This window comes from Pseudohalioglobus lutimaris, from assembly GCF_002866825.1.
Classification (GTDB): Bacteria; Pseudomonadota; Gammaproteobacteria; order Pseudomonadales; family Halieaceae; genus Halioglobus; species Halioglobus lutimaris.
The window spans coordinates 1-53,308 of record NZ_PKUS01000035.1; the positions used below are offsets into that span (position 1 = coordinate 1).

A 53,308-nucleotide genomic window follows, 5' to 3' on the forward strand; every position below is an offset into this window, starting at 1 on the left:
TGGAAGAAGGCCGCTGTGATCGTGGTATACCCCCGAAAGGGAGTCAAAAGGGGTTCGACCGCTAGGGGATATACCACGATTGCAGTGGCCGCTCAGCTGGAAAGTGTCTATCAACTAAGCAACCCCGCTAATCTGCGATGAACCTTTTTTTTGCGCGCATTTTACTGTTACCCGCCGCTGCGCTTGTCAAGCCTGTGTGCCCGCTACGCAGCCGGCGCTGCCGATAGGCCGTTGCGCATGGCCCGAAAAATGTCTTGCCCGTCACACTTCTGCAAACGACAGGGAAAACCCCCACCTTTTCCTTGATCTCGCTCACATTCGGACTGGTACCATCCGCCATAATCGCCGAATCAAGCTATACGAGAAAGAAGAAGATGAACCATCGCAACAGCTCTGTTGCCAAGCGTGTTACCCAGGCCATGCGCGCCCTGCCACGGGACCATTTCATCGAGATGAGCGACCCGTCGCTGGTGGTTGGGCGCATTATCCCACCCACCAACGCGATATCCGAGATCCTCCAGCACGCGACAATCATGCCCGAACACAAAGTACTGCTGGTCGGCACTGGCGCTGGCTACGTGGCAGCCGTGACCAGCAAGCTGGCCGCACAGGTGGTTGCCCTGGAAATCGATTCCACCATGGCCAACCAGGCACAACTGCGCTTCAACGAGCTGGGCCTGCGGAACCTGGTCCAGCGCACCGGTGACGGCACAGCCGGTGCCGCAGACCTGGGGCCCTACGACCGTATCCTGGTATCCACCCCCCGTGTGGCCGACAAGGCAGAGCTGATTGCCCAACTCGCGGATGGCGGGCTGCTGCTGGCCATAGAACACGGCGAAAACAACAGCCCGATTCTCACCCGCTATGAAATCAGTGAATTGGGCGCGACTCTGCGTAAAGAGCTGGCCATGGTGGACTTTTCACGGGACACCGGCATGACCCTGCTGGACATGGGCATGGTCGACCAGGTGATGCTATCGGAGGCCCGACGCGTCGCGCGGGACAAGAAGCTACCCGTGATCAAGGTGTTGCGCGACAAACTCAACATGGAGGACGCAACACTCTATAAACGCCTCGCCGAAGAAAAAGCCATGCCCTTCGCCACCATTGAGGAACTGCTCCCGCAGGTGCAGCCAGAGTTGATGGAGGGCTTCTCACGCAGCTTTCTCGACAGTCACCACCTGATTCCACTGAAGGCAGACGGCCATAGCCTGCAAGTGGCCACCGACGACCCCGACAGTTCTATAGGCGACATCTTTCACATGTATCCCTATCAAGCGGTGGACAAGGTACTGGTCACGCCAAACGACTTCAAGCGGCTGTGGACCACCGTGGAGCTGTCACTGCAGGGTAACGCGGAGCAGCTCTGGACAGCCACCGCAAAGCTCAAGGAAGAGCAGGAAGACTTGCTTGATGGCGAGAAAAACAAGGTCGAGGCGCACCTGATCACACTCTGTGACGCCCTGCTGGTGGAAGCTGTCAGTGAAGGTGCCAGCGATCTGCACATCGAACAGTACAAGCATCGCGTTCGCATTCGACTGCGGGTCGATGGGGATCTTCACGACCTCAACCAGTACAAGCTGTCGCCACAGGATGCACGCGGCCTGATCAACGTTATCAAGATTCGCGGCGACATGGACATCGCCGAGAAGCGCCTGCCCCAGGGAGGTCGCTCGCAGCTGACCGCCGGTGGCGTTAATTACGATCTGCGTATTCAGGTGCAGCCCTCGCTGCATGGCGAAGCCGCGGTCATCCGCATGCTGCCGCAGTCCGGCAACATCGTCGCCATCGAGGACCTGGGCATGACGCCCAAACTTATGAAAGACTACCGGCGCCTGTTGCAGAACCCCTCGGGACTGGTGCTGGTGGTCGGTCCGACCGGATCAGGCAAGTCCACCACGCTCTACGCCGGTCTTTCGGAATTGGCCAAGGACGGGCGCCGCAAAGTGCTGACCATCGAGGATCCCATTGAATACTCCATCGAGGGCATACAGCAGACCTGGAGCCGCCCGGATATCGGCTTCAGCTTTGCCGACGGCATGCGCTCCTTTGTGCGCCTGGACCCGGACGTTATCCTGGTGGGGGAGATACGCGATACCGAAACTGCTCTGGAAGCGATTCGTGCGTCACAAACGGGACACGTGGTGCTCTCGACCCTGCACGCCAATGACGCGGTGGATGCGCTGCAGCGCATCTACGATCTGCAGGTCCACGCTAATTCAATTGCCAGTGAATTGATGGCCGTGATATCCCAGAAACTGGCCAAGCGCATCTGCCCCGAATGTCGCCGGGAGGTTGAGCCCGACCCGGCCATTCTCGCCGAGCTGTTTCCGGAAAGCGTGCCCGACAGCTTCCGCTGCTATGAAGGCGCCGGGTGTGAAGCCTGCAATGGCCGCGGCACCAAAGGACGTGTCGCCGTGGTGGAATACATGCAGGTCAACAGCGAAATTCGCACGGGGATCTCCCTGCAGTATCCCATCGCGCGATTGCGGGCCACAGCACTGGATTGCGGCTTGGTCACCATGCGCGACAGCGCCCTGGCCCACGTGGTTGATGGCACCATTCCCTTGTCTGAGCTGCCCCGGGTACTCCCCTCGGAACGTATGGCACCGGAAAAACGGGGTGCATGGTAGGTGAACGCCAAGCACATCCAGCGGCTGCCAGCGGAAATCTACTACGCAGACGAACTAAAGCGATTGCGCGATCAGGACCCCTGGCCCAAACCGCCGGGCTGGTCGCTTTCGCCGCGGGCGGTAGAGGCCTTTGTGCTCGGGGACAGCAGCCAGCAGACCACGGCAAAATTCGTCGCCCCCAGCGAAATCGTTACCCGGGTGATCATCTCACTGGCCACCCAACGCGGCGCGATGCTGGTGGGCGAGCCGGGTACCGCCAAGTCCTGGTTGTCGGAACTGATCTGCGCCGCAATTTGTGACGACTCCACACTGATTATCCAGGGCGGCGCCATAGAGACCGTGCAGCAACTGCTCTACACCTGGAATACCGCCATACTCGAACGCCAGGGCCCCTGTCTGGAGGCACTCATACCCGGGCCCATGTACCGCGGCATGGAGCGTGGCCTGCTGGTACGCTATGAAGAGATTGCCCGTTCCTCCCCTGCCCTGCAGGATGCCCTGCTCTCAATCATGTCAGAGCGATCAATCAACATACCCGAGCTGGCGGGTGAGCAAGGCACTCTTTATGCGCGCGATGGCTTCAACCTGGTCGCGACGTCCAACACCACGGATGTGGGCGTCAACGAAATGAGCTCTGCGCTCAAGCGCCGTATGAATTTCGAGACGATACGCCCGATCAAGTCAGTGGACGATGAAATTGGCGTAGTGATGCGTGAGGCGGAAAAAGCCCTGTTGGCATCGGGGGTGGATGTGCGACCGGATGAGGATATTGTTCGCGCGCTCGTGGTTATCTTTCATGAACTACGCAATGGCCAGTCACTGGATGGCCGCAGCACCGACCGGCTGGCCTCCGCGGTTATGTCCACGGCCGAAGCCGTGTCCGTGGCCCATGCAATGGGCGTTCACGCGTATTACTACCGGGACGGGAAAATGCAGGCGGAGGACTTTACCGATTTCCTGGTCGGGGCTGCCATTAAAGACAACAGCGCGGACCTTAAACGCATGAACCATTACTTCGAGACGGAGGTGGCGGTGAAAGAAGGGCCACTGTGGCGCACAATCCACCAGCGCTGGCAAACATCATTCCGCTACTGAGCACCCTGCCGCCGCCGAACTCAGGGCGCGTCAGATTCCTCGCGCAGGCGGATTGGACCAAACAGAGCCGGAAACCGGCCCTGGTAGTCGCGGTAGAAATTGCGGAAGTAGTCCATGTCCTGGACGACATCGCCAGACAGGCTCATTGCAGGGCCAAAACCACCCCGCTTCTGCGCAAAATCCAGAAATGAGGGCACGATGGGCACATCGGCACGCCGGGCGATATGATAGAAACCGGATTTCCAGTACTCCACCCACGCGCGTGTGCCCTCAGTGGGTACCACCAGAATCAGCTGCGCCCTGTCCCTGAACGCTTCCACCATTGAATCCACGGTGTTGCCATTGCGGTGGCGTACGATTGGCATGCCTCCCAGGGCACGCATCATCCATCCCAGCGGAGGCCAGAACAAAGAGTGCTTGGCCATCCACGTCACCTTCATTTCGAATGCAGCGGCGTACAGCAACATCAATGGGAAATCCCAGTTCGAGGTATGCGGTGCAGCGATCAATACATAACGCGGGGCCACTGGCCGCTCGCCTTCGAGTGACCAGCCGAACAGGCGCAGCGTCCATCTCGCCAGGGTTTTCTTCATCGGGTAATCCAAATGGGTGGGGGCGCAGATTATCATAGGATCTGGCTGATTACTCAACCGTGCCGGGCGAGGTAGCGATCCAGTGCGTTGGCGAAGGTCTGTTTGTCTCTATCATTGAGCGCGGGCGGGCCTCCACGCACTTCTCCGGTGGAACGCATGGTCTCCATGAAGTCACGCATGTTCAGACGCTGGCGAATGTTATTCCGGGTGAACTGCTCACCGCGCGGGGAAATCACCCCGGCGCCTTTATCGATGACCTCGGCGGCCAGCGGAATGTCTGAGGTGATGACCAGGTCGCCCTCCTTTACCTGCTGCGCGATGTAGTCATCAGCCAAGTCAAATCCCTGCGGCACCTGTCGGCAGGAAATGTACTCGGAGGCGGGAACGGTCAGTATATGGTTGGCCACCAGGGTAAGGGGTAGTTCCACGCGCACCGCGGCACGAAACAGGATTTCCCTGATTACCCTGGGGCAGGCGTCCGCGTCCACCCAGATTGAAATTGCCACTGCTCATGCTCCCTCGTTGCGCGCTACACATTTTAGCGCTTTGCGCGGTGGGCGACGCAAGCCTTTGTCGCACTCGATCGGTTAAACTGCGAGGCCTGCATGGAAAAAGGAGAGCGCGGTGATTGACTATCTTGACATCGAGGTCAGTGGACAGGGCCTGCACGCGTTTACAGGGCAGGTCAGCAAAGCAGTGTCGCGCTGCGGACAGCGCGAGGGACTCTGCACGCTTTTCATCCGTCACACATCCGCCAGCCTGCTGATCCAGGAGAACTACGACGACAGCGCGCGCCTGGACCTGGAGAACTGGCTCAACCGGCTGGTGCCGGAAAACGACCCTCTCTACACCCACACCCTTGAGGGACCAGACGACATGCCCGCGCATATCAAATCGGCGCTCACTGCGACCCAGCTGAGCATACCCTTCGCGGCAGGTGAGCTGTTGCTGGGTACCTGGCAGGGTATCTACCTGTGGGAGCATCGACACCATCCCTGCCGCCGGCAGGTCGTTGTGCACCTGTAAACGCAGGAGACAGCTTCAGCTTCTGTTCAGGATGCCCCGTTAACGTATCACCGGGCGTGCAGTTGCGCTCAACCAGGACAGCGCAAAGATGGCATCACAACGTTTACACGGCCTGGACTTCCTGCGCGCATTGATGATGAGCGGCACTTGCATCGCCAGCGACCCGTCATAGCCGGCACCAGGAGGTTGGCAGACCTGCGAAGCCGCGCTTACGGGCGAAACAACCGACGGGATTTCCACTGCATCGTTTTTCATCGTATGGTAACGGCCTGAACGTGAGATCAACGCCTCAATGGAATACCCATCGGCGCTCTCCTGAGCGGCGGGCAGAGCAGTGTAACGGGACCCTAACCGGCGGCGAAATCCGTCATTTTTTAGCTCCCCCTGACCAGGAAACAGGCAAGGCCATGCATGCAGCGCGAATGCCCAAGAGCAAACTCCATTGCGGCCTTCTGTGCCTCTGCGCCAGCCGAGCGCTGCGGTGAACGCGCCTCCCGCCTTTTCAAAGCAGGCACTGGCGTCGGCTTTACGCGCAATACTGCCCGCTGAGTGCCTGGTAGAAGACAAGGAAAGCCAGCGGCCTTTCGAGTGCGACGGGCTGTCGCTGTATCGCGAACTACCCCTGCTGGTGGCGCTGCCGGAAACGGTTGAACAGGTGCAGGCCATAATGCAGTGCTGTCACCGCCTGCAGGTACCCGTCGTTGCCCGTGGTTCCGGCACCGGACTGTGCGCCGGCGCGATGCCCCACCCCGAGGGTGTGCTGCTGGGCCTGTCGAAGCTCAATGCGATAATGGAGATTGACCCACAGGCGCGCACTGCCAGGGTGCAACCGGGAGTCACCAACCTGTCCATATCCGAGGCCGTCGCGCCCCATGGGCTTTACTACGGACCCGACCCATCCTCCCAGATCGCCTGCAGTATCGGTGGCAACGTGGCGGAGAATTCAGGCGGTGTGCACTGCCTGAAATACGGCCTCACCGTGCACAATTTGCTTTCCGTAGAAATGATTACTGCCCAGGGGGAACGGGTAGAACTGGGGAGCAGCGGGCTGGACAGCCCGGGTTACGACCTGATGGCGCTGGTGACGGGTTCCGAGGGACTGCTGGGCGTGGTAACGGCAGTCACGGTGAAGCTGCTGCCGCTGCCGGAGGTTGCCCGCGTGGTGATGGCGGGCTTCGACAGCGTGCGTGCCGCTGGTGATGCAGTGGGCGCCGTTATCGCTGCCGGCATCATTCCCGCCGGCCTGGAAATGATGGACGCCCTGGCGGTACAGGCTGCCGAGGACTTCGCCCATGCAGGCTATCCTCGCGATGCCCAGGCCGTACTGCTGTGCGAACTTGATGGCACCGAACAGGAAGTAGACCAGCATATCGCCGCTGTAGAGCGCATATTCACCGAGGGGGGCGCGACCACCCTGAGAGTATCGGCGAGCGACGCGGAGCGCGCCCTGCTCTGGAAAGGCCGCAAGTCAGCCTTCCCGGCGGTGGGCCGTATGAGCCCCGACTACTACTGCATGGACGGCACCATCCCCCGCAGCCAGGTCAGTCACGTACTGGAAGAGATCAGCAGGCTGTCAACAAAGTACCAACTTCGCTGCGCCAACGTTTTCCATGCCGGCGACGGTAACCTGCATCCGCTGATTATGTTTGATGGAGGCTGCGCTGAACAGGTCGCCCGAGCGGAACAATTCGGCGCAGAGATTCTCGAGCTGTCGGTGGCGGTCGGAGGCTGCATTACCGGAGAGCACGGCGTTGGCCTGGAAAAGCTTGCGCAGATGGAAAGCCAGTTCAGCATCGCAGAGCTGCACCAGTTTGAAGATATCAAGCACGCCTTCGACCCCGCCCTGACGCTCAACCCTGGCAAAGGCATTCCCATCCTCAAGCGCTGCCAGGAATATCGAGCACTGCCACGGAAGCACCAGCATGGCTGACCTGCTTGCCCACTTGCAGGCTCACGTGCGCGAGGCCGCCGCCAACGCCAGCCCCGTTGCCATACGCGCGGGCAACACCAAGAGTCACCTGGTCGGTCGCTACTGCCATGCGCGGCCGCTTGACGTCGGCGATCACCGCGGCGTTATCGATTATCAACCCGACGAATTGGTGATCAGCGCCAGGGCCGGAACGCCGCTGCCAGAACTGGAGTCCGTGCTGGCCGAGCACAACCAGGTGCTGCCCTTCGAGCCTCCGCGCTACGGCGGGCGCGCCACCCTGGGCGGAACGCTGGCCTGCAATCTTTCCGGGCCCGCGCGCCCGTGGCTGGGCTCGGTTCGCGACGCGGTGCTGGGAGTGCAGTTGATCAACGGTGAGGCACAAGTGCTCAACGTCGGCGGCAAGGTAATGAAGAATGTTGCCGGTTATGACGTCTCGCGCCTGCAGGCAGGTGCGCTGGGCACGCTGGGGGTGATCACCCAGATCCACCTCAAAGTGTTGCCACGCGCACAAGCGACACAAACCCTGGCCTATGAAATGACAGCGTCGCAGGCCCTGGAGACCATGTGCTCCCGCGCCCGGGAGCCCAGGCCGCTGACGGGCGCCTGCTGGGTAAACAACCGGCTTTTCCTGCGCCTGGCGGGAGCCGCAAGCGCTGTGCGCCACACCGCGAGCCAGTGGGGAGGTGAACAGCTTGACGACGAGATCTGGTCGCAGCTGCGGGAAATGAGCCACCCTTTTTTCGCCGGGAAAGCCCCTCTCTGGCGGCTGTCTACCGCTCCCAACGCGCCCCACTGCGAAGGTGTCGAACAGTGTATCGACTGGGGCGGCGCGCAGCGCTGGTTGCGCGGTGAGGCCCGGTCACTGGACCTGCCTCGCGGTGCCCACCTCAGCCTGTTTGCCGGCGGCGACCGCGATACGGAAGTTCGCGGCGCCCTTGACCCGGTGCAGCAGCGACTGCAACAGCGCCTGAAAAAATCTTTTGACCCCGCGGGCATTTTCAACCCCGGGCGTCTCTACAGCTGGATGTAGCATCATGCACGTAGACTTGCACCCACGCTATGCGGATGACGCGGCCGCCACCGAGGCCAGCGGGTTGATCAGCGCCTGCGTGCACTGCGGGTTCTGCCTGGCAACCTGCCCCACTTACCTGGACAGTGGCGACGAACGCGACAGCCCCCGTGGGCGTATATACCTGCTCAAGCAGTTGCTCGAAGCGGGAGAGGCCGGCCCGGCAACCCGCCGTCATCTGGATCGCTGCCTCACCTGTCGCAGTTGCGAAACCACCTGCCCTTCAGGGATGCAATACGGCAAGCTCCTGGATATCGGCAGGGGCATGATTGAGACCGAGGCACCGCGTCCGTTTCTCGAACGCGCCTGGCGCCGTGCGCTGCGCCTGGTGTTTTCCCGGCCTGCCCTGTTTGCAATGGTGTTGCGTCCGGGACAATGGTTGCGCCCACTGCTGCCACCCGCGCTGGCGCGCAAGATACCGGCACCACAGACCGTGGGCCCGCGACCAGACAGGCAGCATGCGCGTCGTATGCTGGTGCTGGAAGGCTGCGTGCAGGGTGCTGCCACGCCGGCAACCAATGCAGCAGCGACACGTCTGCTCGACAGTCTGGGTATCAGCCTGGTTGCCGCACCACGCGCGGGATGCTGTGGCGCGGTGAACTATCACCTGGGCGCCCACCAGCAGGGCCTGGATAATATGCGCGCCAATATCGATGCCTGGTGGCCTGAAATTGAAGCCGGCGCCGAGGCGATCGTGTCCAGCGCTACCGGCTGTGGCAGCATGATCGCCGACTATGGCAAGCTGCTGGCCTCAGACCCTGCTTACGCGGATAAAGCCGAACGCATCGCCCAGCTGCATAAGGACATCGCCCAGGTGATCGCCACCGAGGGACTCGCGAAGCTCAAGCTTGCGCCGGACGCAAGGAAGATCGCCGTTCACGTTCCCTGTAGCCAGCAACACGCGCTGGGACAGGGCACGGCGGTGACAGACATACTGCAGGGCCTGGGATTCCAGCTGGCCGTCACCCGGGACGACCATCTCTGCTGTGGATCGGCCGGCACCTACTCCATACTGCAGCGCGAGCGTAGTGAGCGACTGCGCAGGAACAAGCTGGCGGCACTGGAGACGGATAAGCCTGCGCTCATCGTGACCGCCAATGTGGGCTGCCAACTGCACCTGGGCGAGGACAGCAGTGTGCCCGTACGCCACTGGGTCGAATTCCTCGACGAGGTCGCGCATGGCGGGCGTTAAGGGCGGAAACGGCTAAATAATTGCCTGTCGCGCCGGTTTACTGTATTAACGAGAACTCGAATAAAAAGGACCGACACATAATGAACCAATCCGTCGACAAACTGGTACTACAGGCCGCCTTTGATCGCGAGCAGCGCCATCCGCAACGCGTATTCATGACACAGCCGATTAACGGCGAAGTGACCGAGTACACCTGGGGTGAAACGCTGGACCAGGCCAGGCGCATGGCCGCCCATCTGCGTTCTCTGGATCTACCCGAGAACAGTAATATCGCCATGATCTCCAAGAACTGCGCCCACTTTGTGATCGCTGAACTGGCGATCTGGATGGCAGGCCACTGCACCGTGGCGCTGTATCCGACACTCAACGCCGACACCGTGGCCTACATTCTCGATCACTCGGAGGCGCAGTTGCTGTTTGTCGGCAAGCTCGATAACTGGGAACACATGCAAGCCGGTGTAAAGGATAGTCTGCCCAGGATTGCCCTGCCGCTGGCGCCGCCGAATGATTACGACAAGTGGGACGAGATCATCGCCCGCCATGAGCCGATAAGTGACAACCCGGTCTGGCCCGCAGAGCAGCGCGCCCTGATCTGCTACACCTCCGGTAGCACAGGCCGCCCCAAGGGCGTGGCCCACTCATTCGGTTCGATTTCGGTACCCGCATCACTGCAGGGCCAGGTGCTCGACATCAACGAAGGCGACCGCATCATTTCCTACCTGCCCCTGGCACATGTGATGGAGCGGGCGCTGGTGGAAGCGGGCTCTATCTACCAGGGGGTGCATGTGTTCTTCGCGGAAGAACTGGATACCTTCCTCGCGGACCTGCGCCGGGCCAGACCCACTCTGTTTATCAGTGTGCCGCGACTCTGGCTCAAGTTTCAGTCAGGTGTGTTCCAGAAGTTCCCCGAGGAGAAACTGGAGCGCCTGCTGAAAATCCCCATCATCAAAAACATCGTGCGCAAAAAAGTGCTGGACGGCCTGGGACTGGGCAGCGTCCGCCTTGCCGCCAGCGGCTCGGCACCCATCCCGCCAGACCTGATCAAATGGTATGACAGGCTTGGCCTGAAGATAATGGAAGGCTACGGCATGACCGAGGACTTCGCCTACTCACACATGTCTACCGAAAACCAACGGGCACCCGGCTACGTGGGCGCGGAAGCACTGGGTGTTGAGTCGCGGATATCCGCAAGCGGCGAAATTGAAATCAAGTCACCCGGCCTGATGCTCGGCTACTACAAGGAGCCCGGGCTGACCGCCGAGGTCATGACCGAAGACGGCTTTTTCAAAACCGGTGACCGCGGCGTTTATGACAACGGCTTGCTGCGCATCACCGGACGCGTAAAAGAATTGTTCAAAACCAGCAAAGGCAAATATGTGGCCCCGGTCCCGCTGGAAAACCTGATCAGTGCCGACAGCATAGTCGAGCAATGCTGCGTCGCCGGTTCCGGTCGTCCCGCGTGCTATGCCGTACTGCAACTGGCCGAAGCGCTGCGCGAAAGTCTCGATGATCCCGCCTTTCGCGAGAAAACCAGCGCTCACCTGGAACAGCTGCTGCACAGCGTCAATGGACAGGTGGAAGGCTATGAGCGGCTGCAGTTTCTGGCCGTTGCACGCGACTCCTGGCAGGTAGAGAACGAATTCCTGACCCCTACCCTGAAAATCAAGCGCAACGTCATCGAAGCGGCCTACGAGCCGATGCTGGACCAGTGGTACGCATCAGGTCAGAAGGTTATCTGGCAGGATTAGTATGCCAGAGGTCAGCGTCTACTATCTGGACATGCGCTCCAGGGAGCAGTTACGGGCGTGTCCGCCAGCCCCCGGCCTGCTGCTGATGGAAGCGGAAGTGAAACAGTTTGCCCTCAATCGCTTTCTCTACACACAGGTTGGCGGCGACTGGCAGTGGACCGACCGGCTCAGTTGGAGCGAACGGCAATGGCGAGACTACGCCGAGGCTGACGACCTGCGCACCTGGGTGGCCTACGTGGAGGGTTCTCCCGCCGGTTACTTCGAGCTGCAAAGCCAGCCAGAGCACGCAGTAGAGATCTGTATTTTTGGCCTCGCCCGGCCTTTTATCGGCAAAGGACTGGGCGGCCCGCTGCTGACACAAGCTATCGAGCAAGCATGGGACTGGGGCCAGACCCGTCGGGTGCTGGTCAACACCTGCTCCCTGGACCACCCTTCTGCCCTGGCCAATTACCAGGCTCGTGGTATGCAGTTATACCGCACCGAGGTCGAACAAGGCTGAAGCCTCAGGGCGTGGCGGTTCTCGCCCTCAGCAACAACTCCAGGCGACTCTGCGCCAACAGCACTGACCGCTGGACCTCAAAGCCATCCAACAGCGTATTCAGACGCCCCTGGGAATGTGGCGCGTAGCCCGGTAGCGCAGCGGGACGGGGCCGCAGTAGCAGCTCGGCGGACGAAACCATCGAGTATTTGTAATCCTGCTGCGGGCTGCGGGTGTTGTGTACACCAAAACAGTGCGCAAAAGCGCCGGGGGCAAGATGGGGCCGTAGCGTGTCCATCAGGGCGGAAACAGCCTCGGCATCAAGGTAATTGAACAGGTCCCAGAACAGGCATAGATCGAAGCGCACTTCATGCGGGAAAAACAGTAACTCACGCAGTTGCCGGCGCGTGATCTGCTCATCCTCCTCGTCTACTGCAAGCGGTAGCTCGGCAAACAGGTCGTTGTTATATAACCTGCAGGGAAGACCGGACAGAAACGCCATCGTTTCCGGCTGCACGGGACCGACGTGTAATATCGTCATTTGCGGCATGTTTTCCAACGCCGCAAACACATCGGGCAGCAGCTGGCTGCTCTGCTGCTCATTCATGGGAAAGACTAACCGTCAGAATCAGCCGCTTTTCAGGTCCAGCTCGGGCGCTGAGGAGCCGGCTTCCACCGAGGCTTTGGGGGCCAGCGCGACCTTGGCGGCAGGCTCACCGGGGTTCATGTCAATGGCGCCCTTGAAGATGGCACCATCCTCCAGGGTCATGCGCGGCGCAGTGATATTGCCACGTACATTACCCGAGCGTGAGATCATCACCATTTCATTGCCGCGAACGTCACCGGACACCTCACCATCAATACGCACAATGCGAGCGATGATGTCGGCATTAACCTTGCCGGACTCCCCCACTGTGAGCTCATGGGCTCCCAAATCGATAGTGCCCTCAACCTTACCCTGGATGAGCAGGTCCTCATCTCCAGTGACGGTGCCTTTGATCTCGATACTGGGTCCTATCATGGCAGTACTCCTTGATGCTGAAGGGGTGTTGCTGGTCGCCGAAGGCGAAGCGGAAGAAGACGAAGCCGCTGGGCGTGCACTCGTCTGCGGCGTCGAAGATGGCGCCTGCTTGTTCTTATTGCGTTCAAACATCGAAATGTTCACCTCGCTCAAACCGGGCCAGACATCGTACCAGCGGCTTTTGGCTGGAGCCAGAGGCAAACTCGAGATTTTGGCCAAAACCTTGCAAAGGACGAATTCGTTATATCGAATGCATTTTTTCAGAACAAATCGTTGTTGGCGAAGCTAGCCCGGCTTTGCTTCTATTAACCAGTGCCTGCGGGCACCCTTCGCTGTATTGCTTCGCAGTTTGCGTCAAATACACGTACCTACAATTGAATCCAGCACCGCCAGCGGTGTGCGGGACATGGGTCCCGCGGCCTCGCGCGTTGCTCACGTCCCCCCGGAGGTTTTCTCTATGAGAAGACAGAAGCGCGACATGAATTCCAGAGCATTCGACAAAGGTTACCAGGCAGGCGTGACAGGACGCAGCCAGGACGACTGCCCCCACGAGAACGATGCGCATCGACAGAGCTGGATCTCCGGCTGGCGCGAAGGCCGCTGCGACCAATGGGATGGTCTGACCGGCATCTCCGGGTTCCACAAAATACGCGCAGTCTGAACACCCTCCACCAGTCGGCGCCCTGATTCAGGGCGCCACAGCGCCGCGCAGGCTGCTCTGGGCCAGATCCAGCAGCTCGCGGTTTGCCACTGCAAACATGGCGAAATCGGGAGACTCGTTAGCGTGTAGCTGTGCAAGCATGTCCTGCCAGCGACCCAGCAACACCTGTTCCTCCCCTTCCCAGCGCTGCACACAGGTCAGTATATTGCCGTCCTCAGGCATATACCTCAGCGCGCCCACTGCCAATGTGCGCTGCTGCCACTCCAGGTCCTCGAGATAGGTGTCGCGAGCCATCGCCTGCCACTCATTCTCAATCTTGGACGACAGTATCTGCGCGCTAAACCAGTCCAGCTCCAGGCGCTCGCCCATAAAGAAGTAGAGTCTGGCCACGTCCTGCATCGGCGCTTCAGTTTCCCCCGATACCTGGATAATACCCAGTGCCGTGTATATCTGGTGTGTACTGGCGATGCGCGCGGCGAGGTCTTCTCCTACACCCTGCTCCAGGTATTGCTCATACGTCGCCTGGTATTGCTCTGCAGCGCGACCGCGCAGCATATCCGGAAAAGCATCCCCCAGTTGCTCAAGGCCGCCGCTGAACTCTTTCACCAGCGGTGTCGGCATCAGTTCGTGCCGGCGATTGCGCAAAAACCAGCGCGTGCCCCGCTTAACCAGGCGCAGCAACTTGAGCATCATGTCCAACTGCACATCACTGGGCACCTTGTGGTCCAGTAGTTCAATCCAGTCCCACAGCTCGCGCAGCCGGAACAGCTCCATTACCGTGATGTAGGCCCTGGCTACATCTGCCGCGGAGGCGCCGGTCGCCCTGGCCTGGCGCAGCACAAAATTCAAACCCATGCGGTTGACGATATCGTTGGCCAATTGCGTGGACATAATCTCCCGGTGCAGGCGGTGGCCCTGCAGTTCGTCACCATAATGAGCCAGCATCTGCGGGGGAAAAGCGGTGGTGACCATGTCCGCCAGATAGGGATCAGCACCGAGGTCTGAATCAATCAACTGTTCCTTCAACACGGCCTTGCTGTAGGAGATAAGCACCGAAAGCTCCGGACGCGTCAACGCCTGCCCGTTGGCCCGCCGCTCGGTCAATTGTTCCTCCGTGGGGAGAAATTCCAGGGCGCGGTCGATACGACCGGCCTCTTCGAAGGACTGGATAAAGCGGCGGTATTCGCCGAACCGCTCCTCGGCCTGCATTTCCACCAGGCTGATCGCCTGCACCTGCCGGTAGTTGTTTTGCAGTACCAGTCGTGAAACGTCATCCGTCATCTCAACCAACAGCGTATTGCGCTGTTTCTCGGTGAGATCGCCGCGATTCACCACGGCATTCAACAAAATCTTGATATTGACCTCATGGTCAGAGCAGTCCACACCGCCCGCATTATCGATGAAGTCGGTATTGGAGCGCCCTCCGGACAATGCGTACTCCACCCGGGCCAGCTGGGTCATACCGAGGTTGCCGCCCTCCCCGATCACCTTGCAGCGCAAGTCACTGCCATTGACCCGCAGGCCGTCGTTGGCCTTGTCGCCTACGTCCAGGTGCGTCTCGCGGGATGACTTCACATAGGTACCGATTCCGCCGTTCCAGAGCAGGTCCACTCGCGACCTGAGCAGTCGTGAAATCAACTCGTTGGGCGTCAGCTGCTGGGCCTCGATATCGAAACATTCGCGCATCTGCTCTGAAATCGGTATTGATTTGGCGTTTCGTGAAAAGACGCCACCTCCGGCGGAGATCAGTTCCTTGCTGTAGTCGGCCCAACTGGAGCGGGGCAGATGGAACAGACGCTCACGCTCTGCGTAACTCGACGACGCATCTGGCGTGGGGTCAATGAAAATGTGCATGTGGTTGAAGGCCGCTACCAGGCGTATGTGCTGCGACAGCAACATGCCGTTTCCAAACACGTCGCCGGCCATGTCACCGATACCCACAACCGTAAAGTCCTGGTTCTGTACATCGACACCCATTTCACGGAACAGGCGCTGCACGGATACCCATGCGCCCTTCGCGGTAATGCCCATCTTCTTGTGGTCATATCCCGCACTGCCCCCGGAGGCAAATGCATCGCCCAGCCAGAAGTCGTAATCCGCCGAGAGACTGTTCGCAATATCGGAGAACGTGGCCGTGCCCTTGTCGGCTGCAACCACCAGGTAGGGGTCATCCTCGTCCTTCGCCACCACATGTGGCGGACGGATCACTGCCACATCGCCGCGATTGTCAGTGATATCCAGCAAACCGCGAATAAACAGCTTGTAACACTCAATTCCCTCCTGCTGCACCTCATCACGCGACATTTGCGCATTCAACTGGCGTGCGACAAATCCACCTTTGGCTCCCACCGGAACGATGACGGCGTTTTTCACCTGCTGCGCCTTCACCAGCCCCAGTACCTCGGTGCGGAAGTCTTCCTGGCGATCGGACCAGCGCAGACCGCCGCGCGCAACCTTGCCACCGCGCAGGTGCACACCTTCCATTCTCGGCGAGTAGACATAAACCTCGAAAAGCGGAACCGGCCTGGGAATATCAGGAATAGCGGAGGGACGCAATTTGAAGGAAATGTAGGGCTTGAGGCTACCGCCCACCTCGTGCTGGAAAAAGTTGGTGCGCAGCGTGGCCTTGATCAGCTTTACATACTGGCGAATGATGCGATCCTGCCCCAGGTTCCCCACCTCCTCCAGCGCAGCGAGAATACGCTGCTCCACGTCCAGTTCACGCTCGCCGCGCCAGTCTTCATCACCATCAAAGACCGGTGAGAACCGCGTGAGGAAGAGTTCGACAATCAACGCCGTGATGTGCAGATGCTCCGCCGTGGTTTCGGCGATGTACTCAAGACTGTAGGGGAAATTGAGTTGCAGCAGGTAGCGGGCATAGGCGCGCAGCAGCGCGATTTCCCGCCAACTCAGGCGGGTACCTATCAACAGGCGATTAAAGGAATCGCTCTCCGCCTCGCCAAACCAGATGCGTGCGAACGCATCCTCAAACTCCTCCTTCACCTGCTCCAGGTCAACGTCGTCGGCCAGCCCATAGAGCATGGTGAATTCCTGCACCCAAAAACTTTCTCCGGAGGCAAGGCGTATGCCGTAGGGGCGTTCATTGACAACGCGCAGGCCCAGGTTTTCCAGTATCGGCAGTACGTCTGATAGCGGCAGGCTGCTTCCCTTGTTATACAGGCGCAGGTGCAGCGCATCCTTACCGGCATCCAGCGGCCGATACAGCGACATAGCCAGGCGTTCCCCGTTCGCCAGGCGCAGGAACTTTTTGATATCCGCCACGGCCATGCGCGGGTCAAAATCATCGCGATAGCCGGGAGGGAAACCGCTGCCCAAAAGTGCCGAGTACTGGCTGCCCAGTTCTTCGCCAAACTCCTCTACCAGCCGGTTGGCAAGTCGGTCCGACCAGGCCAGGGTTGCCTGCACTATCCGCTCTTCCAGTTCGTTGTCGTCATAGTCAAGCGGCGCGGCAGGGTCCACGCGTAGTACAAAGTGACAACGCACCAGGATAGATTCGGAAAAATGCGTATTAAACTCCGACTCTTCCGCCGCGAATGCCTCGGATAGAATCTGTTCTATCAGTGCCCGCAACTCGGTGGTATAGCGGTCGCGGGGGACGTAAACAATACAACTGACAAACTTGCCGTGCGCATCCCTGCGCACGAATAGCCGCGTCTGGCGGCGCTCCTGTATACGGTTGATCGCGTTAACCGTGTTGTACAGGTCGACAATACTGGACTGGAACAACTCATCGCGCGGGTACAGCTCCAGCACGCGAGCCAGTTCCCGGGTCTCATGTTCGGCCCAGTCCATATGCGACATTTCCATGACCGCCTGCACCTTGCGCCGCAGGATGGGAATGTACTTGGGGTTCATGGTGTAGACGGAAGACGTATACAGGCCGATAAAGCGATGTTGGCCAACGACTTCTCCGGCAGCGTTAAATTCCCGAATCTCTACGTAGTCGGGATAGGTCAGCCGATGCACCCGCGAACGCAACCGCGATTTGGAGAAGCTCAATTGCCGCCGCTGCAACTCTTCATCGGACATGCTGGCCATATCCGCTTGCAGGTCGGCGACCCCGCGGGTCTGGCGAAAGCGCAGCAGGCCCAGGCGACTGTCCTGGCAGGCAGTTACTCGCGGCTGCGGGCCGCTGCGGTCCACCTCCAGGTGTTCATAGCCCAGCAGCGTCATATGGTGCTGGCGCAGCCAGACCAGAAAGGCTCCCGCCTCATCGCGCAGATCGGGCTCGGCGCATTGACTGGCAGCAATCATCTCGACGACTTCGTCGAGGCGACTGCTCATAGCTCCAAAATCGTCGACCACGGTCTCTACTTCAGCAAGTATGTCCAGCAACGTCTGGCGCAGTTCGTCCAGGTCATCGGGACGCGAGTGACGGGCCAGCTCAAAATACACCAGCGCTTCGCTGGGAAAGTGATCGTCGGCATCCTCACTATGACCCAGCACCTCGGTAAGACTGCCATCGGCGGCCCGGTGGACGGCGAGGTTGGTACTGGCGATGACGCGGATAGGCAAGTTGCGCCGATTGATCTCGCCGCGCAACGAGGCGGTAACGAAGGGTATCCCACGGCAGTGGATGACCAGAACCGTGCGCGTGGTCTCCCAGCCGTGCTTATGTAATTCGGGATTGAAAATAAGCAGCCGCGGAACCGCTTCCAGGGGAGCCCGCATCAGGTTGAGCAGGTATTGCAGGCAGCCATAAAGATTATCGACGGACCTGCCGTGCATATCCTCGGCGGCGAAACGCCGGAAAAACGTGTCGGCCAGGTTGCAGAGGGAGTCCTGCGAGGCTGGATCTGCCTCCGCCCGGACGCGCTTATCGAGATCAGTCAGCAGGCTGGTCTTCATCTTTTCCCAGATCATTGTTCTTATCCCTGTTCAATTCCCACGACTCGACCGGTCGTCGAGACACCCCCAAGTCTAGCCCAAAGCCCTGCCCTGTAGTGCCTGAACCGGAACTTTTCCTACGGTGAAAAGTCACAGAATGCGCCGGATGTCAGCGAAGCTGGACCCTGCAACAGGGTGCGCTACAATGCCTGCCTTCCGGAAACAGCAAACCTCAACCAAAAAACAGGAGAACGCGTTGGCAAACGCAGACGTCAGGGCATTGCAGGGATGGCTGAGCGGCCAGATTATTGGCCAGTCTCACCTGGTAGAACGACTCATCATTGCGCTTCTCGCGGACGGCCACCTTCTGGTGGAAGGCGCCCCGGGGCTGGCGAAAACACGTGCAGTGAAGAGCCTGGCTGATGGAATCGAGGGTGATTTCCAGCGCATACAGTTCACCCCGGACCTGCTTCCCGGGGACGTTACCGGGACCGAGATCTACCGCCCGCAGCAGGGGAGTTTTCACTTCCAGCGCGGCCCGATCTTTCACAACCTGGTTCTGGCTGACGAAATCAACCGGGCACCGGCAAAGGTGCAATCGGCGTTGCTCGAGGCCATGGCGGAGCGCCAGGTGAGCGTGGGCTCCGAAACCTATGACCTGCCAGCACTGTTCCTGGTCATGGCGACGCAGAACCCCATCGAGCAGGAGGGCACCTATCCCCTGCCGGAGGCGCAACTCGACAGATTTCTGCTGCACGTCAATGTGGACTACCCGGACGCGGCTGCCGAGGCTGAGATCCTGCGCCTGACTCGCGCAGAAGCCAGCGCCCCGGCCAGCGCAAGCCCCCAACCCCTGCCCCAGGAGAGCGTATTCCAGGCCAGGGCCGAGGTGCTGTCCATGCATATGTCCACCGCCGTGGAGGACTATATTGTGCAGTTGATCATCGCCACGCGGTCTGCCGGGCACTACAGCGACCAGTTGGCGCAATGGATTGAATACGGCGGCAGCCCCCGCGCAACCATCGCCCTGGACCGCTGCGCGCGCGCCCACGCCTGGCTGGCGGGCCGTGATTTTGTCGGCCCGGATGATGTGCAAGCCGTGGCGGCTGACGTGTTGCGTCATCGCCTGCTGCTGAGTTTTGAGGCTGAGGCCGCCGGTGTGACGCCGGACCAGGTAATCCAGGAACTGTTGGCACTGGTTCCTGTAGGCTGATGCAGCAGGCAGATATTGCAGGTCCGGCGCGAGGTGCCTACGCCTCCCTGGAGGCGCTGATCGCCCTGCGCTTTCCCGCGCGACAACTGCAGCTCGCCCGCCGCAACCGCGCGCTGAGTAGCCTCACCGGCCCCAACAAGTCCAATTTCCGCGGCCGCGGCATCGACTTCGAAGAGGTGCGCAGCTACCAGCCTGGTGACGATATACGCAGCATTGACTGGCGGGTTACGGCGCGCACCGGAGACGCCCATACCAAGCTATTCAGGGAAGAGCGGGAGCGCCCGGTGATCGTGGTGATAGACCAGCGTCCGCCAATGTTTTTCGGTTCCAGCCACTGCTTCAAATCGGTACTGGCGGCGCACCTGGCCAGTCTCCTTGGCTGGGCGGCACTGGACGGCGGAGACCGCGTCGGCGGCCTGGTGTTTAACGGTGAAACGCACCGGGAGCTGCGCCCCCGTCGCTCCCGGCGCACGGTACTGGCCCTGCTGTCGCAAATCGCCACGTACAACCAGGCCCTGCCACTGGATCGCGCAGTCAATGAAGAAAGCTTCGCCGAGATGCTGGCCAACCTGCGCCGCATTGCCAGGCCCGGAAGCAACATCTACCTGGTCAGCGATTTCCACGGTGCGACCAGTGAAGATGCACGCAAGCACCTGTTTCAGCTGGCCCAGCACACGCAGGTCACCGCGCTGGCCTGCAGGGATCCGCTGGAGGCGCGGTTACCGCGAGCCGGTCGCTATGCCGTCACCGACGGTACAGCACGCAGCGAACTGAATACCGCGGATCGCAGCCTGCGGCAGCGCCATGCCGCCACCGTAAGTGAACGCGAGGCAAGCCTGCACAGTCAGTTGCTGCGTCTGGGGATCCCCTTGCTGCAGGCCAGTACCGATGCCGCCCCGCTCTCGCTGCTGCAAACCTATTACGGGCAGTCGCGCCGATGAATCCTGCGGACCCACTGGCCCAGCTCCACCCCCTGCGCGACCCCGCTGCGATCGGCTGGTGGCCACTCGCGCCGGGCTGGTGGTTGCTGCTGGCGCTGCTGTTAGCCGGCCTGGCGCTGGCCATCTGGTGGTTGCTGCGCCGCTACCGACGCAACGCCTACCGCCGCCGGGGCACGCGCGCACTGCAGTCCATTCGCTTGCAGTGGCAGGACTCGGGCAACGCCGCGCACTGCCTGGGTCAGGCCAATGCGCTGCTCAAGGCGGTCGCCCTTCAGGCGTACCCGCAACGTGACGTGGCCGCTGTCAGCGGTGCGAACTGGCAGCAGTTTCTCAATGCACACATCGACAACCAGCGGCAATTCACACTCTCGGCGCTGGAATCCCAGTACCAGGCCAATGTCGACGGTGTTGATCTGGAGGATCACCTCGATCTGGTGGCGCACTGGATCGCTCACCACAGGGTAGACTCATGATCGAATGGCAATGGCCATGGATGCTGCTGCTGGCCCCCCTGCCCTGGCTGGTGCGCCGCTTTGCGCCGCCCATGCAGGGTCGCGAGCCGGCGCTGCGTGCACCCTTCTTTAGCCAGTGGCAGCAACTCAGTGAGGCCCAGGCCGGCGGCTCAGGCCATACTGCCAGACTGCCTGCGCTGGCCCTGTGGTTACTGTGGCTGTTGTTACTGCTCGCTGCCGCCCGGCCGCTCTGGGTGGGCGAGGCTATCGAACTGCCCAATAGCGGCAGGGACCTGATGCTCGCCGTGGACATCTCCGGATCGATGAAGCTGGAGGATATGGAAATGTCAGACCAGCTCGTCAGCCGCATCCGCGCGGTGAAACAGGTAGGTAGTGACTTTATCGAGCAGCGTGAAGGCGACCGTATGGGGCTGATCCTGTTTGGCAGTAACGCCTATGTACAGTCGCCCCTGAGCTTCGATACGGCCACTGTGCGCCGCTTTCTGCTGGAAGCGCAAATCGGCTTCGCTGGCCAGGAGACCGCGATCGGAGATGCCATTGGGCTGGCCGTCAAGCGCCTCCGCGAACGCCCTGCCCAGAGCCGGGTGCTGATTCTGCTCAGTGACGGTAAAGACACTGCCAGCTCGGTGCAGCCGCTGGACGCAGCAAAACTGGCCGCCGACCTGGGTATCCGCATTTACACCATCGGCATTGGCGCTGATCGACTGACCATGCCCGGACTGTTTGGGTCAAGCTTTGGTGCCCGGCAGATCAACCCCTCAGCAGAGCTGGATGAAGCGGGCTTGCAAGAAATTGCAGAGCTCACCGGTGGGACCTATTTCCGCGCCCGTAATCCCGCAGAGCTGGCCAGTATCTACCGCCTGCTTGATCAGCTTGAGCCCATCGAAGTCGACAGTGCCACCTATCGTCCACGGCAGGCGCTGGGTTACCTGCCCCTGCTGCTCGCGATGGCCGTGAGCTTTGCCATGGCATTGCGCCACCTGTGGAAGACGGCTGGCTGGCGACAGCGCGACGCGGGTGAGGAGACAGTATGAGCTTCCACTTGCTGCGACCGGAATGGCTATGGGCACTGCTGCCAGCGGCAGTGCTGGCGGCCCTGTTGTGGCGACTGCGCAAGCGCAGCGGCAGCTGGAGCTCAGTGATCGCCCCCGAACTTCTGCCCTACCTGGTCGGCGAAGGCAGTGGCCAGCGACAGCGCAACCTGGTTCCCGCACTATTACTGGCCTGGAGCATGGCGGCGCTCGCCGCAGCGGGCCCCAGCTTTAACAAGATTCCACAGCCCGTGCACCAGAAACAGGACGCACTGATACTGGTGCTGGACCTCAGCCTGTCCATGATCGCCGGGGACCTGGCACCCTCCAGAATTGACCGCGCCCGACAGAAACTGCAGGATCTGCTGGAGCGGCGCAAAGAGGGGCAGACCGGCCTGGTCGCCTACGCCGGCGATGCGCATATCGTGACACCGCTCACCGACGATACGCCCACCATTGCCAATCTGCTGCCTGCCCTGCACCCGAACATCATGCCAATCCCCGGGTCACAACCCGCCGCCGCGATAGCACAGGCGCTGGAACTACTGCATTCAGCCGGCATCCGCCAGGGACGCATACTGCTGGTAACCGACGGAGTCTCTGACAGGGATCGGCAGGGCGTTACCGCTGCCCTCAAGGGCAGCGGCATGGCTTTCTCTGTGATGGGCATAGGCACTGCCACAGGGGCTCCCCTGCCACTGCCTCGCGGCGGCTTTCTCAAGGATGACAGCGGCGCAATCGTAATGCCCACGCTTGACGAAAACGCGCTGCGGGCACTGGCAGCCGCCAATAACGGACGTTACATGCGCATGCAGATCGATGACAGCGACCTCGACTACCTGCTTGCCGAAACCAGTTTAAACTTACCCGAACAGACACTCGCGCTGGACCGTTCCGCCGACACCTGGGAGGACCAGGGCTACCTGCTGGTTCTGCTGTTGCTGCCCGCGGCCCTCGCGCTGTTCCGCCGCGGCTGGATCGTTTGCCTGCTGCCGCTGCTGGCGTTGCCGCTGCCGCAACCAGCCCAGGCCGGCCTCTGGGACGACCTCTGGTTGACCCGTGACCAACAGGGCCAGCGAGCCCTGCAGCAGGAGGACAATGAAGCCGCGGCGCAATTGTTCGAAAGTGATGCGTGGGCAGGTACCGCTGCCTATCGCGCGGGTGACTACGAAACCGCCGAGCAACGCTTTGCTGATGGGGACAGCGCCGACGCCTGGTACAACCGGGGCAATGCCCTGGCCAGAGCGGGTCAGCTTGATGAGGCCATTGCCGCCTACAGGGAATCCTTGCAACGGGAACCGGGACGCAGCGATGCAGAGGAAAACCTGCAGCTGATCGAACAGTTAAAACAGCAACAACAGCAGCAAGACCAGCAAGGCGATCAGGGCGAAGACCAGCAAAACCAGGAACAGCAGGACGGCCAGGAAGGCAGCGAGAATCAGGATTCGACAGAGTCCGGCGAACAGCAGGACTCCCCCTCAGAGCCCGGCCAGCAGAACCAGCGCGGCACCGAGCCACCTCAAAACACCGGTGAGGAAACCGGGACCGAGCGTGAGCAGAATCCTGAACAGGCAGAGCGGGAGGATCAAGACGAGCAGCAAGCGCAACAGTCTGCGGAACTGGAACCTGGCGACGAGCAAGTCCCCACCGGGGAAACCCTGAATGCGCAGGCGCAGCAGGCCGACGCGGAAAAAGACCAGGCCATGGAGCAATGGCTGCGCCGCGTGCCCGACGACCCTTCGGGCCTGTTACGTCAGAAGTTCCTCTACCAGAGCCAACAGCGCCTGCAGGAAGGAAAAACGAGAGATGATGAAACAGACTGGTAACCCACTACTCATTGCACTGCTGCTACTGCTGCTGACGGCCAGTCCCGCGTTGCGGGCCGCAGTGGATGCCAGCGTCGATCGCCACAATGTCTCCCTTGGTGACACCCTGCAATTGGTGATCAGCGCTACCGAGGACGAGGAGGACTTGTCTTCCGTAAACTTTGCGGAGCTGGAACGTGACTTCCAGGTACTGTCGCGCAGCACCCGCAGCAACACCAGCATTGTCAACGGCAGGCGCTCGCACAACCGTCAACTGCAGGTGGAGATAACGCCGCTGCGCAGTGGGCAGCTGCAAATACCGGCGTTCACCGTCGGCGCGGCGCGAACCAAGCCGCTAAGCGTAAACGTCGGCGATGCCCCGCAGTTCGCGCCAGGCGAGGAAACCGTGCTGTTTGAAGCCACCGTGGACAGCGATAGCGTGTACGTGCAGGGGCAGGTATTACTTACCCTGCGCCTGCAGCAGGCGATCAACCTGGATGAACGCAGTATCAGTGAACTGAATTTGCCCGACGCCTTCGTGGTCCCGCTTGAACAGAAGTCCTTCCAACGCCGCGTAAACGGCCGCCCATGGCTGGTACACGAGGTACGCTATGCCATTTTCCCGGAGCAAAGCGGTGTGCTGACCATACCGGCACAGAGTTTTTCCGCGCGCGAAAGCACGCAGCGGCGCAGTCTGTTTGACAGCAACCGGGGTCGACTGCTGCGACTGAGCAGTGAGCCCCTGCAGATAGAGGTGCTGCCGCAACCGGCCAGTTTTACGGGGTCCAGCTGGCTACCAGCGCGCAACCTTGTGGTAGAGGAAGAGTGGTCTGCGGATACCGATCAACTGCGCGCCGGCGAGTCGGTGACCCGCACTATAAGGCTACGCGGTGAGGGCGTGCAGGGCGCACAACTGCCGCCTGTACTGTTCACTCCCATAGAGGGAATCAAGTACTACCCGGACCAGCCCTCAATAGGTGATGATGAGATATCCAGTGGTTTGTTGGGCTCACGGCGCGACAGTGTGGCTATCGTGCCCACTCGCAGCGGCCGTATCGACATCCCCGCCGTGGAAATACCCTGGTGGGACACGGCAGCGGGTGCAATGCGCACCGCCGTTATTCCCGCGCGAACACTGCAGGTAGCCCCCGCAAACACAGTGCCATTTCAGCCCCCCGCTATCGCGGAGCCAACGTCAGTCGGCAGCGCGGCTACTGCTACCGAGCAAACCGCATCGGCACTGCGCTGGCAGATGCTGGCGCTATTCTTTGCCCTGGGTTGGATAGTGACGGTCGTGCTCTGGTGGCTGCGCGGCAGGAAGCCAGTGCCCGGGTTGCCAGCCACCGGGTCTACTGCTGAAGCGACCACTTCCAGTAAAGCCGCCTATAAATCGCTGCTCGCTGCCTGTGCGTCGGATCAGGCTACGGCTGCGCGCAAAGCGGTCATCCAATGGGCCGCCGCGCGCAGCAATGACAGCAGTATCGTATCCTTACAGCAGGCCGCCGCTGCGGTGAATGATCAGGAGCTGACCACAGAACTGGAGAACCTGGAGCGGATACTCTACGGCAGCGAGGAGCACGCCTGGCGGGGCGACCACCTGCGCAGCATCGTAGAGCACCTCCAATCGCCACGCAGCCGCGGCAAAAAAACGCAGGAAGAAGCCCCACAACTCTATCCTACCTAGGAGGCCTGCTGCGTGAGCGGGCCAGGCCCCGGCGAGTACAGGCGTTACTGCAGGGACTTGGTCACTACCTCATAGACATCAGGCGACAGGTCCTCCCTGGCAGCCAGGCGCTCCAGCTCACTGCGCATCAGGTCTGCGCGCCCGACGTAATAGCGCCACCGGGTGAGAGGCGTCAGCAGGCCCGCGGCAATCTGTGGATTGCTTGCGTTGAGTTCGGCAACTATATCCACCAGCAGGCGATAGCCCTGCCCGTCCGCACGGTGGAAGTTCACCGGATTGCGGCCGGCAAATGTTCCCACCAGCGAGCGCACCTTGTTCGGGTTGCGCAGGTCAAAATCCTTATGCTGCATCAGCTCACGCACGCGTTGGATGGCGTTTGCATCGGGTATGGCCGCCTGTACCGCCAGCCACTGGTTAACTACCAGCGTTTCATCAGCCCAGTCGTGGTAAAACGCCGCCATGGGTTCTGACCAGTCAGCCTCATCACCGTAAAAAGCGAGCACGCGAAGCGCCGCCAGGCGATCCGTAATGTTGTCTGCGGCATCCAGTTGCGCGCGCGCCAGTGTCAGGTGCTGGCTGTCCGCGTGCGCCAGGTAGGACAGACACAGGTTGCGCAGGGCCCGGGCTGCTATCTGTTCGCCGCGTGGGGCATAATTTTCACCAACGGCAAGGTCCTTATAGCGCGCAAGCAGCAGGGGCGTCATCGACTCACCCATGGCACGATGCACGGCCAGGTGGGCACTGTGGATAGCGTCTACATCCGCCGCACCCTCCCCGGCCAGCTCGGCGAGATAGCTCTCACCTGGCAGGGTCAGCATCTCCGCGACCATTGCCGGGTCCAGCGACTCATCTGCCAGCAGTTGAGCGCAGGCTTGCAGCAGCAGGGGGTCAACGACAACGGTTTGGCGGGCAGCCAACTGCTGCTGCACTTGGGTGATAACCTGTGTGGCCAGGGCCTGGGCGCTGTCCCAGCGTACAAAACCATCGTCATCACGGCTCATCAGCTGGCAGAGCGCCTCGCGGCTGTAGTCGTACCCAAGCCGCACCGGCGCAGAGAAACCGCGCAGCAGGGAAGGCACAGGACGCTCAGCAACGCCCTCGAAGACGAATTGCTGCGCGGGCTGGTCGACAATAAGCACCATGTGGGTATTGTCTGCGGTTTCCGGGTCGGCCTCTTCCCCCTGCAGGCGCAGCGGCAGATTTCCCGCCTCCCCCAGTAACCCCATTGCCAGAGGAATGACGAAGGGTTCCTTTTCCGTCTGCCCGGGCGTGGGCGGGCAGGACTGGGACACCTCAAGGGTGTAAGTCTGGGCAGCCTCGTCATAGCTGTCGCGCACACCCAGGTGTGGCGTTCCCGCCTGGGAATACCAGCGCCGGAACTGTTGCAGGTCTGCACCGCTGGCATCCTCCATGGCGCAGACAAAATCCTCGACGGTCACGGCCTGCCCGTCATGACGCTCAAAGTACAAATCAGATCCCGCGCGGAAAGCTTCGGGGCCCAGAAGGGTGTGGATCATACGCACAACCTCTGCGCCTTTTTCGTAGACCGTGCGGGTATAGAAGTTGTTGATTTCAATATACGATTCCGGGCGCACGGGATGCGCCATGGGGCCCGCATCCTCTGCAAACTGCGCGGTGCGCAGCAGGTTCACATCCTCTATCCGCTTTACCGTACGCGAGCCCATGTCCGAAGAAAACTCGGCGTCGCGAAAAACGGTAAAACCCTCCTTGAGACTGAGCTGAAACCAGTCACGACAGGTGACCCGGTTGCCACTCCAGTTATGAAAGTACTCGTGCGCCACGATGGCCTCGACACGCTGGTAGCCCTGGTCGGTGGTGATATCCGGGTGGCAGAGCACGCAGGATGTATTGAAGATATTGAGGCTCTTGTTCTCCATCGCCCCCATATTGAAGTCGTCAACGGCGACCACATTGAAAAGCTCCAGGTCATACTCACGTCCGAAGGTCTCCTCGTCCCAGCGCATCGAGCGTTTCAGCGAGTCCATCGCGTGATCACACTTGCCCAGGTCTTTGGGTTCCACGTAGATGCGCAGGGTAACGTTATTACCGCTAGCGGTCTCGAAAGTGTCCTCGATATATTCCAGGTCGCCTGCCACCAGGGCAAACAGGTAGGCGGGTTTGGGAAACGGGTCATGCCACAAAACCTGCCGGCGTCCGCTCTCGAGCAATTTACTCTCCAGCAGGTTGCCATTACTGAGCAACACCGGATAGCGTTTGGCGTCTGCTTCTATGGTCACCGTGAACACGCTCATTATGTCGGGGCGGTCCAGGTAGTAGGTTATCTTGCGAAAACCCTCTGCTTCGCACTGGGTACAGAACATACTGTGAGACTTATACAGTCCTTCCAGGGAAGTGTTGTCCTGCGGACGGATACGCGTTTTGCAGGTCAACACACACTGCTCGGGCACGCCATCAACCACCAGGCTGTCTTCCGTCTGTCTATAGGCAGACGCAGGCAGTAACTCATTGTCGATACTGACCTCCAGCAGCTCCAGCTCCTGGCCCTGCAGAGACAAAACGGGTTCGCCGGCAATTTCGGGAGAGCGCAGCAGATACAGGCGCGAGGTGACAATTGTTTCTTCCTCGCCCAAATCGAAATGCAGCTCAGTACGGTTGATCAGAAAAGCGGGAGCGCAGTAATCCTTCAGGTATACCGCGCCGGGGTTGGCATCTCGCATGTCTATCCTCAGTTAATTCTGGCGACGGCCAGGTGGTAGCCGCCGTACTTACGCATATTGATCACGCCGGTATCAAAGATCAGGTACTGGCCCTTGATGCCCATCAGCGTACCCTCCACAAGCGGTGTCTTGTCCAGGTTGAACGATTTCACCTTGCGCGGAAATTCCAGCACCGGGTAGTTGATACAGGTCTGTTCGGCACCCTGCAGCTCAGTAATCGACTGCAAACCAAACTGCTCGCGCGCCTGCTGCAGTGCGTCGGCACAGGATTCGACCAGCCGCTGCCGCTCCAGTTCCAGGTCAACCGGCGGGGCATCGCCCTTGAGCATGGCCTGCCAGCTGGTCTTGTCGGCAACGTGGTTCTTGAACAGGGTTTCCACAATTCCCGAATGGTGCCGGGTGTCCACACGGAATATTGGCTGGGCCTGGGTGGCACCCTGGTCCATCCAGCGCGTGGGCACCTGGCTATGGCGGGTGATACCCACCTTGAGCCCGGAGGTGTTGGCAAGATAGACCACGTGTTCAATCATGCAGTGTGTTTCGCCCCACTCCGGCTCACGGCAGGTGCCCTGCGCATAATGGCACTTCTCCGGAGAGACGATGCAACTGTCGCACTGTGCCAGGCGCCGGAAGCAAGGGTAACAATAGCCCTGATTAAAACTCTTGCTGGACTTGCGACCACAGGCCACGCAATTGATAACGCCCTCGTAGCGCAGCTGCAATGGCTGCCCCAGCAATGGATTCATGGGCAATGAATCGTCGCCCAGGGGCAGCGAGTACGCGACCGGCGCCTCCAGATTCGTTGTCATTTTGCGCAGGTTGCCGGCGGCGAGAAGCTCTGCCACTTATTACTCCTATTTCCAGTTGAGTGGGGTTTCGGTGGGGTCGTCGCAGCTGTCCCCGGCCTTGTGACCCTTGTCGATAAAGCCAACGCGATCAGCGGCATCCAGGTGTTGCTCACCCCAGGCGATAATGGCCTGCATGGCGTTTTCACGCTGGGAAGGAGTCACCTTCTTGCCGTCAGGCCACTTGCCAAGCTCCACCGCACGTCGCAGATTTTCATAAATCTGCGGCGTCATGGACTCGATCATCTGCTGGTAATCCATGGGCAGCTCCACGGTTGCGAAAGGCCGCAGATTATAACCCCGATCAGCGGCAATGTGTTGTGATCAGGTGGCAGAATTGCGCCTGAATCAGGCCGCGTGCTGCAATCGCGACAGGCCACCCAACAGCAGGCCCAGCACTGCGCCGCTGACGAGGCCTCCCAGGTGGGCCGCATTGGCAATAGAGCCGAAGCCAAGCATTTCCACAACGCCAAACAGGCACAGCAACAACCAACCCACCATGAACAACATAATTGGCCGGGCGGGCTGAATCTGCCAGCGCGGTTGCAGCTGCGGAGCTACCCAGGCAAACCCCAACAACCCATAGACCACACCCGACATGCCGCCAAACAGACCCGGGCCGCCGAACACATGTTGGCCGACGTTGGAAAGCACCGCTATTACCAGCAGTATTCCCAGGGTGTTGAGGCTGCCCACTGCCCTCTCTGTCCTCGACCCCAGCTCCCAGAGCCACAGTGAATTGAAGGTGATATGCAGCCAGCCGAAATGCAGCAGTATCGGCGTGACCAACCGCCAATATTGCTCGCCCATGGGCAGGAACTGCACTTGCCCGCCCACTACATCGAAGGGAGTGAAAGTGAGCAGGGCAAGCCACTGTTCCGGCGCGCCCAGGAAAAAGGCGAGGAAGACACCGATGCCAAGCAGTGCGAAAGTGAGGGTAACCGGTGCACTGCGCCACTGCACACCGGCCATCCGCGCTGCCGGCGGCCCGCCCTCGCGCGCCTCAATACGCACCTCACCGGCTCTCCATGCTCTATAGAGACCGGCGACCGCACGGACATTTTCCTGCTTGAACACCACCAGCACCTGCTCACCGGCTTCCTCGAAGATCTGATGCGGCACACCGCGAGTGCGCAACAGGGCGGTCAGGGGCAGCAGGTCCTCGTCAAGAGGGACGCTCAGAACATGAAAACGATCAGGCATCAGTCAACCAGCGCGTTGCCCCAGCGCAACTTGTCCCGGCAACTGGCATAGAAACTGTGGCCCAACGGGTGCAGCAGGGTCAGCCGATGCGGCTTCTTACAGATGTACACGGAATCACCCGGCTGTGCCGTCAATTTGACCTGGCCATCGCAGGTGACCGGGGGGTGAGTGAAGTTGCGCTGCAGTATATCGATTCGAATTTCGGAGTCACCGTCCACCACTATGGGGCGACTGCTCAGCGCATGCGGGAACATCGGTACCAGCACAATCGCGTCCAATGAGGGGTGCATAATGGGCCCGCCCCCTGACAGGGAATATGCGGTTGACCCTGTCGGTGTAGAGACTATCAGGCCATCAGCACGCTGGCGGTAAACGAAAGTACCGTTAATCGACAGCTCTATCTCTATCATCTGCCCGGATGTACCAGAGTTCACCACCACGTCATTAAGGGCATCCGCCTCCGCCACCACCTCACCGTCACGATATACGTATGCGTCCAGCAGAAATCGGTCCTCCATCTCGTAATGGCCATCCAGCACCGGCGGCACCTGTTCTGCGATCTGGTCCGGATTGATGTCGGTGAGAAAGCCAAGGCGACCACGGTTCACACCCAACACGGGGGTTTCATAACGTGCCAGGGTGCGGGCCGCGCTGAGCAGGCTGCCGTCTCCACCGACCACGATAACGAGGTCTGAGAGCTGGCCGATCTCGTCGCGGCTGCCAAGTCTTACAGGGTGACCTGGCACCAGCTTATCGAGGCGTTTTTCCAGGTAAACCTCGTGACCTCGACTGATCAGCAGGGTAAGCAACTCCTCGAGCACAGCATCCAGTCCATCCTGCTTGCTGCGACCCACGAGTCCAATCTTGTTAAAGGGGGCGGGCATGGTCCGCGCCTATTCTGGCTAAGGGCTGCTATTATAACCACGTGAACACCCTTGCCGAAAAGCTCTCTCTTTGCCTGCAGACGCAAGAGGTGCGCGATCTGGCATGGGCCTGCTTTGCGCCACCACTGCTGCACACCGGGCAGCTGGGCTGCCCTGCACCCGTCGGCAACTGTGCCTTGACGCTCACCCCGGCGCGTCACGAATGGCTGCAAACGCTGGACAGGTCGCCCAAAAAGCTGATGGAACACTTGAACGCCGGGCACAGTTCGCGTCTTGGCATCTACTTTGAATCACTGTGGCATTTCTTTCTGCAGCAGGACCCACAAGTGGAACTGATCGCTCACAATCTACCGGTCAGGGATAGCAACCATACCATCGGCGAGTTCGACTGCATCTACTATTGCCACGCGAGAAAGCGGCCCGTGCACCTGGAACTCGCCGTCAAATTCTACCTGGCGTTCGCACAGACGGCGGCAGCAGAGGCCGACTGGCTGGGGCCCAACGCCCGGGACAGGCTGGACCTTAAGCTGCAGCGCATGCTGAGCCACCAGATCCTCTTATCCCGGGACCCGCATGGAGCAGAGGTTCTCGCCGCGGTCGGGGTTGCAAGCCCCCTGCTGGAAGTCGAAATAAAGGGCCGCCTGTACCGGCACGTCTGCACCGACGGGAAACTTCCCGCAGGATACAATCTCGCGCAACCACTGCATGATTGGTGCAGGCGTGGGGAGCTTGGCAGCGTGAGCGAATGTGACCATGCTCGCTACCTGCCTCTGCGCCGCGAACAATGGCTTGCGCCCGTCGACGCCAGCAATGCACCGGATCTCATCGATAGTCACTCGCTGCACACCCTATTGGCGACGGAACGCCCCTCAGGGGCAAGCCAGTTCGCTATGATCGACACAGACGGTAAAGAGTACAAGCGCGTGTTCGTTGTTGCCGACACATGGCCGCGAATTTAATGCTTTATCACCGACTGCGCAGCGCTCTGCTTTTACCCTTTATGACCCTCTTCCTGTTTGCCTGCGTGACCGCTGTCGGCGAGCCGGAGCAGCCGAGACTACTTGCGGTACAGGTGCAACAGGAGCACGCCCCGTCGGCGCCGCATGACCTGTTGCGCGTGGCGACGCTAAACATTGCTCATGGACGCGGTGACAGTCTCAATCAATTACTGGTATCCCGGTCACGGATTACTGAAAACCTGGACACTATCGCCCACTTCCTTGACCGGGAGAAGATCGACGTCGTAGCACTACAGGAAGCAGATGCGGAGTCAGCATGGAGCGGCAACTTCGACCATACCCGGCACCTGGCAGCGAGCTCAGGCTACCGCTGGTGGGTCCAGGACAGTCATGCACGCCTGGGAATTGCCAACTATGGTACTGCACTGTTGTCATCCAGCCCAATAACCGCGGCGGCAGCACTGAGCTTCGAACCCTCACCGCCCACCGCCCGCAAGGGTTTCACCGTGGCGGAGATTCAATGGCAAACAGCATCGGGAGAGGTTCACGCTATCGATGTTATTTCCGTACATATGGACTTTTCCCGCCACTCGGTACGCGAGCAGCAAGGCCGGGAGATGAATAAGGTCATGCAGAACCGGCACAACCCGATGATTATCATGGGCGACTTCAACTCAGAGTCCCTCGCCAGGCGCCTGGTAGAGCAAGCGGCGAGTAACCAGCGACACCTGCACACCTGGGATGGGCTCGGTGCCCAGGAGGCGACGTACAAGGACAAGCGACTGGACTGGATCATCCTTTCCGGTGAACTGGCATTCGTCGACCATCGGGCCGCGACTGATGTATTGTCTGACCATCGCGCGGTTGTTGCCACCATTCGCTACCGCGAAACGACTGCGCAGAACTGAGGTGTTGAAACAATGACAGGGAACACGATCAGAAGCGGCCTCTTGCTGACTCTCCTTTTTCTGGGTGCCTGTGCGGCGACACCGCAACAACCACCCTGCCCCGGCGGCCAACAAAATCTCCCCGACTGCCCGCCCGAAGACGCTGTGCGCGACTTGCTCGTCGAAACCCACTACCAGCGCCGCAGGCGCGCAGACGCAGAGGCCCTGGACATTGATCCGATAAAGCTGGGTATGGAGACTGAGGTGCCCGCCAACATTGCGCAGGGCAAGATCATTGGCAGCAGCTACCAGGAATCCATCAATTCCCTGGCGACAAAGATCTGGCTGATCGACAATGCCCGGTACAGCGTGGACGCCGTTTACTACATCTTCTCCCGCGACCTCGTGGGCTATGCCTTCCTCGGCGCCCTGTGCGATGCAGTGCAACGGGGCGTGGACATACGCATCATGGTGGATGCCCTGGGCTCGTTCCACAGCAGCCACTCCGAACTCAAAGCGCTGCGCAATTGCGCCATTGACGGCGGCTTCGCCGTTAACAAGCTGGGACAGACCACAACAACAAAGGCCCGCGTACAGGCGGTGGTATTCGGTGCGCTAACGCAATCTCCCGGTAATATTAATCGACGTTCACACGACAAACTGCTGGTCGTTGACGGCGCCAATCCGGACCTGGCCTGGGTGATGACAGGCGGGCGCAATATATCACTGTCCTACTACGGTCTTCGCGAGGACGGCAGCCGTGACCCCTCCGCGTACAAGGATCTGGAGATCCTGTTGCGTTCACCACCTAACGCCCGGGTTTCAGAGTCTGTAGGTCAGATCAGCGAGCACTATATAAGCATTCTGCTGGCGCACTCGGGCAACAAGGTGCTGCGATCTGGCATGGCTTATAACGGACAGATACGTAAAATGCGCGACAGCCTGGCGGCACTGCGGGCCATGCCGGACTTCCAACAGGCCTACGACAGTGTTGAAGGCTACCTGCAACAGGACCTGTACCCGACCCGCGTACGCATCGCCCATGAGTTGGGCAACATCACCAACACCGACGTGGTGAGCCAGTACGATGAAAACCTGAAAAAAAACCCCAACTCCATTATCTACATTACCAGCAAACTGTCAGCGCTGGACGCTGACAACCGCACGATGCGCATCGTCTCGCCCTACCTGTTTGTACCGAAGTACGAACGCGATGACGGCGACGTATACCACGATGGCTCCAAAAAAGTGCAGGAATGGCTGCAGGAGCACCCGGACAACCGAATAGAAATCGTCACCAATTCAGTGCTTACCAGCGACAATTTTTTTGCCCAGGCCATCATCGACATGGACACCGCGCCCAGTCTGTTGCTGGACAGGGAAGCCGGGGAGCAGTGGCAAAAAAAGCTGTCCAAAAGCGAACTCAATCCTGAACTGGTAGAGAGCGAGCAATGGCAGCAGCTGATCAACAACCCGCGAGTGCGCATCTACCAAACGGGCAAGCTGGACGCGGATGTACTGGGCGGGGATGTTGCATACGGAAAGTTGCACGCGAAATTTTTTCTTGCTGACCGCTGGGGATTTGTCGGTACCACCAACCTCGACTACCGCTCGCGGTTGTACAACAACGAGATGGGTTTCTTCTTCGACGGGGAAGCATTGCACCAGGAACTGCTCAAGGAATTTGAAGCGCTCAAGGCCCAGTCCTACCTGTGGGGCTCCCCCGAATGGCTGCAGATGCGCGCGGCCGTGCGCGATATGCGTGGAATGAAAGGACGCACGACCAGCAATCAACGGGACCTGTTTACCGACCTGCTGCGCACTGGACTGCACTGGCAGTTCTAACCCAACCAGGCGTAGCCCCGGCGCCCCTGCAGCCCACCAGTGTGCACAACCAGCACCGGCTCGTCCTCAGCCCAACGCCCCTGGGCTAATCGCGAGTGCAGCGCGTAAAGCATTTTCCCCGTATAAACCGGCTCAAGGGGAAGCCGCTGAACCGACTCAAACGCCAGCATAAACGCGCGCAACTCAGCGCTGGTGCGGGCAAAGCCGCCGCAGTGTGCATCATGTATTATTTGCCATGAAACCCGGGCTGGCAGCCCGCTTGCGTGCAGATATTCCTGCACGCGCTCCTCGAGATCACGCGCGCCTTTCAAGGCCGCTACACCGAACACTTCAGGTGAGCCACGCAGTCCGGCGATCAATCCCGCCAGCGTGGTACCCGTACCTACCGGCACCAGGACTCGCGAGAAGATTCTCCCGCTGCGATTAACCATGTCGGCAATCTCCAGGCAACCGCGCAAGCCGTCCGCCCCGGCCCCGCCTTCGGGCACAACCAGGCAAGGTGCATGGCGCTGCTCGAGGTCGGCGAGCCAGTCGCTATCGAAACGGCGCCGGTAGGTCTCCCTGGATACGGGTACAATTTGCATACCCCAGCGGCGCATGTCCTCCAGTGCGGGCGTTTCTGTTTCTGCGCCACGCACCACGCCCACGGTTTCCAGGTCCAGTTCTGCACCCACTGCGGCCAGCGCATGCAGGTGATTGGACCAGGCGCCGCCGAAACTCAGTATCCGTTTTATCCCGCGCGCTTGCGCCGCCCGCAGGCTGCCGCGCAGTTTGAAAACCTTGTTACCGGGCGCTGAACCACCGAGCAGATCCAGCCGCAGCACCGTCACGTTGCGCATGCTCACGCCCAGCACGGGGTCGGCGCAGAGCTGCAACATGCTGGTTGATGAATCCGTTAACATGGGTAATAGTGTGCCACGTTTAGCAACCCCCGCGAACACAACCACAGAAGGTGAGACCATGATCAGAAAAATACTCGTCGCCGCCAGCATGACAGCCCTGATTTCCGCCTGCACCAGCGCGCCGGCGATACAAACCGGCGACGACGCAGAAGTCATTGGTGACAATCTGCACAGAGTGGACAACAGTCGCGCAAAAGTGGCTTACGTCGACCCCGACGCTGATTTCACCCGTTACCGCCGGGTTCTGGTGCTACCGCTGGGCGTGGATAAAATCGAGATAGTTCAACCCGACAAATCCGGCTCTGCAGTTAACCGCCGCGACTGGGAGCTGACCGAGGCAGACAAACTGGCGCTGCAGGAAATGTTTCAAAGTGCCATGGAGAAGCAACTACAGGAGCGCGGTCAGTTTCCGCTGGCTTCCGAACCCGGTGATGACGTGCTGGAGATCGAGGCCATGATCACTGGCATCGCGCCGGCAGCAGCCAAGGACGACAATATGTCACGCACTGCGGGACGCAGCTACGTGATAACGGAAGGCGCCGGTACAATTGCAGTCGCCGTTGCCTTCGGTGACTCGGAGACTGGTGAGGTACTCGCCCTGTTCAAGGATGCGCGCTCCAGCTCCAGTCACTGGGGAATGAACAACAGCGTGACCAACCGTGCCGACGTGCAGCGCGTCTTCAACAGCTGGGCAAAGCAGGTCAACAGCAGCCTGGTCAAGGTGACGGGTAAGGGAGAGTAACTGTCGTCGCTGCCCAGGCAGTGCAGAGTTCACGCTGTGCGCTACCTGGGAGCATGCTCCCCATTCAGTAGCGCCGGGTGATACCCGGTCCTACCCAGCTTACAGGCCCACGTTATTTTTCTGCAGCACCTGCTCCGCACGATAGCTTGAACGCACGAAAACGCCGGACACCACCTCCATAAAACCCTTTTCCAGGCCCCACTGCCGATAGGTCTCGAACTCTTCTGGTGTAACGTAGCGATCAATGGGGTAATGGTTGGCAGTAGGCTGCAGATACTGGCCGAAAGTGAGGATATCCACATTGGCCGCAAGCAGGTCGTCCATACACTGCACAATCTCTTCTTCGGTCTCGCCCAGTCCCAGCATCAGACTGGTCTTGGTCAGCACGTCCGGTCGATGACGCTTGGCGTGAGCGAGCACGGCCAGGGTCTGCTCATAACTGGCTCGCGGGTCGCGCACCGGGTGGGTGAGTCGTTTCACCGTTTCCACGTTCTGGGCAAAGACCTCCACGCCCGAATCCACCACGGTTTCCACGTCTGCCAGTACCCCGAGAAAGTCCGGGGTGAGTGCTTCTACCGCCGTTTCCGGGTTTACTTCCTTTACCTTGCGCACGCAGGCGGCGTATTGTCCTGCGCCGCCATCGGCGAGGTCATCACGGTTCACCGAGGTCAGCACCACGTACTTGAGGTTCATCAACTGCACTGAACGCGCTGTGTTGGCGGGTTCATCCGGATCCAGCCAGCCTTTGGGGTTGCCCGTATTCACCGCACAGAACCGGCAGGCGCGAGTACAGACATCGCCCAGCAGCATGATGGTGGCCGTGCCGGAGCTCCAGCATTCGCTCATATTGGGGCACTTGGCCTCCTCGCAAACGGTCGCCAAACGATGCTCGTGCACAATATCCTTGACCTTTTCATAGGTCTTGCCTCCGCGCACGCGGATGCGCAGCCAGTCGGGCTTTGCCAGTCGGTCGGCACTTTGCGCAGACGTTTTGATGCCGTCCTTGATAGCCGTAATGCCCTTCTCGTTGACGAACTTTTCGCCACTGGTTACCTGTACAGCGGGAATCAGGTCCTGGTCAGTCATGGCCATGCTCTTTGCGGTGCTCGAAACAGAAATCGGGGCCCCTGAGTATACAGAAGCACGGTCGTTGCCGCGATCATGCGATTTCTTGAGCCAGAACAAGGGCAAGCAGGCCACGCCTTGTCTACACTACGCCACAGATAATCAGAGCTAACGCCACGATGCCCCAAAAACTCAATCGCTGGCCCGCACGAATGGACCTGTTGCAGAGCGGCACCGGATTGCTGCTGGTCATGTTCATCTGGGGTCATATGTTTTTTGAGTCCAGCATTCTGCTGGGCCATGAAGCCATGTATTGGGTGACCCGCATGTTTGAGGGCGAGCACCTGTTCGGCAGGCCCTATCCACTGCTGGTATCTGCAGCGGCCGCCATTGTCCTGTTGCTGATCGCGCTGCACGCCTTACTGGCATTACGCAAATTTCCCGCCAATTACCGCCAGTATCAGCGTATGAACACGCACATGGCAGCCATGCGGCACATGGATACCACCCTCTGGTACGTGCAGGTTATCACCGGTTTCCTGCTGTTTTTTCTTGCCTCGGCACACCTGCTGGTAGTGCTGGTACAGCCCGACAATATCGGACCCTACGCATCATCAGACCGGATCTGGAGCGGCCGTTTCTGGATTCTTTACGCGTCGCTGCTACTGGTCGTGCACGTTCATGCCGGCATAGGCATATACCGCCTGGCGATGAAGTGGGGGCCGTTCAGCGCGGCCAGCTCGGGTTTGTGGCGGGGACGCATCAGGCTTGCCCTATACTGCATCGTTGCCTTTTATCTCTGTCTTGGCACCGCATCACTGATTACTTACATGCGCATTGGCGCCGAACACGCGCCCTATGCCGGTGAGCGCTACGTTCCAACGCACGCGTCCGGGGCACACTAGCATGCAGATAATTTACACCGACGTATTGGTTATCGGAGGTGGTCTGGCCGGCCAGCGGGCCGCAATAGGCGCCCGCCGTCGCGGCAATGAGGTCATTATACTCAGCCTGGTGCCGGCCAAGCGTTCCCACTCGGCTGCGGCCCAGGGCGGCATGCAGGCCAGCCTCGGCAACTGCCTGGGGGGTGCCGGTGACAACGAGGACCTGCACTTCGCCGATACCGTACGTGGCTCCGACTGGGGCGCGGACCAGGAAGTAGTGCGCATGTTTGCCCACACTGCACCCAAGGCCATTCGTGAACTGGCGGCCTGGGGTGTTCCCTGGAGTCGCGTGCAGCGTGGTGACCACGAGATTAGCGAAGACGGCAAGAAAAAAACCATCACTGAGTCCGACGCGGCCCATGGCCTGATCACCAGCCGCAATTTTGGCGGTACGGCGAAATGGCGCGCCTGCTATGTTTCCGACGGCACAGGTCACGCCATGCTCTACGCCATGAGCAACCAGGCTATTGCCGCCGGCATTCCGGTTCATGAACGGACAGAGGCAATCGCGCTCATTCACGAAGGCGAGCGCTGTTGCGGCGCCATTGTCCGCAACCTGGTCAGCGGTGAACTGATCGCCTATATGGCCAGGGCTACCTGTATCGCCAGCGGTGGTTTCGGGCGTATCTACCGGGTATCCACCAACGCAGTCATCAACGAGGGCATGGGGGCCGCCATTGCCCTGGAGACCGGCCTCGCCACGCTGGGAAATATGGAGGCCGTACAGTTCCACCCCACTGGTATTTTCCCGGCTGGGATACTGGTAACGGAAGGCTGTCGCGGTGACGGCGGCCTGCTTCTGGACGGCAGCGGACACCGCTTCATGCCCGACTACGAACCGGAGAAAAGGGAGCTGGCCTCACGGGATGTCGTATCGCGGCGTATGGAAGAGCACATCACTGCCGGTCACGGCGCGCAAAGTCGCTTTGGTGAACACCTGTGGCTGGACATACGCCTGCTGGGCGCCGACCACATCAACGGCCAGCTGCGCGAGGTGAAAGAGATTTGCCAGTATTTCCTTGGCATCGACCCGGCGCACGAGCTGATTCCCGTGCGCCCTGCCCAGCACTACTCGATGGGCGGTGTGCGCACCGACGCCCGCGGCCAGAGCCCACAATTGAAGGGCCTGTTTGCCGTGGGCGAGGCGGCCTGCTGGGATATGCATGGCTTTAACCGCCTGGGTGGCAACTCGGTGGCCGAAACGGTGGTAGCCGGAATGATTGTTGGCGACACTATCGCCGACTTCTGTGCCTCCGCCGAAGGCCAGCTGCAACTGTCCACGAGTCTGGCCGGGGACTTCATGCGCCGTGAATCTGACAAACTCAAAGCCATCGCACAAAACGGCGGCGGCGAAAGCGCTGTTGAACTGACCCGACAGATGCAGGAAACCATGACCAGTAATGTCGGCATTTTCCGCCACGGCGAGAAACTGGAGCGGGCCGTCAGTGCGTTACAGGACCTGCAGCAACGCGCTGCTCACGTCGGCCTGCGCAACGCCAATCGCGGCCCCAACCCTGAACTGGTCGCCGCCTACCGACTGCCGCGCATGCTTAAACTCGCCCTCTGCGTCGCCCAGGGTGCGCTGCTGCGCACGGAAAGCCGCGGCGCCCACTTTCGCGATGATTACCCACAGCGCAATGACCTGCAGTGGATGAAACGAACCCTCGCCAGCTGGCCCGGCGATCACGACCAACTGCCCACCTTCGACTACGAGCCGCTGGACATACTGGGCATGGAGTTGCCGCCCGGCTGGCGCGGCTACGGCGCCAGGGACTACATCGACCACCCCGACACTGCCATCCGCGAACAGCAGATCAAGCACTTGCTGGCCGCCGCCGGAGAGCTGGACCGCCACCAGCGGCAGAACCTGCTGATGCCGTTTATGCATCTGCTGCCGCCACTCTTCCAGGGCCGAAACCAACGTCTGGAGAACAGCGAGTGAACACCATTCCCGTGAGCCAACAGCGCACACTGAACATCAGTGTGCTTCGCCATAATCCGGCGGACCCGGATTCCGAACCGCATATGCAGACGTTTCAGGTTGAAGATGCTGACGCCATGACCCTGTTTGTCGCGCTCAACCTGATCCGTGAGGAGCAGGACCCGTCACTGCATTTCGACTTCGTCTGCAGGGCCGGAATCTGCGGCAGCTGCGGCATGATTATCAACGGCCGCCCCGGCCTTGCCTGTCGTACCCTCACCCGGGACCTGCCCGACGACATTACTCTCGCACCGCTGCCCGGTTTCGAGCTGATCGCAGACCTGTCGGTGAATACCGGCAAGTGGATGCGCGGCATGGCGGAACGCCTGGAGACCTGGGTGCATGCGCAGGGCCTGGAGCAAATTGACCTCAGCGCCATCGAGGCCCCCATGGAGCCCGAACTGGCCCAGCAGCTTTACGAGTTGGAGCGCTGCATAGAATGCGGTTGCTGTATCGCCGCCTGTGGTACGGCACAAATGCGCGAGGACTTTGTGGGCGCAGTGGGACTCAACCAGGTCACCCGGTTCCGCCTGGACCCCCGCGATGAACGCACAGATGCACAGTTTTACGAGCTGGTGGGGGATGACACCGGCGTATTCGGCTGCATGACCCTGCTGGGGTGCCAGGATATGTGTCCCAAAGACCTGCCACTGGCGACACAGATCGCCTTTCTGCGCCGGCGCATGGTGGCGGTCTGACACCGTTCAATCGCCGGCAGCCACCGGCGCTGGCGACACATTGAAGAATTTCTGACCCGCGCGCGAGAAACCCGTAGAATTCCGGCATGCGCCACAGCCAACACGATGTCGACCCCAACGCCAAAACCAACTGGGGTATTGTCAAACACCTGATCCCCTACCTGCTCGAGTCCCGCTACCGGGTACTGCTCGCGCTGGGCTGCCTGGTGCTGGCCAAGGGCGCCATCCTCACCATCCCCTTCCTGCTCAAGCACCTGGTAGACGCACTGGACGGGGCCGCTTTAGCGGAGCTGGCGCCGGCTATGCTGCTGGGGCTGGTACTGGCCTACGGTGGCGCACGCTTCGCCAACGTGTTCTTCGGCGAACTCCGCGACACCCTGTTCGGGCGGGTCACCGAACGCGCCATGCGTCGCATCGGCCTGCAGGTCTTTCGCCATGTTCACGCCCTCGACCTCGAATACCACCTGGGTCGGCGCACCGGAGGCCTGGCCAGGGACATAGAACGCGGCACCACCGGTATCAGCTTCCTGATGCGTTTTTTCGTGTTCAACATCGCCCCTACCCTGTTCGAGATCACCATGGTGGTGGGCATTCTGCTGTTCAACTATGGCCCGTCTTTTGCCCTGATTACCCTGATCGCCGTCATCAGCTACGGCTTTTTCTCGCTGTATGCCACCGAGTGGCGCACCCAGTTCGTGCGCGAGATGAACTCGGCGGATTCAGCCAGCAATACGCGGGCGGTGGATAGCCTGCTCAACTTCGAGACGGTCAAGTATTTCACCAACGAGGCCTTTGAGGCGCAGCGCTACGACAAGGAGCTGGCACGCTGGGAACAGGCCAGACGCAAGAACCGGCTATCACTTTTTGGTCTCAATGGGGGGCAGGCGCTGATTATCGCGGTGTCGCAAACCGCCATGATCGGGCTTGCCGCCTGGCAGGTGAAGGACGGTGAAATCACCCTGGGCGATTTTATTCTTATCAATCAATTCATGATCCAGCTGTTCCTGCCACTGGGCTTTCTCGGTTTTGTATTCCGGGAGATCAAGGGTTCCATGGCTAACATCGAGAACTTGTTTGAGCTGATGGCGATCAAGCCGGCGGTCGTCGACGCGGCGGATGCCAGGGAACTCACACTGCGCCAGGGTGGCATCAGTTTCCAGAATGTCAGCTTCGGGTATAGCCCGCAGCGGCAGATACTGGACCGGGTGAATCTGGAAATTGGCCCCGGAGAAAAAGTCGCCGTGGTCGGCGCCAGCGGCTCGGGCAAATCCACGCTGGTGAAGCTGCTGTTTCGATTCTACGACCCGGATTCGGGCTGCATTGCCATTGACGGACAGGACATAAGCGGCGTAAGCCAGGCCAGCCTGCGCCGGGCCATCGGCATCGTTCCCCAGGATACCGTATTGTTCAACGACAGCATCTTCGAGAACGTGCGCTACGGCAACCCCCGGGCAGCCGACGCCGATGTTGCCGAGGCGATCCGTCTTGCCCACCTGGACGCTTTTATCGCCGCCCTGCCCCAGGGCGCAGACACCCTGGTGGGAGAGCGGGGACTCAAGCTCTCTGGCGGTGAAAAACAGCGCGTGTCCATTGCCCGCACTATTCTCAAACGACCACCGATCATGGTGTTCGATGAGGCCACCTCCTCCCTGGACAGTCACTCGGAGCAAGCCATACTGCGCGCCCTGCAGGAGATATCCCGGGGGCATACTTCGCTGGTTATCGCCCATCGCCTGTCCACCGTGGTGGATGCCGATCGTATCGTCGTACTCCATCACGGACGCATCGTGGAAAGCGGCAACCATGAGGCACTGCTGGCGCAGAACGGTCGCTACGCGTCGCTCTGGCGCGCCCAGCAGAAGCAACATCAGGACGACAGCTGAGACGAAACGTTGCTGCCCTGCGACAAACGGGGGCGGAATAGCCTTGCTCTCCCGTATAATGAGCGCATGGATATGAACGATATGCTCAAGAACAAACGCCAGTTGTTCTGGCTACTGCAGCTTGCCGGCTGGAGTGGCTGGGCCATGTCTTTTTATCTCGGCGTGATCATGTGGGGCTCCCCGCCTGAGCGCTATTATTTCTACCTCCCCCTCATTGCCACCATCGGCATGCTGCTGACGCTGGCATTGCGCGCACTGTATCGTCACATGTGGGAAATGGAGCTGACACGGCGCATCGTGGTAATCGTGGCAGGCTCCTACGCGGCCGGGCTGGTCTGGATGGCCACGCGTGCCACCCTGTTTCACCAACTCTACCCGGAAGCGCGCAAAGCCGCTGAGCGCCACGGCATGGAACTACTCTCTTACTTCGACGGTGCCGTTTCTGCATTCTGGGTGATGCTGGTATGGAGTGCGCTCTACTTCGGCATCAAGAACTATATGCTTGCACAGGAGGAGAAAGAACGTGTTCTGAAAGCGCTCTCCATGGCCCACGAGGTAAAGCTGAAAATGCTGCGCTACCAGCTCAACCCTCACTTCCTGTTCAACACGCTCAACGCCATCTCCACACTTATTCTGGACAAGAACAATGCTCTGGCAAATGTGATGGTGACACGTCTCAGTCGTTTCCTGCGCTACACCCTGGACAACGATCCCATGCAGAAGGTCACCGTAGCCAATGAAGTGGAAGCCCTGCGTCTCTACCTGGACATAGAGAAGGTCCGCTTCGACGAGCGCCTGCAACTGCATTTTGAAGTACAGGATGAAGTGCTCGAAGCGCTGATGCCAAGTCTGTTGCTACAACCACTGGTGGAAAATTCGATCAAGTACGCTATTGCTCACGCGGTAAACGGCGGCTATATATCAGTAAAGGCATACCAGGAGGGCCAAAGGCTTTGCCTGCAGGTAGCCGATGACGGGCCGGGCCTGGCACCGGGGAGTAAAGCGGCAGAAGGGAACGAAGGCGTGGGAATCGCCAACTGTCGGGAACGTATTCAGGAAATTTACGGGGAGCAGCAAGCATTCGAGCTGAGCACCACCGACCCGCATGGACTGACCATTAATATTGGCATACCACTGGAATTTGGCAGCAGAGACTCATGAATACTCTAAGAGCCATTATTGTCGATGACGAATCACTCGCCCGCAGGGGCCTGGCCCTGCGCCTGCAACAGATACCCGGGGTGGATGTGATCAGCGAGTGCGCAAATGGCGAGCAGGCACTGGAAGCCATTGCCACCCATTCGCCGGACCTGGTATTTCTCGACATCCAGATGCCCGGCATCGACGGCTTCGAAGTGGTGAGGCAACTGCAGTCAGACCAGATGCCAATGATCATCTTCGTCACGGCATTCGATCAGTATGCCGTCGATGCCTTCAAGGTGCACGCTGTTGACTATGTGCTTAAGCCTATCGACGACGACCGTCTGCACGAGGCGATAAACCGTGCCGTCGCCCACCATGCCCAGGAAGAGTCAGAGCGCGCCAAGGAACGCCTGATGGACCTGATGATGGGCATGACCGGCGCCAGCGCCGCTTCAATAGAGGCCATGGCGCAGGACAACGATAACCAGCAACCCTGGCCGGAAAAGCTGGTGATAAAGGACGGTAACGACATCCACCTGGTGCGCACCGCGGAGATTCACTGGGTAGACGCCGCAGGAGACTATATGTGCATCCACGCGGCCGGTGAGACGCATATCATGCGCACCACAATGAAACAGTTGGAAGCGATGCTCAACCCGGCGCGCTTCCTGCGGATTCATCGCTCCACAATCGTTAACAGCGAGTTTATACAGGGCGCCCAGACGCTGGGTAATGGGGAGTACATGTTGACCCTGGATGGCAACGTACAACTGAAAGTCAGCCGCGGCTACCGCGCCAGGGTGAAACAGCTGTTGGGAGGCTGAGCAACGTCCGGTGAAGGGCTGACCGGGAAGAACTACCGCGCCACGACCTGGTGCAACGCCAGCCGGGTGCCAGCGTTACCGGACACATCCACCTGGCAACCCGTCCACCCCGCCGGCACGCGCCAGTGCTCCTTGCTCGGCCACGTGAGAAGACGTTCACCGCCGTTGCAGGTCAGGTAGACAGTCACGACGCGTCCGCGCACATCGGCTATATAGAACTCAGACTCCGTCAATGCGGTTTTCCAGGAGGCCCGACCTTCGGGGTAAAGTGCTATCAATTCGCCCTCGATGGCGAAGTCACTCATTCGTTGTAACGCCTGCTCTGCACTGACATACCGGGAGGCTGCGGCCTGCACCACCGGCTCGCCCCGGCCCAGCGTCTGCATGTAGTCAAGCGTAAAACCCGCGTCTGCAAGCATATTACCCTCCAACTGCAGGCTGAGAATACGATTGAGCATTTTCAGGAATTGGTCGGCAGGCACGTAGACGTTCTTGAAGTTGTTATCCAGCGCCAGACGCTGGAAACGGACGATGCGCTCAAGATGACGCAACTCTGCCCCGGCGTCGCCAAGACGATTCGCCACCGACGCCGCCAGTACGCGCGACTTCACTTCCTCCAGCGCATTGCGCCCGGCGAACTGCTGCAACTGGTCGGCAATAGCCTGCGCCGCGGCATACTCCTGGTTGGCGAAGTGATCCCAGGCACGTCCGTAGAGGTCTGCAAACTCGGGGCCCATTTCCCGGGGCTTGTCGAGAATCCAGGTATAGATCACGGGGTTGGCGGAGGACTGCACCGCCTTGCCGCCGCTGGTCGCCGGTGCAAAGCGCATCGCTTTCACCTGGTTCAACAGCGCCTCCTCCAGTGCGGGCACCTTATTGGAGGCCCTGACGGCCGCATTGACTACAGCGCCGGTGGGGTCGATATCGTAGGTATAGACCAGCCAGGCATCGTCCTGATAACTGCTGTCCAGTGTGATGATAGATGAATCGCCATCAAGATTAGTGGCCGGTACATACTGGGCGATAGCCAGCGTGGCGCCCGCGGGCCCCAAAGACAGCAGCACGACAAAAACGCCAACAAGCAAACTGAACTGGCGAGAAATTCGGGAAAACATGTGAACTCCAATGGTATGGCAACAGCGATAAAGTGTAACAGCTCAGCAATGGCATCAGGCAATTGCGCATTGCCCACATCAACCAGAGCAGAAGGTCAATGCCCTACTACGGGGAGCCCGGCAGCCGGCGCAGGCGAGCGGACGCGATAGTATCACCGCGGAGATCAGGCGAATGAGGATGCAGGCAGATGTGGCCACCGGGCTCGGCAACCGAAGATGTAGGGCTGCCCCGCCAGACGCAGATAAATCGATCGCTTATTGAACACTAACCTACTGATTTAAAGAGACTTTCAATTAATTTGAACAAATGCGCTAAAGGTTTCCACCTAGCTGCCGATAAGCAAATGCACCTGTGGATAATGGAGAGAACACAATGCCGATTGAAACCGTTCTGCTAGCGCTTTTCTACTCGGGCGTCATTTTGGCAACTTACCGGATATACAACTTTGGACAACCGGCCCGGAACCAAATAGACCGAGTAAATGAGCAAGGATAACGTAACCTATCTGGACGTCCCCAAGCGCGGTAAAATAGCTATGGCCTGCTGTCCCTGCAATGGGGGCCCGCGACCACTGGTACCGCTGGTTCTACACGACTTTCAGGGGCCGGTTATAGCGGCGCTGATTTGCCCAAACTGCGACTCTTCGACAACGGTAGTAAACGGCGTACTGCAATCAGGGGAAAAGCAACCAACAGAGCCTTCATCTTTTTAAGGCTTTGCAAGGAGATCATCGGGGGGTTTCGGTCCAAGCCTGCATCAAGCCTCTCAGCGAACCCTCAAATACCTCTCTGGGCTGATACTGATTTGAATAGTATCGCCACCAACCATCCGAGAAACCCCGAATCCCCCGGTATCGGCCTTGGCACCATAGGCCAACAGCATGCTGAATAGCAGGGCTGCGACGATGAAATAATGACGTTCCAGCATAATCATGCTCCCGATAATGGAGACACATACACTACCTTGGTGTTATCGGCCCCGGGATGGCCAAAGACGACAGCGGCATGTCCCGAGGCGCCTAACTAACATTTAAAACACCGTGCCCTACTAATATATTTTTATAATAGCCGCGTAGCAAATATGAAACCAAAACCAGTAAAAAATAAGTAGTCGATAGCATAACACTTTGCACAGTGTCGCATAAGAAAAACCATCTACGTGTTTTTACTGATTTCAAAGACCGGGGCTGTAAAACGGGGCTATATAGCGGTGCTTGCAGGTGAGAACGGCTCGAACTCGCTTCTTCGATATCTCGCTGACTACTCGCGCCTAAACAGTCGCCGCGCACTCTGGGAGAACTTCTGCCAATTACCGAACATCTCTCCCTCGGGGCACGCCATCACGGTATCCCGCCATGCTTGTTTCAACCCACCCCTTCGATAACCCAGAGCACGGCGCGATTCGGATGGGTTAAAAAAGGCATTGGATACCAGGACTTCGGAAAAATGAGTTGCGTGAAGTCCGCCCTCTTTACCCTGTACTGAATGCAGGGCATCGAGCACCCAGCTCATCCGGCTTATTCTGGCATCTTCTATGATGCGCACCGTGTCGTCCTCGCGCCCGATGATGGCACACAGGCTCTGCAGGAAGCCCGTCCAGGAGAGGTTCTGATCACCCACCTGGAAAATGCGGCTTTCATCGATCCGCTCACAGGCCCCGGCAATGGCCTCGGCAACCCGATGCACGGAAACCATATTGCTACCACCATTGGTGTAGTAGAGGGGCACCCCGGATCGAACGTAGTTGACCAGGGGTGCCCACAGCGGAACGGCGCCTGGCATAGAACCAAAAACATAGGGCAGCTCCAGAACGACCAACGCCATGTCAGTGCCCGCGACGATTGTTGTTAATTCCAGTTGTTGTTTGCGGCTATTGATATAGGGGTGGTGCTCGGCCAGTTTCATCTCCGGCCATTCGCGATCAAAATACGTAAAATAGGACCCCAGCAATACGAATCGCTGGACACCAGCACGCACTGCCGCGGCAGTCACCCGCACCGAACTCTTGACGTTGGCTTCGTAGAAGAACTTGGCTGCCGGCGCTTGTGGGGCGGTGCGATCATCCGCACCCGCAGCAAACACGACTGCTTCGAAGCCGGACAGTAGCGCTCTTAATTCCTGGTCATCGAGCTTGGAGACATCCCGTAACAAGACCGACACATCTTCTGAAAACAGGCCAGCTGCCGGTGCCGGTGGCAGCCCCAGTACCGTTACATCGTGGCCGCGTTCAATGAGTTCCCCGGTAGCGTGATAGCCGAGAAAACCTGTACCGCCGATAACCAGAACGCGCATAGTTAACTTCCTTCTTACTTGTTTAAGTGGCGTCTCAGCAGCTCCAGCCGGGTGTGCCAGTCTACTCAGGCAGCGCGAACTGAAGCAGTTGCAGAAAAAACGAAATATTTTGAAGCAACAACAAGATCAATCATAGGGCCAGTTGAGCGTTAGGGCGAAGTGGAAGCCATCGTCTTGAAGGTCATTGTCCTCCGGCGACGTTACATCGTCATCAGAAATACGCTCACCATAAAACAGGCTTATATTGAGATACTCCTTTGGCTGCCAACGTAGCCCCAGCCCCACACTACTTAGCACCGCGGCTTTGCTAGTAGACAAATTACTGTCCTCATCCCAACTGCGGCCATAATCGACAAACGGGACCGCGGTTATATTCCAGCGGCTGTAGCCTGCCTCGTTCACAAATATCGGCACACGCCATTCCAGCGAAGCGGTCAGGCCGTTATCACGCACTAACTGGTTCTCCCGGAAACCGCGCACCGAGTACCTTCCACCTATTGCCATTTTCTCGACAGATAGCAAGGGGTCGAACGCATACTGCCACACACTGCTGAAAACCAGCTGACTGTTGCGAAAGGGAAGACGTCTGGCATATTGGAGTTGCGTCAGGACGACCGTAAACTGACTTTCCGGAATTTCGGCATTGGTATCAAACTGCACTCTGGGGGCGCCGTCGGGAATCATCGTCGCACCGAACCAATCCAGGCCATAACGCAGCGTTGAACGCAGCGCCAATACCTGATTATCGCCGCGCTCGATCCACTCTCCGCCAACGCTCACATTGGTTGCTGCAATTTCACCGTTGCGAGCGCCAAGGGAAAAAGAAAACGGCTTGCCCAGCAGTGAGGTATCGCTCTCACTGTGGTACAGGCCAACATTGAGCGTTACGTACCTGTCGAGGCTGTTAACGAGAGGATGACGAATCGAAACGCCCCAGGATTCGGTATCGCTCTCAATATCGAGATCGTCAAACGGCGCTTCTATCACTCTGGAGTCGCCACGCTGATACTCCAAATCCAGTCGAGTGTCGTAGCTGTTCAACGGTAACTGGTATGCCAGGTATGCATCTTTCAGGCCTTCGCTGTAACTCGCCGCCAGTGCAAGCCGATCACCGCGGCCACTGATATTCAGATGCTCCGCGGTTAGCAGGGCCCGTTCAGCGCCAACACTGGGCGAGCGATAATTGTCCAGCGACACCCCCAGCCGCAAGGGCTGCTCCTCCTTGATACGTAGACGCAGATCAGCGGTACCCTGGGAAAGGCCCGGCACCAGCACACCATTCACCTGGCGAACAAGCGGGTTCAGCTCGAGCATACGCAAGCTATTCTGCAGGTCATCAAGATTGAGGGGGCTGCCGATATTACGTCGCAGTCGTGGCTCCAGATAGCCGCGAGAGAGACGTTCGTTATCAAGCAATTGCACCTCCTGCAATTCGCCTTCGATAGCGCGCAGCGCAAGGGTGCCGGGGGCGATCGCCCCGTCCGGCAAAACCACACCGGAGTTGACGTAGCCAGCATTGAAATACAGCAGAGAGAGGCGACGTAGTAATTCCTGCAGGTTTTCGGGCGACAACTCACGATTCTCGAAAGGCGCAACCACCGCGGCGATCTCATCAGCAGAAAAGACGGTGTTGCCGTTAACCAGAATACTGGTGACGCTAACGGGCAAGGTCGAATTTGAACGCGCACCACTCTGCTGCTTCAGGCTGGGCGACGGCAAGACTTGCGGCACAGGTTTATTTGGGCCGGGGGCAGCGTCCAGATCAAAGCTGGGCTCATCGAAATCCTCGCGGTCGGATGAAAAACCCCGCTCAATGTTCTGGCCTAGTCCGGAGCCCAGACCGGACGGCTGCCCCACTACATTCATACTCAGACAACAGCACGCAACCACCAGCACAGCACTTACCCCGGACGCCATCCTGCGCTGCTCGCGCACTAGCGCAACAAGTAATTGCATTCCGATCTCCAGTCATCAGTTGCTGCAAACTTTAACGTGGCCTTACGTTCGCCGTTAAATTGTAAAAGTGTCTCGGCGTCATTATCGCCGGTGAGCGCGAATGGACTGATCAGGTAATCATCGTCCGCCTCTGCTATTACGCCTTGGCCGGTTATTACCAGGCTACTCCCGCCCGCTGGGCTTGCTGCACAACGATCCTGGATAAGATCGGTCGCATCGAGAATCGCAACATCAAGCTCAGTAACCGCCGCGCTGATATCCTGTTCCGGCGAATTTATCTCCAGACTGCCCTCATCGCCCGCCGTTGACGTTACCTGAAAAACCGATCGCGCATCGCGAAGAAAGGCATCTGAATTGACGTTGATGCGACCACCATCGCCTGCATTAGCGCTAGCCGTCAGGCCGCTGTTTCGCACTAAAACAAGGGACGCAGGCGCGGCGGGATCACCCAGCGTAATCGAACCACCATTACCGTCTGCGTCAGAAGATGCTGAGCTTGCGGTGATGAACACGATGGTTCCGGACGCGATGTCGGTGTCGAGTTGGATATCCCGGCCAAAAATATTAATGTCACCACCACCCGCATTCTCCGAGGTACCTTCAATGCGCGCCTGGGTAAGACGTACCTTGTCTGCTGAAAGTAAAATGGTGCCTGCGTTTCCGCTACCCACGGCCGACGTTTGCACAAAACCGCCTCCGCCAAAGCGCAGCGTATCACCGGCTAAAACACTCACGTCTCCGGCGTCACTCGAACCTTGAGAATTGGTCAGCAGCTCAGTTTCTGCACCACTGAGATCCACGGAGCCTTCGCTTGCTAGCAGGATGCTACCGCTGGCCCCGTTACCCGTACTGGCGGACTGTACGGAAACGTTCTCGAGTGTCAGTTGGGTTCCTGCACCCAACCGCACCTCACCAGCAGGTGCCAATCCGCCCGTGCTGCTTTGGACAAGACTGTTACGCAATTGCAAGTCATCCTCAGCCTCTAAACTGATCTTAGCAGGCACATCGTTGACATCATTGGCGACGGTTGCTGTGCTGAAGATAGATGCGGCGATGTTGATTGTTGCGCCGGTAGCACTGATCGCTCCCGCCGCACCCTCACTTGCTCCAACACTGCTGACAATAACCCCAGAGAGTGCCAGTCCATCCTCTGCCGCTAGCCCAACCAGTCCCGCATCGCCCACACCGCCCGACGATGACGATAAAGTCGTAGGCGAGGACGAGGACGAAACAACGCTGATATCCGGCGCCCGCAACACTACAGCGCCCGCGGCGCCTCTGCCTACTGTGGAACTTGTAATCGAGTGCTCACCGCTGACACGAAGCGTTTCGGTGGCCTCTATAATTATTGCCGCTCCGGCACCCGAACCAGTGGTCAAGCTCGAGAGGCTGCTGGCTCTCCCCGCTGCCTCCGGCTGGTCCAGTACAACATTGCGGCCACCAAGAAATATGGAACCGCCCGACCCAGCGGCGTCTGCGCTGCCCAGCGCGCCACTCCGTATATCCAATTCACCGTTAATTTCAAGGTCCTCAGTCGCTGCGATAAATATCTCTCCGCCATCCAGGTCGCCTCCCGTGCCGGTGATGACAGAAGTCCGTTCACCACTGGAAGCCAGCGTGATGTCGCCATCTGAGAACAACCCAATTGACGCGCCGGTGCCCAGTGGGTTGAAATCGCCCTGCAGCGATGTATTTTGCAGGGTCATTCCACCCGTTCCTGCCTGCAGGCTGATCAAGCTGGGTCCGGAGAAGTTCGAGCCTCTGGAAAGAATACCGGTAAACGTTGTATCGATAGCATCCCCAAACAAAACCACGTCACCGGCATCACCCAAACCATTACTCAGGCTGGCCACAATCGCCCTGTTACCCGGCTCCCCGGCCAAGGACAGACCACCCGCGACGCGCACGACGATATCACCGGCATTACTGCTACCACTGCTAGCGGTTTGTATGCGGCCCTGCTGTAACGAAAACCCGGTCATCGGCAGGGAGGCACTGCCGCCAATGATGATGTTGCCCGCATCACCCGTGGGCACACCTAGATCCAGTGAGCGACTGGAAACAAGGCCGCCGACCTGACGGTAACTGGCTGTATCAATTCGGATATCACCAGCGTTAACCAATGCTGCCGTGCTGGTTTGAAGCACACTGCCCACTATAACCGTGCTGGAAATCGAACGCAGGGAAAAGGCCGTTGGCAGTAGAGCCGGGGCAGTATCCACATAAGAGTTTTCTATTATTAATTGGTCGGAGAGAACTGAAAAAGCCGAATTCTGGACCGCTCCACTGTCGGAAAAAAGCATATTGCTGTTCTGGATCAACACGCCGGAAAGCGGTGACCCGGGAGTCGCTGCCAGTTCATTCCCCGAAGCGATATCGATGGACATGGAACCGCCAGGCGCCAGCGCTCCCAGGCCGAGACTGAACGCCTGGTACTGAGTGCTGTCCTGGGGGGCGAAAACAGACGCTGGATCGACAGCATCAACTATGTCGCCGAGGATAGTGATCCCCGCCGAGCCCGGATCAAGACTACTGCCAACCAGCGTCATATTTGAGAGCAGCATGGGCGTATTGGTGTTGCCGACATCATTCACCACCAAACCGATGCCACGCGGCGTAACTGATGACGGCAAGTCCTGTTTATCAAGGAACCCGAACGCTTCCGGGTTGGCAATGGAAAGCACCGAACTGATCGTGGTCTCGTGCGAATAAAAGTCGTCGCCGTTGTCAAAGCCAAGTCGATTAGCCGTGGAAAAAATAAAGGAGCTCTGCGGGTCAAAGGAGGCGCCGTCACCGATAAAGATTCCGTTGGGGTTGATCAGCCATAGTGCTGCAGATGTAGGGCTCAAGCCACTGCGTGAAGCGCGCCTCACCCGCATGGCGCCATAAATCCCAGTAGACTGAACACCAGTCACCCTTGCTATGATGTGCTGGATGTTCGCTGAACTATGGGAGAACGTGGCCAGTTCACCCGCATCTACATTAAAGCTCGAAAAACTA

Annotated in this window: 43 protein-coding genes; 26 read left to right on the forward strand and 17 right to left on the reverse strand. The window is 59.5% G+C overall.

The window, feature by feature from the left end; all coding sequences use genetic code 11:
- Positions 1-374: 374 nt before the first annotated feature.
- Both C0039_RS18210 and C0039_RS18215 read left to right on the forward strand, forming a co-directional pair.
- Positions 375-2,633, forward strand: coding sequence for an ATPase, T2SS/T4P/T4SS family (locus C0039_RS18210; protein ID WP_101518889.1), 2,259 nt, complete (start codon positions 375-377; stop codon positions 2,631-2,633).
- Entirely contained in the window at positions 2,634-3,728 is a 1,095-nt protein-coding gene (locus C0039_RS18215) for an AAA family ATPase (protein ID WP_101518890.1), read from the forward strand. It begins immediately after the preceding gene.
- 20 nt (positions 3,729-3,748) lie between these two features.
- Here the strand turns inward: C0039_RS18215 and C0039_RS18220 are convergent, their stop codons facing one another.
- Both C0039_RS18220 and C0039_RS18225 read right to left on the reverse strand, forming a co-directional pair.
- A complete protein-coding gene (locus C0039_RS18220) occupies positions 3,749-4,321 on the reverse strand; it encodes a lysophospholipid acyltransferase family protein (protein WP_101518907.1) in 573 nt (190 codons plus the stop codon).
- 53 nt (positions 4,322-4,374) lie between these two features.
- Positions 4,375-4,821, reverse strand: a complete 447-nt coding sequence (locus C0039_RS18225) for a YaiI/YqxD family protein (protein WP_101518908.1) — start codon at positions 4,819-4,821, stop codon at positions 4,375-4,377.
- 124 nt (positions 4,822-4,945) lie between these two features.
- Between C0039_RS18225 and C0039_RS18230 the strand changes: the two genes are divergently transcribed.
- The 6 genes from C0039_RS18230 (at position 4,946) to C0039_RS18255 (ending at position 11,785) form a co-directional block, all read left to right on the forward strand.
- The gene (locus tag C0039_RS18230; RefSeq protein ID WP_101518891.1) at positions 4,946-5,347 is read left to right on the forward strand and encodes a secondary thiamine-phosphate synthase enzyme YjbQ; all 402 of its coding nucleotides are present in this window, start codon (positions 4,946-4,948) and stop codon (positions 5,345-5,347) included.
- Between the two features lie 481 nt (positions 5,348-5,828).
- Positions 5,829-7,277, forward strand: a complete 1,449-nt coding sequence (locus C0039_RS18235) for an FAD-linked oxidase C-terminal domain-containing protein (RefSeq protein ID WP_101518892.1) — start codon at positions 5,829-5,831, stop codon at positions 7,275-7,277.
- Positions 7,270-8,307: a glycolate oxidase subunit GlcE gene (gene glcE, locus C0039_RS18240; protein WP_076000868.1), complete on the forward strand. Its 1,038-nt coding sequence runs from the start codon at positions 7,270-7,272 to the stop codon at positions 8,305-8,307. Before C0039_RS18235 ends, glcE begins: the two co-directional genes overlap by 8 nt.
- A gap of 4 nt (positions 8,308-8,311) precedes the next feature.
- Positions 8,312-9,538, forward strand: coding sequence for a glycolate oxidase subunit GlcF (gene glcF, locus C0039_RS18245; RefSeq protein WP_076000867.1), 1,227 nt, complete (start codon positions 8,312-8,314; stop codon positions 9,536-9,538).
- Between the two features lie 80 nt (positions 9,539-9,618).
- Positions 9,619-11,286, forward strand: a complete 1,668-nt coding sequence (locus C0039_RS18250; RefSeq protein ID WP_076000866.1) for an AMP-binding protein — start codon at positions 9,619-9,621, stop codon at positions 11,284-11,286.
- 1 nt (position 11,287) lies between these two features.
- Positions 11,288-11,785: a GNAT family N-acetyltransferase gene (locus tag C0039_RS18255; RefSeq protein ID WP_076000865.1), complete on the forward strand. Its 498-nt coding sequence runs from the start codon at positions 11,288-11,290 to the stop codon at positions 11,783-11,785.
- 4 nt (positions 11,786-11,789) lie between these two features.
- Here the strand turns inward: C0039_RS18255 and C0039_RS18260 are convergent, their stop codons facing one another.
- Both C0039_RS18260 and C0039_RS18265 read right to left on the reverse strand, forming a co-directional pair.
- Positions 11,790-12,371: a hypothetical protein gene (locus tag C0039_RS18260; protein ID WP_076000864.1), complete on the reverse strand. Its 582-nt coding sequence runs from the start codon at positions 12,369-12,371 to the stop codon at positions 11,790-11,792.
- Positions 12,372-12,392: 21 nt separating this feature from the next.
- Complete coding sequence (locus C0039_RS18265; RefSeq protein WP_076000863.1) at positions 12,393-12,785, reverse strand: bactofilin family protein; 393 nt, start codon at positions 12,783-12,785, stop codon at positions 12,393-12,395.
- On the opposite strand from C0039_RS18265, the gene C0039_RS18270 reads away from it, so the two are divergent.
- Together C0039_RS18270 and rmf are read left to right on the forward strand one after the other, a co-directional pair.
- Positions 12,784-13,074, forward strand: a complete 291-nt coding sequence (locus C0039_RS18270) for a hypothetical protein (RefSeq protein WP_076000862.1) — start codon at positions 12,784-12,786, stop codon at positions 13,072-13,074. The genes C0039_RS18265 and C0039_RS18270 overlap by 2 nt on opposite strands.
- Before the next feature lie 168 nt (positions 13,075-13,242).
- Positions 13,243-13,446, forward strand: coding sequence for a ribosome modulation factor (gene rmf, locus C0039_RS18275; RefSeq protein WP_076000861.1), 204 nt, complete (start codon positions 13,243-13,245; stop codon positions 13,444-13,446).
- Between the two features lie 27 nt (positions 13,447-13,473).
- Here the strand turns inward: rmf and C0039_RS18280 are convergent, their stop codons facing one another.
- Entirely contained in the window at positions 13,474-18,330 is a 4,857-nt protein-coding gene (locus C0039_RS18280) for an NAD-glutamate dehydrogenase (protein WP_101518893.1), read from the reverse strand.
- A 220-nt stretch (positions 18,331-18,550) separates the two neighbouring features.
- On the opposite strand from C0039_RS18280, the gene C0039_RS18285 reads away from it, so the two are divergent.
- From C0039_RS18285 to C0039_RS18310, 6 genes are read left to right on the forward strand one after another with little or no spacing between them, the layout of a single operon-like run.
- Positions 18,551-19,507 (forward strand): AAA family ATPase, encoded by a 957-nt coding sequence (locus C0039_RS18285; RefSeq protein WP_076002352.1) that lies wholly within the window; start codon positions 18,551-18,553, stop codon positions 19,505-19,507.
- The gene (locus tag C0039_RS18290) at positions 19,507-20,448 is read left to right on the forward strand and encodes a DUF58 domain-containing protein (RefSeq protein WP_101518894.1); all 942 of its coding nucleotides are present in this window, start codon (positions 19,507-19,509) and stop codon (positions 20,446-20,448) included. The genes C0039_RS18285 and C0039_RS18290 overlap by 1 nt, the downstream gene beginning before the upstream one ends.
- Complete coding sequence (locus tag C0039_RS18295) at positions 20,445-20,921, forward strand: DUF4381 domain-containing protein (protein WP_101518895.1); 477 nt, start codon at positions 20,445-20,447, stop codon at positions 20,919-20,921. The genes C0039_RS18290 and C0039_RS18295 overlap by 4 nt, the downstream gene beginning before the upstream one ends.
- Positions 20,918-21,955 (forward strand): vWA domain-containing protein, encoded by a 1,038-nt coding sequence (locus C0039_RS18300; protein ID WP_076000857.1) that lies wholly within the window; start codon positions 20,918-20,920, stop codon positions 21,953-21,955. Before C0039_RS18295 ends, C0039_RS18300 begins: the two co-directional genes overlap by 4 nt.
- On the forward strand, positions 21,952-23,778 hold the full coding sequence (locus C0039_RS18305; protein ID WP_076000856.1) for a vWA domain-containing protein: 1,827 nt from the start codon (positions 21,952-21,954) through the stop codon (positions 23,776-23,778). Before C0039_RS18300 ends, C0039_RS18305 begins: the two co-directional genes overlap by 4 nt.
- Positions 23,759-25,441, forward strand: coding sequence for a BatD family protein (locus tag C0039_RS18310; RefSeq protein WP_101518896.1), 1,683 nt, complete (start codon positions 23,759-23,761; stop codon positions 25,439-25,441). The genes C0039_RS18305 and C0039_RS18310 overlap by 20 nt, the downstream gene beginning before the upstream one ends.
- Positions 25,442-25,485: 44 nt before the next feature.
- Here the strand turns inward: C0039_RS18310 and pepN are convergent, their stop codons facing one another.
- The 5 genes from pepN to C0039_RS18335 form a co-directional block, all read right to left on the reverse strand.
- Positions 25,486-28,140: an aminopeptidase N gene (pepN, locus tag C0039_RS18315; protein WP_101518897.1), complete on the reverse strand. Its 2,655-nt coding sequence runs from the start codon at positions 28,138-28,140 to the stop codon at positions 25,486-25,488.
- 8 nt (positions 28,141-28,148) lie between these two features.
- Positions 28,149-28,985 (reverse strand): DUF2797 domain-containing protein, encoded by an 837-nt coding sequence (locus C0039_RS18320; RefSeq protein WP_101518898.1) that lies wholly within the window; start codon positions 28,983-28,985, stop codon positions 28,149-28,151.
- Positions 28,986-28,994: 9 nt separating this feature from the next.
- A complete protein-coding gene (locus C0039_RS18325; RefSeq protein ID WP_101518899.1) occupies positions 28,995-29,246 on the reverse strand; it encodes a YeaC family protein in 252 nt (83 codons plus the stop codon).
- Positions 29,247-29,333: 87 nt separating this feature from the next.
- Positions 29,334-30,188 carry a rhomboid family intramembrane serine protease gene (locus tag C0039_RS18330; protein WP_101518900.1) on the reverse strand — a complete coding sequence of 285 codons (855 nt, stop codon included), beginning with the start codon at positions 30,186-30,188 and terminating at the stop codon, positions 29,334-29,336.
- Positions 30,188-31,072, reverse strand: a complete 885-nt coding sequence (locus C0039_RS18335) for an NAD(+) kinase (RefSeq protein ID WP_101518901.1) — start codon at positions 31,070-31,072, stop codon at positions 30,188-30,190. The genes C0039_RS18330 and C0039_RS18335 overlap by 1 nt, the downstream gene beginning before the upstream one ends.
- A gap of 41 nt (positions 31,073-31,113) precedes the next feature.
- Between C0039_RS18335 and C0039_RS18340 the strand changes: the two genes are divergently transcribed.
- Genes C0039_RS18340 through C0039_RS18350 form a run of 3 tightly spaced genes read left to right on the forward strand, consistent with a single transcriptional unit; the run spans position 31,114 to position 34,763 of the window.
- A complete protein-coding gene (locus tag C0039_RS18340; protein WP_165787183.1) occupies positions 31,114-32,031 on the forward strand; it encodes a DUF1853 family protein in 918 nt (305 codons plus the stop codon).
- Positions 32,016-32,939, forward strand: coding sequence for an endonuclease/exonuclease/phosphatase family protein (locus C0039_RS18345; protein ID WP_101518903.1), 924 nt, complete (start codon positions 32,016-32,018; stop codon positions 32,937-32,939). The genes C0039_RS18340 and C0039_RS18345 overlap by 16 nt, the downstream gene beginning before the upstream one ends.
- A 12-nt stretch (positions 32,940-32,951) precedes the next feature.
- Entirely contained in the window at positions 32,952-34,763 is a 1,812-nt protein-coding gene (locus C0039_RS18350; protein ID WP_076000848.1) for a phospholipase D-like domain-containing protein, read from the forward strand.
- Here the strand turns inward: C0039_RS18350 and C0039_RS18355 are convergent.
- Entirely contained in the window at positions 34,760-35,641 is an 882-nt protein-coding gene (locus C0039_RS18355; RefSeq protein ID WP_076000847.1) for a 1-aminocyclopropane-1-carboxylate deaminase/D-cysteine desulfhydrase, read from the reverse strand. The genes C0039_RS18350 and C0039_RS18355 overlap by 4 nt on opposite strands.
- Before the next feature lie 82 nt (positions 35,642-35,723).
- Between C0039_RS18355 and C0039_RS18360 the strand changes: the two genes are divergently transcribed.
- The gene (locus C0039_RS18360) at positions 35,724-36,407 is read left to right on the forward strand and encodes a DUF3313 family protein (RefSeq protein ID WP_076002351.1); all 684 of its coding nucleotides are present in this window, start codon (positions 35,724-35,726) and stop codon (positions 36,405-36,407) included.
- Positions 36,408-36,506: 99 nt separating this feature from the next.
- On the opposite strand, the gene lipA is transcribed toward C0039_RS18360, so the two are convergent.
- The gene (gene lipA / locus C0039_RS18365) at positions 36,507-37,493 is read right to left on the reverse strand and encodes a lipoyl synthase (protein WP_076002350.1); all 987 of its coding nucleotides are present in this window, start codon (positions 37,491-37,493) and stop codon (positions 36,507-36,509) included.
- A 158-nt stretch (positions 37,494-37,651) separates the two neighbouring features.
- Here lipA and C0039_RS18370 point away from each other — a divergent pair, with 158 nt between their 5' ends.
- The 6 genes from C0039_RS18370 (at position 37,652) to C0039_RS18395 (ending at position 44,945) form a co-directional block, all read left to right on the forward strand.
- A complete protein-coding gene (locus tag C0039_RS18370; RefSeq protein WP_076000846.1) occupies positions 37,652-38,377 on the forward strand; it encodes a fumarate reductase cytochrome b subunit in 726 nt (241 codons plus the stop codon).
- Between the two features lies 1 nt (position 38,378).
- Complete coding sequence (locus C0039_RS18375) at positions 38,379-40,358, forward strand: fumarate reductase flavoprotein subunit (RefSeq protein WP_076000845.1); 1,980 nt, start codon at positions 38,379-38,381, stop codon at positions 40,356-40,358.
- Positions 40,355-41,095 carry a fumarate reductase iron-sulfur subunit gene (locus C0039_RS18380; protein WP_076000844.1) on the forward strand — a complete coding sequence of 247 codons (741 nt, stop codon included), beginning with the start codon at positions 40,355-40,357 and terminating at the stop codon, positions 41,093-41,095. The genes C0039_RS18375 and C0039_RS18380 overlap by 4 nt, the downstream gene beginning before the upstream one ends.
- Positions 41,096-41,181: 86 nt before the next feature.
- The gene (locus C0039_RS18385) at positions 41,182-42,978 is read left to right on the forward strand and encodes an ABCB family ABC transporter ATP-binding protein/permease (RefSeq protein ID WP_101518904.1); all 1,797 of its coding nucleotides are present in this window, start codon (positions 41,182-41,184) and stop codon (positions 42,976-42,978) included.
- A gap of 81 nt (positions 42,979-43,059) precedes the next feature.
- The gene (locus C0039_RS18390) at positions 43,060-44,139 is read left to right on the forward strand and encodes a sensor histidine kinase (protein WP_243391661.1); all 1,080 of its coding nucleotides are present in this window, start codon (positions 43,060-43,062) and stop codon (positions 44,137-44,139) included.
- Complete coding sequence (locus C0039_RS18395) at positions 44,136-44,945, forward strand: LytR/AlgR family response regulator transcription factor (RefSeq protein WP_101518905.1); 810 nt, start codon at positions 44,136-44,138, stop codon at positions 44,943-44,945. The genes C0039_RS18390 and C0039_RS18395 overlap by 4 nt, the downstream gene beginning before the upstream one ends.
- A 32-nt stretch (positions 44,946-44,977) precedes the next feature.
- On the opposite strand, the gene C0039_RS18400 is transcribed toward C0039_RS18395, so the two are convergent.
- The 5 genes from C0039_RS18400 to C0039_RS18415 form a co-directional block, all read right to left on the reverse strand.
- Positions 44,978-46,060 (reverse strand): energy transducer TonB, encoded by a 1,083-nt coding sequence (locus C0039_RS18400; RefSeq protein WP_076000841.1) that lies wholly within the window; start codon positions 46,058-46,060, stop codon positions 44,978-44,980.
- 766 nt (positions 46,061-46,826) lie between these two features.
- Positions 46,827-46,988 (reverse strand): hypothetical protein, encoded by a 162-nt coding sequence (locus C0039_RS21130; protein WP_157516170.1) that lies wholly within the window; start codon positions 46,986-46,988, stop codon positions 46,827-46,829.
- A gap of 332 nt (positions 46,989-47,320) precedes the next feature.
- Positions 47,321-48,352 carry an NAD-dependent epimerase/dehydratase family protein gene (locus C0039_RS18405; RefSeq protein WP_076000840.1) on the reverse strand — a complete coding sequence of 344 codons (1,032 nt, stop codon included), beginning with the start codon at positions 48,350-48,352 and terminating at the stop codon, positions 47,321-47,323.
- A 126-nt stretch (positions 48,353-48,478) separates the two neighbouring features.
- On the reverse strand, positions 48,479-50,308 hold the full coding sequence (locus tag C0039_RS18410; protein WP_084179732.1) for a ShlB/FhaC/HecB family hemolysin secretion/activation protein: 1,830 nt from the start codon (positions 50,306-50,308) through the stop codon (positions 48,479-48,481).
- Positions 50,287-53,308: two-partner secretion domain-containing protein (locus C0039_RS18415; RefSeq protein WP_133126047.1), on the reverse strand; the 3,022-nt coding region annotated here is incomplete at its 5' end. The genes C0039_RS18410 and C0039_RS18415, both read right to left, overlap by 22 nt.

What these genes read in the sequence shown, in the direction of transcription:
- C0039_RS18210 (WP_101518889.1), top strand. Translation starts at nt 375, where the DNA reads ATGAACCATCGCAACAGCTCTGTTGCCAAGCGTGTTACCCAGGCCATG.
- C0039_RS18220 (WP_101518907.1), bottom strand. Translation starts at nt 4,321, where the DNA reads ATGAAGAAAACCCTGGCGAGATGGACGCTGCGCCTGTTCGGCTGGTCA.
- glcE (WP_076000868.1), top strand. Translation starts at nt 7,270, where the DNA reads ATGGCTGACCTGCTTGCCCACTTGCAGGCTCACGTGCGCGAGGCCGCC.
- glcF (WP_076000867.1), top strand. Translation starts at nt 8,312, where the DNA reads ATGCACGTAGACTTGCACCCACGCTATGCGGATGACGCGGCCGCCACC.
- C0039_RS18250 (WP_076000866.1), top strand. Translation starts at nt 9,619, where the DNA reads ATGAACCAATCCGTCGACAAACTGGTACTACAGGCCGCCTTTGATCGC.
- C0039_RS18255 (WP_076000865.1), top strand. Translation starts at nt 11,288, where the DNA reads ATGCCAGAGGTCAGCGTCTACTATCTGGACATGCGCTCCAGGGAGCAG.
- C0039_RS18260 (WP_076000864.1), bottom strand. Translation starts at nt 12,371, where the DNA reads ATGAATGAGCAGCAGAGCAGCCAGCTGCTGCCCGATGTGTTTGCGGCG.
- C0039_RS18270 (WP_076000862.1), top strand. Translation starts at nt 12,784, where the DNA reads ATGGCAGTACTCCTTGATGCTGAAGGGGTGTTGCTGGTCGCCGAAGGC.
- C0039_RS18265 (WP_076000863.1), bottom strand. Translation starts at nt 12,785, where the DNA reads ATGATAGGACCCAGTATCGAGATCAAAGGCACCGTCACTGGAGATGAG.
- rmf (WP_076000861.1), top strand. Translation starts at nt 13,243, where the DNA reads ATGAGAAGACAGAAGCGCGACATGAATTCCAGAGCATTCGACAAAGGT.
- C0039_RS18280 (WP_101518893.1), bottom strand. Translation starts at nt 18,330, where the DNA reads ATGATCTGGGAAAAGATGAAGACCAGCCTGCTGACTGATCTCGATAAG.
- C0039_RS18290 (WP_101518894.1), top strand. Translation starts at nt 19,507, where the DNA reads ATGCAGCAGGCAGATATTGCAGGTCCGGCGCGAGGTGCCTACGCCTCC.
- C0039_RS18295 (WP_101518895.1), top strand. Translation starts at nt 20,445, where the DNA reads ATGAATCCTGCGGACCCACTGGCCCAGCTCCACCCCCTGCGCGACCCC.
- C0039_RS18300 (WP_076000857.1), top strand. Translation starts at nt 20,918, where the DNA reads ATGATCGAATGGCAATGGCCATGGATGCTGCTGCTGGCCCCCCTGCCC.
- C0039_RS18305 (WP_076000856.1), top strand. Translation starts at nt 21,952, where the DNA reads ATGAGCTTCCACTTGCTGCGACCGGAATGGCTATGGGCACTGCTGCCA.
- C0039_RS18310 (WP_101518896.1), top strand. Translation starts at nt 23,759, where the DNA reads ATGATGAAACAGACTGGTAACCCACTACTCATTGCACTGCTGCTACTG.
- pepN (WP_101518897.1), bottom strand. Translation starts at nt 28,140, where the DNA reads ATGCGAGATGCCAACCCCGGCGCGGTATACCTGAAGGATTACTGCGCT.
- C0039_RS18325 (WP_101518899.1), bottom strand. Translation starts at nt 29,246, where the DNA reads ATGGATTACCAGCAGATGATCGAGTCCATGACGCCGCAGATTTATGAA.
- C0039_RS18330 (WP_101518900.1), bottom strand. Translation starts at nt 30,188, where the DNA reads ATGCCTGATCGTTTTCATGTTCTGAGCGTCCCTCTTGACGAGGACCTG.
- C0039_RS18335 (WP_101518901.1), bottom strand. Translation starts at nt 31,072, where the DNA reads ATGCCCGCCCCCTTTAACAAGATTGGACTCGTGGGTCGCAGCAAGCAG.
- C0039_RS18345 (WP_101518903.1), top strand. Translation starts at nt 32,016, where the DNA reads ATGGCCGCGAATTTAATGCTTTATCACCGACTGCGCAGCGCTCTGCTT.
- C0039_RS18350 (WP_076000848.1), top strand. Translation starts at nt 32,952, where the DNA reads ATGACAGGGAACACGATCAGAAGCGGCCTCTTGCTGACTCTCCTTTTT.
- C0039_RS18355 (WP_076000847.1), bottom strand. Translation starts at nt 35,641, where the DNA reads ATGTTGCAGCTCTGCGCCGACCCCGTGCTGGGCGTGAGCATGCGCAAC.
- C0039_RS18360 (WP_076002351.1), top strand. Translation starts at nt 35,724, where the DNA reads ATGATCAGAAAAATACTCGTCGCCGCCAGCATGACAGCCCTGATTTCC.
- lipA (WP_076002350.1), bottom strand. Translation starts at nt 37,493, where the DNA reads ATGACTGACCAGGACCTGATTCCCGCTGTACAGGTAACCAGTGGCGAA.
- C0039_RS18370 (WP_076000846.1), top strand. Translation starts at nt 37,652, where the DNA reads ATGCCCCAAAAACTCAATCGCTGGCCCGCACGAATGGACCTGTTGCAG.
- C0039_RS18375 (WP_076000845.1), top strand. Translation starts at nt 38,379, where the DNA reads ATGCAGATAATTTACACCGACGTATTGGTTATCGGAGGTGGTCTGGCC.
- C0039_RS18385 (WP_101518904.1), top strand. Translation starts at nt 41,182, where the DNA reads ATGCGCCACAGCCAACACGATGTCGACCCCAACGCCAAAACCAACTGG.
- C0039_RS18390 (WP_243391661.1), top strand. Translation starts at nt 43,060, where the DNA reads ATGCTCAAGAACAAACGCCAGTTGTTCTGGCTACTGCAGCTTGCCGGC.
- C0039_RS18395 (WP_101518905.1), top strand. Translation starts at nt 44,136, where the DNA reads ATGAATACTCTAAGAGCCATTATTGTCGATGACGAATCACTCGCCCGC.
- C0039_RS18400 (WP_076000841.1), bottom strand. Translation starts at nt 46,060, where the DNA reads ATGTTTTCCCGAATTTCTCGCCAGTTCAGTTTGCTTGTTGGCGTTTTT.
- C0039_RS21130 (WP_157516170.1), bottom strand. Translation starts at nt 46,988, where the DNA reads ATGCTGGAACGTCATTATTTCATCGTCGCAGCCCTGCTATTCAGCATG.
- C0039_RS18405 (WP_076000840.1), bottom strand. Translation starts at nt 48,352, where the DNA reads ATGCGCGTTCTGGTTATCGGCGGTACAGGTTTTCTCGGCTATCACGCT.
- C0039_RS18410 (WP_084179732.1), bottom strand. Translation starts at nt 50,308, where the DNA reads ATGCAATTACTTGTTGCGCTAGTGCGCGAGCAGCGCAGGATGGCGTCC.